This is a genomic window from Ruegeria sp. BC5 (genome assembly GCF_056539205.1).
In genome coordinates this window covers 55,977-110,639 of record NZ_JBQFUN010000005.1, presented here as the reverse complement: position 1 = coordinate 110,639, position 54,663 = coordinate 55,977, and the positions used below count along the sequence as shown (strand labels likewise).

Below are 54,663 nucleotides of genomic sequence, written 5' to 3'. Positions count from 1 at the left end.
GCCGCATCATGAAAGAGGACGTGGCCCGCGCCGCAGCTGCCCCCGCAGCCCCTGCTCCGGCCCCAGCGCCTGCACCTGCACCGCGCGCACCGGTCGCAGCAGGTGATGCCGCGCGCGAGGAACGGGTCAAGATGACCCGCCTGCGCCAGACCATCGCCAAGCGTCTGAAAGACAGTCAGAACACCGCCGCCATGCTGACCACTTATAACGAGGTGGACATGACCGAGGTGATGGCCCTGCGTAACCAGTACAAAGACCAGTTCGAAAAGAAGCACGGCGTGCGTCTGGGCTTTATGTCTTTCTTCACCAAGGCCTGCTGCCACGCGCTGAAAGAAGTGCCCGAGGTGAATGCGGAAATCGACGGCACCGACATCGTTTACAAGAACTTTGTCCATATGGGCGTTGCCGCCGGAACACCGACCGGTCTTGTGGTTCCGGTTATCCGCGACGCGGATTCGATGTCCTTTGCCCAGATCGAAAAAGCCATCGCCGAAAAAGGCAAGCGCGCCCGTGATGGCAAGCTGTCAATGGAGGAGATGCAGGGCGGCACCTTCACCATCTCGAATGGCGGTGTCTATGGCTCGCTAATGTCCTCGCCGATCTTGAACCCGCCGCAATCGGGTATCCTGGGCATGCACAAGATTCAGGACCGTCCGATGGCAATCAACGGTCAGGTCGTGATCCGTCCGATGATGTATCTGGCCCTGTCCTATGACCACCGGATCGTTGACGGCAAAGGCGCCGTGACCTTCCTTGTTCGTGTAAAAGAGGCGCTGGAAGATCCGCGCCGCCTGCTGATGGATCTGTAATTATGGCAACGCATGTATTGTGGCAGGCCGATGTGGCCGATTTCGATGCCTGGCTGAAAGTGTTTCGTGAGGATACGCCAATGCGCAAGGCTGCGGGTATCCGCGACCTGCACGTCTGGCGGGACCCAGATCAGAGCGACCACGCCATCGCCATGTTCGAAGTGACGAACTTGGACAAAGCACGGGCCTTTTTCGGATCTGAGGAATTGGCGATGCACCACGAGCGGGGCGGCATTGCACATATCACGATCAAGCTGCTGGACCCGGTTTGAAGAAAGCACAGCAGGATCCGGCTACGCTGGATCATGCAGCCACCGGCCCATCCGGTCGACTTAGGAGAGTATAATGGCAAACTATGACGTCATCGTAATCGGCGCCGGCCCAGGCGGCTATGTCTGCGCTATCCGCTGCGCCCAGCTGGGCCTGAAAACCGCCGTTGTCGAAGGGCGTGAAACGCTGGGAGGCACCTGTCTGAACGTGGGTTGTATCCCGTCAAAGGCGCTGCTGCACGCTTCACATCAATTGCATGAGGCCGAGCATAACTTTGCCAAAATGGGCCTCAAGGGCAAAAGCCCCTCAGTCGACTGGAAACAGATGCAGGCCTACAAGGAAGAAACCATTGAGGGCAACACCAAAGGCATCGAGTTCCTGTTCAAAAAGAACAAGATCGACTGGCTGAAAGGTTGGGGCTCGATCCCTGCTGCTGGTCAGGTCAAGGTGGGGGATGAGGTTCACTCGGCCAAGAACATTATCATCGCCTCGGGGTCTGAACCGTCCTCGCTGCCTGGTGTAGACGTTGACGAAAAGGTTGTCGTGACCTCGACTGGTGCGCTGTCACTTGGCAAGATTCCCAAGAAGATGATCGTGATTGGTGCCGGTGTGATCGGGTTGGAACTTGGCTCGGTTTATCAGCGATTGGGGGCCGAAGTGACGGTGATTGAGTTCCTCAAGGAAATCACACCGGGCATGGACCCCGAGGTTCAGAAGACTTTCCAGCGCATTCTCAAGAAACAGGGCTTGAAGTTTGTGATGGGCGCAGCGGTGCAAAAGACCGAAGCGACCAAAACCAAGGCCAAGGTCACCTATAAACTTCTGAAAGACGACAGCGAGCATGTGATCGACGCGGATACCGTGTTGGTCGCCACCGGGCGCAAGCCGTTCTCTGACGGGTTGGGACTGGAGGCTCTGGGGGTCGAAATGACACCGCGCGGTCAGATCAAAGTTGGCAGCGACTGGCAGACAAACGTACCGGGAGTCTACGCCATCGGCGACGTGACCGAAGGCCCGATGCTGGCCCACAAGGCCGAGGATGAGGGCATGGCCGCTGCTGAACAGGTCGCGGGTAAACATGGACATGTAAATTACGGTGTTATCCCCGGCGTGATCTACACATGGCCCGAGGTCGCCAATGTTGGTGAAACAGAAGCAACGCTCAAGGAACAAGGTCGTTCATACAAGGTCGGCAAATTCATGTTCATGGGCAACGGTCGCGCCAAGGCGAACTTTGCCGCCGATGGCTTTGTCAAAATTCTGGCCGACAAGGACACGGACCGCATTCTGGGCGCGCACATCATCGGCCCGGCAGCGGGCGATCTGATCCACGAGGTCTGCGTGGCTATGGAATTTGGCGCCTCAGCCGAAGACCTGGCCCTGACCTGCCACGCCCACCCGACCTATTCGGAAGCTGTGCGCGAGGCTGCGCTGGCTTGTGGTGACGGTCCGATCCACTCGTAGGACAGCACTGACTCAACCGGAGTTAGCGAGGCTCTCGCCTCGCGCTCCGAGATATTTTTGGCAAGATGAAAAGGCGGATTCCTCGTTCATCTGGCCATTAAATACCTCGGAGGAGTTGCGGCTTACCGCAGCGGGGGCAGAGCCCCCATTTACCACATCGTTTTTGCAGCGCGTGCGCCCCATTCTGAATCGTAGCGTTCACCGCCCTCCTCACCCTGACTTGCCTCGGCCAAAATCTCACCAATACTGGGCAACTCGACGGAACTGTCACCCGAGGTCCAAATTTCAGCGCGCATCAAGGCACGGGCGCATTGCGTGTAGATCTCGGTGATTTCGATAACGATGACCGTGGCTGGCTGTTTGCCGTGTTTCTCAAACCGGGCGCGCAGGTCTGCATCCGCAGTCAGTCGGGCCGTTCCATTTACACGCACCACGTTGTTGGAGCCCGATACCATAAACATCAAGGCCACACGCGGATCACGCACAATATTGCGCAGTGAATCCAATCGATTATTGCCGCGCCAGTCCGGAAGGGCCAGCGTATTTGGATTAAGCTCTAACACCGCCGGGCCATCATCTCCGCGGGGGCTGCCATCCACACCTTCGGGACCCACGGTACTGAGGATACAAAGCCGCGAGCTCATGATCCATTTGCGATAAAGTGGTGTCAGGCTGTGTACCACTTTTCGAAAAGAGGCCGCGCCGGGCGGTCTGTTGTAGATCTCTTCGAGCGATTTGATGTCCTTAATGAACTCCATCCGGATCAAACCCCACTTCTTTCATCAATGCATTGGATCGCGTCTCAATCACGTCTTCCAATCGACCAAGAAACGAATTGCGCGCAACCCCCGGCTCGATCGGATCAAGAAAGTCCACAATCGCCAAACCCGGTTTGCGCAGAACACCTGTGCGCGGCCAGAAAACTCCGGCATTTGTCGCCACCGGGACACAGGGAAATCCCAACCCCTCATACAGAACCGCTGTGCCCACTTTGTAAGGTTTCTGCACCCCTGGCGCAACGCGTGTGCCCTGCGGGTAGATCACCAATTGACCGGGCTCAGTGAATTCTTTGGCGACGTCTTTGACCATCTTGGCAACGGCCGCGCCTTTTTTACCGCGATCGACTGGGATACAGCCGAGACGCCGCGCATACATGCCAATGACAGGGGTCCACAGCAGCTCTTTCTTCATTATGAATTTGCCGTGGGGGATGGCGTCGAAAATTATGATGATGTCGAGAAAGGACTGGTGCTTGGCGCCAATCACCACCTCGTCCACCGGCACTGTGCCGCGTACTTCGGATCGAATGCCAACCATCCAGCGCGCCAGCCACAGGGTTGTGCGGGCATAGGTCTTACACGCCCGCAACGCACCACGCTTGTTGAACAGGGCAAAGGGGGCAAACACGATGCCCAGGATCAGCATCCAGACATAGATCACGATCATGAAGATCAAAGAGCGTACCCATTGAAACGCTGTGGCCATCACGAAAGCTCCTTCAATTTGCGGCTGGCGGCGGTCCACGTGGCCAGGAAGGCAACAGTTGCGCCCAATACAGGGATCAGTGCAGGCAGCAACCAGCCTGCCCCCTGAAAGCCCAGACCGGTCAAAAACCCGCCCTCGTCCGAGGCTTCGGGCAGCAAAAGCACCCCGGTCATACCCAGCAATACCCCGACAACCGCGCCAAAGAATGCCCGGTAGGTAAAGCGCCGGACAAAGGCGCGGGCGATAAAGCGATCCCTGGCACCAACCAGACGCAGCACCTCAATGATCTGCGCGTTGGCCGCAAGCGAGGCATTAGCCGCAAGCGTAATCATGGCTGCGGTCGCGCCACCGATCAGCAGGATCGAGACCCAACCGAGCCGGCGCAGTGACATGGCCGCATCGACCAGAGGTTCGCGCCAGCGGGTGTGGTCGTCCAGCACAGCGCCCGGCACCTCGGCCCCCAACCGCAACCGCAGTCCGGTTGCATCCAGACCCGGATCGCCTTCGATGATCTCGATCAGTTGCGGAACGGGCAATGTGTCCAGCGGCAGGTCAGAACCAAACCATGGCGACAACAGCGCGGCCTGCTCCTCGGTCGTCAGCGCCCGGGCCGATGCGACGCCGGGGGTTTGGGCCAGCACGGTCAACGCAGCCTCGGTCTGGGCGGCCAGCTGGTCGGCGGGGGCATTGATCCGCAAGGTGGCCGCCCCGGCCAGTTCGGTTGCCCAACGGTCGGCCAATCGCCCGGACGCCAGCGACAGGGCCAGCGCAAACACGGCCAGAAAAGCCATCGCGCCCGATACGAACAAGGTTAGATGCGCGGTGTAACCGGTGGGGGGCACCACCCGATCGGCCCGCGCATCCCGTTTCAGCAAGTTTCGGATCATCCCCTTGCTCATAGGTCTGCCCCCGCAAGTTGGACCTGCCGTTGCGAAATACGCAGCACGCGTGCCTGCACCTGGCTTTTGGCGGCTCGGATCAGGCTTAGATCATGGGTGGCGATCAGCACGGTTTTGCCCATCTTGTTCAGCTCGACCAACAGGCGCAGCAAGCGTTGCGACATCTCCCAGTCCACATTGCCAGTGGGCTCATCTGCCAGAACAACATCGGGCGACAGGATCACCGCCCGGGCCAGCGCGGCGCGCTGACGTTCACCACCCGACAGTTCGGGCGGAAGCGCGCCCAGCCGGGTGCCAAGACCCACCCAGTTCAGCAATTCAGTCAGATCATCCCGCAACGCAGTTTCCGAACGCCCCGACACCATCAGCGGCAGCGAGACATTTTCGGCCACCGTCATATGATCCAGAAACCGGCAATCCTGATGCACAACGCCAACCCGGCGGCGCAGCAGGGCCATCTGGTCGCGATCCAGCTGGGCCACGTCCTGTTCAAACGCGCTCAACCGTCCGGACGTGGGCAGCAATGCGCCGTAGCACAGTTTAAGCAAAGTGGTCTTGCCCGCGCCCGAAGGGCCGGTCAGAAAGTGGAACGAACCCGGCTGCAGTCGCAGGGACACGTTGCTCAGCAATTCACCTCCACCATAGGTGTAGCTGACATTTTCCAGCTCGATCACAGGGGCCCCCGTTCTAATTGCTGCTCTTCTTGCCCGAGCGTGGTTGTGGTTTCAATGCCTGCACCGGGGCGAATTGGTGACATTTATGCTGCCAAACCGAAAACACCCTTTGCGGTCAGGTCTTAACGGAATAACATCCCTAAAAAAACTATTATCAGGTCGAGGTCCCGACCAGGAGGCAGCATGCGTCTTACGTGTCCGAATTGCGGTGCCCAATATGAGGTGCCAGACGAAGTCATCCCGGAAGAGGGCCGCGACGTTCAGTGTTCAAATTGCGAGAACACCTGGTTCCAGGCCAAATACCCGGACCAACCCGCGCCCGCAGCGGTCACGCCCATTTCAGAAGAGCCTGCAGCCGAGGAAGCCGCGACAGACCCGACCCCCACACCGGTGGATGAAGCGTTTGCCGCGGAACCGCAGGCGGAGCCTAGATCTGAACCTGCGATGGAACCCGAAACAACACCCGCACCAGAACCTGAAGCAGCCCCCGAGCCGGAAAAACCCGAAACAACCGGAAATATCGACCCCGCTGTTGCCGGCATCCTGCAAGAGGAAGCCGCCCGAGAGGCTGAGCTGCGTGCCCAGGAAGGCGGCAGCATAGAAACTCAGCCCGATTTGGCACTGGACACTCCTCCGGAACCTGACCCCGAACACGCCATCAAGGAACTGACGGCCACGGAAACCGCAGAAGACGCGGGCCAGAAAGATGACCTGCCCGATGTCGAAGCGATCAATTCCAGCTTGCGCAGCGACGACATCATGGGCGCAGAAGACGAGCCCGCGCCGCGTAAATCTGGCGGATTTGTGCGCGGATTTGCATTGATCCTGATTGTTGGCATCATTCTGTTGCTGGTCTATGGCAACGCCCAAAAAATCAGCGAGGCTGTGCCGCAGGCCGAACCGATCCTGACCCCATATGTGTCGCTGGTGGATCAGGCACGTCTGTGGCTCGAAGCACAGACTTCGGGGACAGCACAGAACTGACCTGATTGAAAGACGGACCTAGAACCGCTCTAACAGCCGCTTGAGGTATTCCAACTCGATCTGAGGACGATCCGATTCACCGGTGCGGCGACGGATTTCGTCCAGCAATTCGCGGGCGCGACGATAGACATCCTCGCCCTGCAACAGGCTGTCATCGGTTGAGATCGAGCCATTCGAACCCGGGTTGCGGCCCAGCGGATCACGGCTGTTGGCCTGCATATCACCTTCTTGCGATCCCTGACCCGGTTGGTTCTGCTGGTTCTGGGCCAAGGCTTCACCCAGTGACCGCATACCTTCGCGCAGGGCTTCCATCGCCTCGGACTGGTTGTCGATTGCATCAGCCAGATCATCATTACGCAGCGCATTTTCGGCCTCGTCCATAGCCCGCCCTGCGCGGCCCAGCGCATCGCGCGCGGCATCGCCCTCGGGCGTGCCCGCACCGGGTAGATTCTGTTGCTGACGACCCAATTCATCGCGCAAAGCCTGTTGGCGATCAGCCAGCGATCCTTGCCCTTGCTGGCCGTCGCCCTGTTGATCCGAGCCGCGACCACCCTGACCTTCGTGGCTTTGTCCCCGACCCTGACCGCCATTGCGGCCTTCGTTGCCCTGGCTTTCACCAGCCTGCGCGCCGGGGTTAAACTGTTCCTGCAGATCGCGAAAAGCCTGATCGCTGAGGCCTTGCTGTTCGCGCAGGGTTTCGGCCAACCCTTCCATCGCCTGCTGGCCTTCGGATTGCTGGCCCTGCCCCTGGCCCTGAGTAACGCGCATGTTTTCCATCATCCGCTGGAACTCTTCCAGCGCCTGCTGAGCCTCAGCCATGCGGCCCTGTTCCATCAGTTCCTGAATACGGTCCATCATCCGCTGCAGGTCGTCCTGCGTCATCTGCAGGGATTCGCCATTTTCGCCTTGTTGGTTTTCGTCAAACTCACCGTTTTCCTGTGCCAGACGCTGCAGTTGGCGCATGTAATCCTGCGTTGCCTCGCGCAGCTCTTGCATCAGCTCAGCGATTTCCTCATCGGTGGCGCCGTTCTTCATCGCCTCGGTCAGGCGTTCCTGTGCCCGGCGCATCCGTTCCAGCGCATCGGCCAGCGTTCCGTCTTCGATGATGATCGCCAGATCCCATAGGGCCTGGGCGATCTCTTCCTGTTGTTCCAGTGTCAGCCCGTAGTCATCGAACATTTCCAATCGCCGCAGGGTCACACGAAGACGCAGATACGCGGTGTCGGATCGAAAGAACCCTTCGGGCAGATGCGAGACCGCGCGCAAAATCTGAGACACCCGGGTCGCGTTATCCCTGGCCCACAGCAAATCACGCCGCTGTTCGATCACCGCAGCGGCCAGTGGATCAAAGAAACGCCGCGCAGGCAATGTGGTCTGATACGGATCAGAGTGGCCTTCCTGATCGGCCGCATCCCGTGCCGTCAATGTAATCTTGACCGGCAAATGCGCCCAAGGGTGCTGCGAGAAATCCTCGATCAGGTCTTCGGTAAAATCGATCCGGTCGCCGGTAATCGGCATCGGAAGTTCCACGGTGATCACTTCGCGCGGTTCAGGTACAGCGGCCAGACCATAGCTCCGGCTGACCTCAGCCAGATCCAGCGCGATCACGGCTGATCCAGAGACCACGCCATAATCGTCCACAGCAGTGAACGGCAGTTTCATGCGTCCACCAGCCTCGGTCTCGGCTTCGTCGGCGATCGCAATCTTCGGCGACGTATCCGCAATGATGTTTACGGCCCAGTTCCGCCCTGCCGGACCATCAATCGTCAACTGGCCTGAACGGGTGGCAATAAAATCCTGTTCCACCTCAGATGCGTCTTCGGCGCCCAGGGGCGATGTTGTCTCGGTCAAGCTATGGTCGCCGACTTCGCCATAAAAACGTAGGGTGATGCGGCTACCTTGCGGAACAGATAGTGTCGGGTCTGATTGATCCGCCAAGTAAAGCGTCGGCAAGCCGGTATAGCGTGGCGGCTCCACCCAGCCTTCCCAGCTGGGCCCCTGCCCAGCCGTGGCCGCGCCCGGCGTCATCTCGGCCACTGAACCAATGCGCCAGAATGATCCGAACAAAACCGCAATCAACAGCGCCAGCAAGGCAGAGTAACGCAACGCATAAGGATCGCGATCAGCCAGCCGCAAATCTGGTTTGACCGGCTCAGCCTGCGCCGCCCGTTGCGCCATACGCGTCTGATGCGCCCGCCACAGCGCGACTGAATCGGCATCCATCGCCCCAATGGCCTGATCGTCCATAAGCGCCTGAATCGGACGCCCCGGCAGTGACGCATCCACCCGCATCAGCGCTTCGGCCCGTCTGGGCAAATGGAATCGCCTGATACCCCAGACCAGCGCCACCAGCAGGCCAATCACTGCGACAACACCCACTGCCCAGACCACCTCGACCCGGACGTGATCCTGCAACCCCAGCATCAACGCAGCCAGAATCGCCATGAAAATCGAGAAAAATGGCCAGAATGCGCGCAAAACCTGCTCAGCCAGCATCCCTGCGTGCGTCAGCCACAGGGAAAGTCTTGGAATCGGCAGGTTATGTCTTGCGTTCAAGGCAGGCCTCCTGAGCGGGCCCGCACGGTCATCGTGTCAAAGCCACTCAGGTATGGTATCGCGGTTTATGATTTCGTCAAAGCTTGGCCGTTCACGAATAACTGCAAATTGATCCCCATGTACCAGAACCTCAGGGATCAGGGGGCGCGTGTTATATTCGCTGGCCATCACCGCCCCATAGGCTCCGGCGCTGCGAAAGGCCACCAGATCACCCGGCGCCAGCGGTGGCATGTTGCGTTGTTTGGCGAAGGTATCACCGGTCTCACAGACCGGACCGACAATATCATAGGGCTGTTGTTCAACGCCCGGCGCCGGTTCCTGCACGGCAACGATATCGTGATGCGCCTCGTACATGGCGGGGCGGATCAGGTCGTTCATGGCCCCGTCGAGGATCAGAAAATCGCGCCCCTCACCGGATTTCACATAAATCACCTTGCTGATCATCAAACCGGCATTGCCCGCGATCAGACGACCAGGTTCGATCTCGATCTCGCAATCCAGATGGCCCAGCGTTTTCTTGATCAACGCACCGTATTCTACGGGCAGCGGTGGTGCGTCATTGGCACGGGTATAGGGAATGCCCAAGCCTCCGCCCAGATCGAGACGGCGGATATTGTGACCTTCGGCACGCAGCTGCTCAGTCAACTCGGCGACTTTGGTATAGGCCAGCTCGAACGGCTCCAGCTCGGTCAGTTGCGAGCCGATATGGACGTCGATGCCAATCACCTCAAGCCCGGGCAGGGACGCGGCGTGGGCATAGACCTCGGACGCGCGGGCGATGGGAATACCGAACTTGTTCTCGGACTTTCCTGTAGCGATCTTGGCGTGGGTTTTGGCATCAACATCCGGGTTAACCCGCACAGTGATCGGCGCAACCACACCCAATTCCAGCGCTACAGCGTTAATCACTTCCATCTCGGGCTCGGATTCAACGTTGAACTGACGGATGCCCCCGGTCAGCGCGGTGCGGATCTCATCCACAGTTTTGCCAACGCCTGAGAACACGATTTTATCGCCTGGCACACCCGCCGCCTTGGCGCGCAGGTATTCCCCGCCCGAGACCACATCCATCCCCGCGCCCGCCTGCGCCAGCGTTTTCAGAATCGCCTGATTGCTGGCGGCTTTCATCGCGTAGCAGACAAGATGCTCGGTCCCTTCCAGCGCGTCATCGAACAGCTGGAAATGGCGCAGTAAAGTCGCGGTGGAATAGACGTAAAACGGGGTCCCGACCGCGGCAGCGATTTCGGAGATTGGGACATCCTCGGCGTAAAGCGCGCCGTCGCGGTAGAGAAAGTGATCCATGACAGCGCGCTTAGACCAAAACCGCCCGGCGGATCAATGGATTCCGCACATCCGGCGCTATTCGGTCAGTTGGTGACAGAAACGCCAACCCGACCATAGCCCGAAATCGAAACGCCAGAGCTGCCGGAATTCGCCTCGGGTTCGGGGCGGGAGTTGTGCGAAGGCTCGCAGGCCGCAAGTACGGCAATAGTCAGGATCAGGCCGAAAATCTTCATGATGTCATCTTAGCTCAGGAAATTCGGCACCAGGCCGATCATACGTGCGAACATGGGCGCCGCGTGGGCAAAATGCAATTACCTCAGAGGATTAAACCCCAAGAAAAACACCCAATCCACCGCGCCGAAAGCCAACACCACCACCAACATAGGTGCCGCTGCTTCCGACGCCTACATTGGCGCTCATCGTGGGTTGGATCGGCTCGCCATCTGCGCCACAGGCGGCCAGGGCAAACCCAGCCGCAATCAGCAGGACAACACGGAGAATTTGCATCATACCAACGCCTTCCATCGCTTGATCTGGGCCCGCACCTGATCCGGTGCAGTGCCGCCATAAGACTGGCGCGAGTTTACCGAATTTTGGACGGTAAGGACAGAATAGACGTCACCGGTGATACCTGCGTGGACCGATTGCATGTCCTCCAGCGTCAGGTCAGGCAAGTCGCAGCCTTTGCTTTCGGCCATGGCCACCAGCGATCCGGTCACATGGTGGGCGTCGCGGAACGGCAGGCCCAATACACGAACCAGCCAATCGGCAAGGTCGGTTGCGGTCGAGAACCCCGAGCCCGCTGCCGCCGCAAGGCTCTCGCGGTTGGCAGTCATGTCCTTAACCATACCTTCCATCGCAGCCAGTGCCAGCATCCAATTGTCGGCGGCATCAAAGACCTGCTCCTTGTCTTCTTGCATGTCCTTGGAATAGGCCAGCGGCAGGCCCTTCATCACCATCATCAATGCGGTATTTGCACCGTAAATGCGGCCCACTTTGGCGCGGATTAACTCTGCAGCATCCGGATTCTTCTTCTGCGGCATGATCGACGAACCAGTTGAAAACCGATCAGACAGGGTGACAAATCGGAACTGGGCCGAAGACCAAATCACCAGCTCTTCAGCAAAGCGCGACAGGTGCATGGCGCAGATCGAGGCGGTCGACAGGAACTCAAGCGCGAAATCGCGGTCGCTGACTGCGTCCAGCGAGTTGGCGGCAGGCCGGTCAAAGCCCAGCGCCTCGGCCGTCATCTGGCGATCGATGGGAAAAGACGTCCCAGCCAAAGCCGCCGCCCCCAAGGGGGATTCGTTCATCCGGGCTCGCGCATCGCGGACGCGGCTCAGGTCACGGCCAAACATCTCGACATAGGCCATCATGTGGTGGCCCCACGTCACCGGCTGTGCGGTTTGCAGATGGGTAAAGCCTGGCATGACCCAATCGGCCCCGGCCTCGGCCTGCGCCAAAAGCGCGCGGATCAGGGCCAGCAGGCCGCTCTCTGCCGCGTCCAGTTGATCACGCACCCAAAGTTTGAAATCGGTCGCAACCTGGTCATTCCGGCTGCGGCCCGTGTGCAAACGACCTGCAGGCTCGCCAATAAACTCTTTCAGACGCGCTTCGACATTCATGTGGATGTCTTCCAGCGCGGTCGAGAACTGAAATTCCCCGTTCTGAATTTCTGACAAAACGGTGAGCAGCCCTTCCCGAATTGCCTGCGCATCACTATCAGTTATTACGCCTGTGGCAGCCAACATGGCGGCATGGGCGCGCGAGCCTGCGATGTCCTGGGCTGCCATCCGCTGATCGAACCCGATCGAGGCATTGATTGCCTCCATGATCGCGTCTGGACCGGCGGCAAAGCGGCCGCCCCACATCTGGTTCGAAGATTGATCGGTCATGTAAGAAAACCCGGAGTTGATATGCGCCTATTTCGTCTGATCCCCCTTTATATGGCCCTTGCGCTGGGTGCAAACGCCGCTTTGGCAACAGATGCCGAAACGCTTGGCCCGCTGCGCGATGGAACACTGAAACGCCTGATCCTGCACAAAGAACCCAAGCCCGCAAAAGCAATCGAATTCCAGCTGGAAGATGAGGGCGGAGTTGGAACGCTTGAGGACTATGCCGGCAAGTATGTTCTGGTAAACTTCTGGGCCACGTGGTGTGCGCCTTGCCGCAAAGAGATGCCGCAGATTGCCGAGCTGCAAGAAGAGTTCGGCGGTGACAAGTTTGAGGTTCTTACACTTGCCACCGGGCGCAACTCACCCGCCGGGATCAAGAAGTTCTTCGAGGAAAACGGCATTAATAACCTGCCGCGCCATCAGGACCCCGGTTCAGCCGCCGCGCGCGAGTTTGGCGTTGTTGCGTTGCCAATCACCGTTATTCTGGATCCTGAGGGTCAGGAAATTGCCCGGTTAATCGGCGATGCGGAATGGAATTCAGAAAGTGCCAAGGCGATTATCGCGACGCTTGTCGGCGCTGAAAGCTAAGTAAACACATAAGAAAATTGCGAATCGTGTTATTCTCCCAACTATTAGTTTGGGGGGAATAGCTGTGAATTCTATTGCCATCTTGGCCGCGGCAGCCAGTGTCCTGTGCATTTCGGCGGCTGCCGCAGACGCCAAAGACATCAAAAAGAAGCAGCAATTCATGGATGCTGTCATCGGCAAGAAACTTGTGCGCAATAGGTACTGGTTCATCGTCGCGGCAGACGGCACGATTTACGGGGATACCGCCCAAAAAGGTAAAATCAAAGGTGCCTGGGTCTGGAACAAAAGGTACTACTGCCGAAATCTCTTTATCGGGACCACGCAACTTCCTGTGGATTGTCAGAAAGTCGCAATCGACGGAGACCAAGTAGTTTTTACGCGTAAGAAGGGAAAAGGTAAGGCCGTGCCTATGACCATTTCCGACTAGGCAGAAAACACTGCATTCATATGTGCTAGAATAGAAATGGTCTTTTTGGGCCGGATTTTCTAATTGCTACCAGTGAAAAGGAGGCAACAATGAAACCAGTGGTTCTGTTGATCGGTCGCTTGCCGAATGTCATCGGCGACGTGGCGCGGCGTCTGGATCACATGCCTATCCAATGGCTGGGCGCGCATGATCAGGATGAGGTCCGGCGGCAACTGGATGCCGAACCCCGGATCGTCTGTGCGGTCATGGGCGCGGGCTTGGATGACAAGATCCGCGGCGAGATGGTCGGCATCATCGCAGCACGCAGGCCAGACATCTGCATACACCTGAAAGACAGGGCCTCGGGGCCTGATGGGCTGGTGCCCTTTGTCGAACGCGTGGTGCAGCACGAAGTCCTAGACACGTTCGAAGCTGGCTGACGTAACGCTACCTTTGACAGCGTCATAGCCGCTCTGCAATCTGTCGGGCGGGAGGAAAGAATGCCGCTTGAAATACTTCTGGTTCTGGTGGTCGGAGGCATTGTCGGCATCACCGTTCTGCTGCACCTGTCAGGGCGGTCACGCGTGCGCGAACTGACCCCCCAGACCGCGCGTTCGGAATGGCTGCGCCATGCGCCGGACGACGTAATTATTGATATAACAATCGCACATGACAAGCGGTCCGCCCTGATCCGAACCGAGACCGGCAATGGGCTATTGTGGTCCTTTGGTGCCGATACGGTGGCACGCCACCTTCTGGATTTCGACTGGATCGACCACCCCGAGGGTTTCGAAATTCAATTTCATGACTTCGGCACGCCCAAAGCCCTGATCCGCCTTGACGATTTCGAACGCCCCCACTGGCAAAACCTGATGGACCCCGCATGACCGACCAAGTGAGCTTTCCCGACGCCGTGCAATGGGCGGTGCCGTTCTTCATCGCCGCCATTCTAGCCGAGTTCCTGTGGATCGCTTTCAAAGGCAGGGGCGGACGGTATGAGACGCGCGATGCCGTCACCTCGCTGATCATGGGGGCGGGAAATATCGCCTCGGGGTTGCTGCTTGGGTTCATCGCATATGGCTTTTTCATGTGGCTGTGGCAGATCACGCCGCTGAACCTGGGCACCTCGATTCCGGTGATCATCCTGTGCTTTGTGCTGGATGATTTACGCTATTACTGGGTGCATCGGTTCGGTCACCGCATCCGCTGGGTCTGGGCCAGTCACGTGAACCACCACAGTTCTCAACACTACAATCTGACCACGGCGCTGCGGCAGACATGGACCTATACGTTTACCTTCATGATGGTGGTACGTGCGCCGCTGATCCTGCTGGGCTTCCACCCGGCGATGGTGCTGTTCTGCGGCGGTTTGAACCTGATCTATCAGTTCTGGATTCACACCGAGGCGATTGGGAAAATGCCCCGCTGGTTCGAGGCGGTGATGAACACCCCTAGCCACCACCGCGCCCATCATGGACGGAACGCGCGTTATCTGGATTGCAACTATGCTGGGGTTTTCATCATCTGGGACAAATTGTTTGGCACGTTTGTGCCCGAACAAAAGGACGACCGCGTCGATTACGGGCTGGTCCACAATATCGGCACGTTCAACCCGCTGCGCGTGGCCTTTCACGAATGGGTCAGTATCTGGCGCGACGCAACCCAGCCGGGGCTGACGTTGCGCGAACGTCTGGCCTATTGCTTTGCTCCACCGGGTTACAGCCATGATGGCAGCCGCGAAAGCTCGGAACAGATCAAAGCCCGGCATCTGGCGCGCCATCCCGAAGATCGCGGAACGCCCGGTTTTGAACAACTTGAGGCCCAGACGCCCAATCCACAGGCAAAACAGGCCTAAATCCGCCTGTTCGACTCTCTGCTTTCTTGAAAACGGGATTTCACATTCCATATTCAGCGGATGTGACCCGTAGCCAGTAACCCGGAGGCCGCCATGACCCGTTTGATGACAGTATCGACCACACTTGGTTTGATCGGTCTGGCTTTGGCCATGTTGACGGCACTGACGGGTGGCCCCTCAACCATCGTTGCATTGGGCTTTGTCATGCTTGCACTGGGCTTCATGGGAGCCGTGGTCGGCGCCGCCGCTGTACTAGGACGGGTTTGGGAATCCGCGCGCTGACACCTGGCAAAATCGCTCCTCTTAACCGCAAATTCATACCTTTGCCTTGAAATAAGGCCCTGACCGGTGACGTTAAGGGGCTTGGCAAGGACATGCGGGACAGGAAACAGGCAGATGCGCCCGAGGGTGCCGAAAGCCCGCTGAACGCAGCCGTCGCATCCCGTGACGAATCCTCGGTTCAGATGGCGACCGAAGCGGTAAAGCACAAACAATGCAAACTGGCCTTTCAGCCGGTCATGCAGGCGCATCAACCATTCGGTGTAGCGTTCTACGAAGGGTTCATTCGGGTGCTGGACGAAACCGGGCGGGTTATTCCTGCACGGGATTTCATGCCGCAATTGGAAAACACCCCGATCGGGCGGGATCTGGATTGTGTCGCATTGGAAATGGGATTGAGGACACTGATCAATAACCCCGAAATCCGCCTGTCCATCAACATGTCCGCACGTTCGATCGGCTATGCGCGGTATTCTCGGGTTTTAGATCGGTTTCTCAAGAAAGACGCCAATTTGGGCGAACGGCTGATTCTGGAAATTTCGGAAAGTTCGGCCATGACTGTGCCCGAGTTGGTGATCGATTTCATGGACCGGCTGCAACCGCGCGGCGTTGCGTTTGCGCTGGACGATTTCGGTGCCAGCAATTTCAGTTTCCGCCACTTTCGCGAGTTTTTGTTTGATGCCGCCAAGATCGACGGTCAGTTCGTCCGCGGAGTTTCCGAAAACCCGGACAATCAAGCGTTGGTCCGGGCACTGGTCGCTGTGGCCCGGGAATTTGAAATTCTAGTAACCGCCGAATCGGTCGAAACCAGGGGCGATGCCGAATTCCTTGTGGCCAATGGCGTGGATTGCTTGCAGGGGTTTTTGTTCGGCGCACCCACTGTGTCGGGCCCTTGGAAAGACAAAAAACTCAAGAAAACCGGTAGTTAAAGATTTAGAATCCATTTCCAATTTACCTGAGACAAGCTGACCGTTGCTGCAATTGCAGCGTTACGCTATTCCATGAGCAGTTGGAGCGGGGGATCATGAGGCGCTCTGGATCTTAGAGGCCGGACCTCTGCGATCTGCGTCATCACGGTTCCCACTGGACCTTGATGGTAAAGGATTGTCTATATGACTAACGTAGTAATCGCATCTGCAGCCCGTACCGGTGTCGGCAGTTTTGGCGGCTCGTTTGCAAACACACCCGCACATGATCTGGGCACTGCCGTACTCGAAGCAGTTGTAGAACGTGCCGGAGTTGACAAGGGTGAAGTCAGCGAAACCATCATGGGTCAGGTACTGACGGCTGCACAGGGCCAGAACCCGGCGCGTCAGGCCCATATCAATGCGGGTCTGCCGCAAGAAAGCGCGGCTTGGGGCATCAACCAGGTGTGTGGCTCGGGTCTGCGCGCGGTTGCGTTGGGCGCACAGCACATCCAGCTGGGCGATGCCGAAATCGTGGCCGCCGGTGGTCAGGAAAATATGACCCTTTCGCCCCATGCCGCCGCGCTGCGCGCCGGTCACAAGATGGGCGACATGAAATATATCGACACGATGATCCGCGATGGTCTGTGGGATGCCTTCAACGGCTATCACATGGGTCAAACCGCTGAAAACGTTGCTGAAAAATGGCAGATCAGCCGTGACATGCAGGACGAATTCGCCGTTGCCTCGCAGAACAAGGCCGAAGCGGCGCAAAAGGCTGGTAAATTCGCCGACGAAATCACGCCCTTCACCATCAAGACCCGCAAGGGCGACATCGTTATGGACAAGGATGAATACATCCGCCACGGCGCAACCATGGAAGCCATGGGCAAGCTGCGCCCGGCCTTCACCAAGGATGGCTCGGTCACCGCAGCCAATGCCTCGGGCCTGAACGACGGTGCCGCCGCCACCCTGCTGATGTCAGCCGAAAACGCCGAAAAGCGCGGGATCGAGCCTCTGGCCCGCATCGCCTCTTACGCTACGGCAGGTCTGGACCCGGCGATCATGGGCGTTGGTCCGATCTATGCCTCGCGCAAAGCGCTGGAAAAAGCGGGCTGGTCGGTTGACGACCTGGATCTGGTTGAAGCCAACGAAGCCTTTGCTGCGCAGGCTTGTGCCGTGAACAAGGACATGGGTTGGGACCCATCCATCGTGAACGTCAACGGTGGCGCAATCGCCATCGGTCACCCGATCGGCGCATCGGGCTGCCGCGTTCTGAACACCCTGCTGTTCGAAATGAAGCGCCGCGACGCGAAAAAGGGTCTGGCGACCCTTTGCATCGGCGGCGGCATGGGTGTCGCCCTGTGTGTGGAGCGCGACTAAGTGCTTTGACAACTAAATGGAAAAGGGCGTCTACTGGGCGCCCTTTTTTGTTACATTCCGGCCCTATCCCTTAGATGCGACAATATCGCCGAACAGAAAGATCAAAACGAAGACGAAACGATATTGCGCAGCAATCTCTCTCAGAGTAACAGAATTACCAAGTCAGACTTAATTGGAGGATTCCTCAATGGCACGTACAGCACTCGTCACCGGCGGTTCCCGCGGCATCGGCGCATCAATTTCCAAGGCGCTCAAGGCCGAAGGCTACAATGTTGCAGCCACCTATGCCGGCAATGACGAAGCCGCCGCAAAATTCACCGAGGAAACCGGCATCGCCACCTACAAGTGGAACGTGGCCGACTATGATGAATCAAAAGCGGGCATTGAAAAGGTCGAAGCCGAAGTTGGCCCAATCGACATCGTGGTCGCCAATGCAGGCATCACCCGCGATGCCCCGTTCCACAAAATGACCCCTGAGCAGTGGCATCAGGTGATCGACACCAACCTGACCGGCGTTTTCAACACCGTCCACCCGGTATGGTCCGGCATGCGCGAGCGCAAGTTTGGCCGTGTGATCGTCATCAGTTCGATCAATGGTCAGAAAGGCCAGTTCGCGCAGGTGAACTATGCCGCGACCAAAGCGGGTGATCTCGGTATTGTGAAATCCCTCGCGCAAGAAGGGGCCCGTGCTGGTATCACCGCGAACGCCATCTGCCCCGGCTACATCGCAACCGAGATGGTGATGGCGGTTCCCGAGAAGGTTCGTGAATCCATCATCGGTCAAATCCCGGCTGGTCGACTGGGCGAGCCCGAGGAAATCGCGCGCTGCGTGGCGTTCCTGGCGTCGGACGATTCTCAGTTCATCAATGGCTCGACAATTTCGGCCAACGGTGCGCAATTCTTCGTCTGATCTGCAGACCCACGAACAATTCAGGCCGGTCCTTTTGGATCGGCCTTTTTCGTTCTGAAAACAACAGTTAAAGAATTGCACGTCTTCCCGGTGGCTGTATCCTTTCAAAGCAGATCGGTGAAAAAGGTCACGGCCCTATGACAAAAACTCAGGCAACAGCGATTGGGTTTGTGGCTGTGCTGCTGTGGTCTTTACTGGCGCTGTTCACAGTCGGCTCGACCCCAACCCCACCGCTTTTGCTGAACGCCATCTGTTTTTCTATCGGCGGCACGCTGGGCCTGATCTGGACATGGACCAACGGCGGTTTGCCCCAGTTACGGGCGGTGCCCTGGACAACGTATCTGTTCGGTGCAGCGGGCCTGTTCGGCTATCACGCCTTGTATTTTTCGGCCCTGCGCATGGCTCCAGCAGCTGAGGCTGGGTTGATCGCCTATCTCTGGCCCCTGCTGATCGTGCTGTTTTCCGGGCTATTGCCGGGCGAGCATCTGCGTATCGGTCATCTGTTTGGGGCCTGTCTGGGCTTTGCCGGAGCTGCGATCATCATCGCAGGAGGCGGTAGCGCAGGGGTTCAGACCGCTCATCTACCGGGGTATGGGCTGGCGCTGCTGTGCGCGCTGACATGGTCGGGATATTCGGTCCTGTCGCGCCGTTTGGGGGACACTCCGACCAGTTCGGTTGCCGTTTTCTGCATCGCGGCGGCGATTGCCTCGGGCGCGCTGCATCTGGCCGTTGAAGAAACCATCTGGCCCGACAACGCCTTTGGCTGGGCTTCGGTCGTGGCACTGGGTCTGGGGCCGGTGGGTCTAGCGTTTTATGTGTGGGATATCGGGGTAAAGCAGGGTGACATACAAATCCTCGGTACTGCCTCTTACGCGGCACCGCTGTTGTCTACGCTGGCTTTGGTTGGGGCCGGGATCGCCGCCCCGTCCTGGGGTCTGGCGATCGCGGCCGTGTTGATCACTGGCGGCGCGGCCATTGCCGCGCGGGCGAGCTTGCGTCGCTAGGCTGACAGGCGCTCGATCTCTTCTTTTAGCTTAAGCTTCTGCTTTTTGAGTTGTGCAATATGGAGATCGTCGATGCCAGGCGAGCGTTGGGCTTGTTCAACTTCAAGACCGAGTGTTTCGTGCTTTTTCTTCAGTTCGGTCAGGTGTGCGCTCACGCTCATGGCGATACTCCTCTGTTGGTGTCTGAGTTTCACGTAAGAAGTTGATCACATCGTTTCCACCCTGTCACGCTGCATACGCACAGATTCTGTAATAAATCCGACAAATTCGGCTGGTTACTGCCTATTGGCCGGACAACCCCGGCAGGGCGGCCGCATCGCGCAGCACCGCCGAAACCTGCGGTGTGTAGCTTTCACCGTCTTTTTCGTGGCGCGCGCCTGCATGCAAAATCAACGGCGCATGCAACCGAAACGCGGCCTTTCCGCCCTTTTTGGCGCGTAAAATCACTAATTCGGCAGCCCGACCCGCGCGTGCCGCCAAAGGCAACACCTCAACTGAGCCCAGGCGCCCCGTGCAGCCCGCAAGCATATCTGGCAAACGGTCGGCCTTTTGGATCATGTGCAAATAGCCGCGCGGTGCGAGACGTTTGGCCGCAGTGTCGAACCAAACACCCAGTGGTGTGCCCTCACCCAGCGCGATTGCCCGTCCGTCATCCGCAGCGGCACTGTGCGCTCCGGCGCGGTAATAGGGCGGGTTGGCGATGACATGGTCAAACTGGCGCTGTTTCAGATCGGCAGGCAGGGCGGCAAGATCGGCCTCGACCACCTCGAACGACGCGGCGTTCTCGGCTGCGTTGCGACGGGCCAGCGCGGCATAGCTGGCCTGCAATTCCACCCCGACCCCTTGCAATCCCGGCACACGCGCCAGAAGGCACAGGATCGCGGCGCCTGCCCCGCAGCCCAGTTCCAGCACGGTGTGACCACGTGTCGCCGGAACCGAGGCAGCCAGCAAAACCGGGTCCACGCCCGCACGATATCCCGAACGCGGTTGCCACAGGCGCACACGGCCGTTCAAAAAATCGTTACATGTCAGATCATTATCCGGCAAATGGCTCATCGACCCAGCGGAATCTCATTATCGCGCATCACCCGTTCAGCCCGCGTCAGGTCAACAGCCCGCACCATCAGACGACGGGGGAAGATTCCGATGCCGCCTTCGAGGATGCTCATATTTACGTCCATCTGAAAGCAGTCTATATCCTCACCCTCAAGAAGGGCCGAAGCAAAGGCCAGGATCGTCGGATCGGTGCTGCGCAAAAGTTCTTTCATAGGGATGGATGTAAGGGCAAGGTAAGTCGAAAGTCGAGCCTTGTATCAGGAGTGTGATGGAAATCGACGCGATCACAAAACCGCATGAGCGGCTGGCTGACCTTCTGACCAGCGAAATGGCTGCGGTGAATGAGCTGATCCGCACGCGCATGACCTCTGATCACGCGCCGCGCATCCCCGAAGTGACAGCACATCTGGTTGAGGCCGGTGGCAAACGTCTGCGTCCGATGCTGACCCTGGCGGCCGCACGTCTGTTCGGTTACGCGGGCGACCACCATGTGCGGCTGGCCGCGACGGTTGAGTTCATCCACACGGCGACCCTACTGCATGACGATGTGGTGGACGAAAGCGCCCAGCGGCGTGGCCGCCCAACGGCGAACCTGCTGTGGGACAACAAATCCAGCGTTCTGGTGGGCGATTACCTGTTCTCCCGCAGTTTCCAGTTGATGGTTGAGACCGGGTCACTGCGTGTCCTGGATATTCTGGCCAATGCCTCGGCCACCATTGCCGAAGGTGAAGTGCTACAGATGACTGCGGCCACCGATCTGGGCACGGATGAGGCGATTTACCTGCAGGTTGTACGCGGCAAGACTGCCGCCCTGTTCTCGGCCGCGACCGAGGTTGGCGGTGTAATCGCCGGAGCGTCCGAGGAACAGGTCAAGGCGCTGTATGACTATGGCGATGCTTTGGGTATTGCCTTCCAGATCGCTGATGATCTGCTGGATTATCAAGGTGATAGCAAGGCTACCGGCAAAAATGTCGGCGACGATTTCCGCGAACGCAAGTTGACCCTGCCGGTGATCAAGGCCGTGGCGCAAGCCACCCCTGATGAACATGCCTTTTGGGAGCGCACGATTGGCCGGGGTCGTCAGGAAGAGGGTGACCTGGACCACGCGCTGAGCCTGATGGGAAAATACGGCACGCTCGACGCCACCCGGTCAGATGCGTTCGACTGGGCCGCCAAGGCCAAGGATGCGCTGACGCCCCTGCCCGATCATGAGATTCGCACGCTGCTGCGTGATCTGGCCGATTACGTGGTTTCGCGCCTCAATTAAGCTGCACCGCACGGCACCACCAATCGGGATGGGCCGCGCCGATCTCGTACGCCGCGAAATGCGCGTCTTTCATTGTGGGATAGAGCGCGAAACAGGTCGAACCTGACCCCGACATGCGGGCCAACAGCGCCCGCGTAGTCAATCGCAGTGAATCTAGCGCAAACTCAATTTCGCGGGCGATGCCCATTGCGGGGATTTCCAGATCATTCCGCTGGTCACGCAACCATTCGGCGCAGGCCCCGGCATTCTCGAATTCCGGGATATCAATCGGCATGGGCAGGTTGTCCCGCCGGGCCAATGCCTCGAACACCGAAGATGTGGGCACCGGAATACCCGGGTTGACCAGAACTGCGGGCAAATTCGGAAGGGACACGGACGTTAGCCTATCGCCAATTCCCTGCATTCGTGTCGCTTGGGCGGCCATGCAAACAGGTACATCAGCACCCAGAGAAACAGGCAGGTCCTCTGGTATGTTGACCCCCTGACCAGACAACGCCCAAAGGGTCGCGGCGGCGTCAGACGAACCGCCGCCAATCCCGCCACCATGCGGCAGCACCTTGTTCAGATCGATATGGCCCGTCCACCCGGCAGCTTGGGCCGCTTTCCAGACCAGATTGCGACTGTCCGCAGGCACGCCTGCCGCGTGTTCTCCGGTGACTGAGATCGACAATTCAGGGCCTGGTGTAAACTGCAACCTGTCGCCCACATCAGCAAATACGACCAGCGAATCCAACAGGTGATATCCATCAACCCGCTGGCCGGTCACATGCAGAGTCAGGTTGATCTTGGCGGGCGCGAAGGCCTTAGTTGCCATTGGCGACCTTCAACGGTTCCGCCCCTTCTTCGGCCAGAACCTCGTCGAGGCCAATCTCCAGCTTGCGACGGATACGGTCGGGATCAGCCTCGGCATCCGTGTCTTCAGGATCAATGAAGGACAGGGCGCGTTTCCACTGGAACTCAGCCTCGCGCGCGCGGCCCACAGCCCAATAAACATCACCCAGATGATCGTTCACCACTGGATCAACCGCCATCAGCTCGACCGCGCGCTCCATATGTTCGACCGCCTCATCATAGCGGCCCAGACGAAACAGGACCCAGCCCAGACTGTCGACGATATAACCGCTGTCGGGGCGCGCCGCGACGGCGCGTTCGATCATGTTCAGCGCCTCGTCCAGTTTTTCGCGCCGTTCGACCAGGGAATATCCCAAATAGTTCAGCACCTGCGGCTGATCTGGGTTCAACTCTAGCGCGCGGCGGAAATCGGCCTCGGCCTGATCCCATTGCTTGAGCCGTTCGTGCGAGATGCCGCGGGCATAGTGCAAAAACCAGTTCCCACCCTCGGTCAGTTCGATGGCACGATCATAAGACGCGACAGCGCTGGCGTATTCTTCTTGCTGGCGTTGCAGATCGGCCAGAGCTACATGAACGCTGGGCAGGTTTGGGTTCTGGCTGGCCAGGGTCTGCAACACCTCGGCAGCAGCATCCTTTTTGTCCGACCGGCTAAGCACCTCGGCCCGGCCTAGTTCAGCCGCGTGATAATCACTGCTGCTGGCGGGTACTTGACGATAGGCTTCCACGGCCAGATCATATTGCTCCAGCACGTCCAGCAATTCGGCACTCAGCAAGATCGCATCCACATGTCCGGGACGCAGGAACGCAGCCGTGCGCACATAAAGCAGGACATAGTTCTGCGCCGCCTCATTGCTCAGCGCTGCGCCAACGGAAAAGAAAACCTCGGCCATGCCATCTTGCGCCGATCGAACATGGGTGAACGGCAGGGTATCACCATCGGACAGGCGCGCCACATAACCTTCGATCGACGGGTCGCTGCCGGCCGCAAATACCTCACCCAGAAATTGCTGTGCCTCTTCATTGCGGTCCAGTTGCGACAAAACCTCGGCCCGGGCCAAAGCGGCCCGTCGCGAAAAGCGGGCAACCGCACCGTTATGGGCCGTGAATACTTCTTCGGCCCCTTCAAAATCGCCAACCGAGGCCAGCGCCAGCGCCTTGTGGTACAGTGCAAAGTCGCGCAAGCCATCCTGCGTTGCGACCTCGTCAAACTGCTCCATCGCGCGGGTCATGGCCCCTTGGCCAATGTATGCCCATCCCTGTACCAAACCGTCGACCAAAGGCCCCACGCCTTGCGTTTCGGGATCACGGGCCAGCAATTCATCCAGTTTGCCGTCGGCCACCAGATTGGCGGTGATCACCATCCTTGCTGCCTGACTGGGCAAACCGGCATCCTCAATCATCTGCGCAACAGGCAGCGCGCGTACCACATCGCCCAGCGCCAGCCGTGCGACAACCACGCTTTCCAACAATGCTGCATTTTCAGGATCGGCTTTCAGGGCCTGCGCATAGTATTTTTCAGCGGCTGAATAGTCGTTCTGATAGATGGCCTGACGGCCAGCCAAATACGCACCGGACCCCGAATCCGCTACAGCTGGAAGCACAATCGACGAGGTGAAGAGCGCAGCCATTGCGGCGCGACGAACCAGAGAAATCACCAAAATCCTGCCTTGCTATTCTTGTCTGCGCAATAAGCTAGGGCTTTGGCTGGCAAGAGGCAATGGCAGAGCCTTCACGACCCTGCCAGTGCCCGGTTTTTTGCTTACATATTTGGATAGTTTGGCCCGTCGCCACCCTGCGGCGTGGTCCAGGTGATGTTCTTGCTGGGGTCCTTGATGTCGCAGGTCTTGCAGTGGACGCAGTTCTGGAAGTTGATCACGAAGCGCGGACTGCCTTCATCTTCGACCATCTCATACACGCCCGCCGGGCAATAGCGCTGCGCCGGTTCGTCGTATTTGGGCAGGTTGACTTTGACCGGGATGTCCGGGTCCGCCAGTTTCAGGTGGCAGGGCTGGCTCTCCTCGTGATTGGTCATCGCAAACGAGACGTTGGTCAGGCGGTCAAACGACAGCGTGCCATCGGGTTTGGGATAATCGATAGGCTTGTGTTTGCTGGCCTCTTCGGTCGAATCCGCGTCGTTCTTGCCATGGCCCACTGTACCCAACAGCGAAAAGCCCAGCGTGTTGGTCCACATATCCAGACCGCCCAGCATCAGGCTGGCGGTCAGACCCCATTTCGACCAGATCGGCTTGACGTTTCGCACCTTTTTCAGATCGCTGCCGATGGGGCCATTGCGCACATCGGTCTCGTAGTCGGTCAGCTCATCGCCCGAGCGTTCTGCCTTGATGGCGTCAAAGGCAGCTTCGGCCGCGGCCTTGCCAGACAGCATCGCATTATGGTTGCCCTTGATGCGCGGCACGTTGACCATGCCCGCCGAACAGCCCAACAGCGCCACGCCCGGCGCTACCAGTTTCGGCATCGACTGATAGCCGCCTTCGGTGATTGCACGGGCACCGTAGGCCACGCGCTTGCCGCCCTTCAGCAGCTCGGCCACCACCGGGTGATGCTTGAAGCGCTGGAATTCCATATATGGGTACAGATGCGGGTTTTTATAGTTCAAGTGAACCACAAACCCGACATAGACCTGATTGTTTTCGAGGTGATAGATAAAGGATCCGCCGCCCGCGTTGCTGCCCAGCGGCCAGCCCATCGTGTGGGTGACGGTGCCTTCCTTGTGCTTGGCGGGGTCGATCTCCCAGATCTCTTTCATGCCGACGCCGTATTTTTGCACCTCTTTGCCAGCCTGCAGGTCGTATTTGGCGATGACCTCTTTGGACAGCGAACCGCGCACGCCTTCGGACAGGAAGACATATTTGCCGTGCAGCTCCATACCAGGTTCGGTGTTGGGGCCGTATGAGCCATCGGGTTCCAGGCCAAAGACGCCGGCCACGACGCCTTTGACTTCACCATTGTCACCATAAACCAGCTCTGAACACGCCATGCCGGGGAAGATTTCCACGCCCAGTTCCTCGGCCTGTTCGGCCATCCAGCGGCAGACATTGCCCATCGAGACGATGTAGTTGCCGTGGTTGTTCATCAGTGGCGGCATCGGGAAGTTGGGAATACGGATCTTACCCGCCTCGCCCAGCATGTAGAAATTGTCTTCGGTCACAGGCGTGTTCAACGGCGCGCCTTTTTCCTTCCAGTCGGGGATCAGCGCATCCAGACCACAAGGGTCCAAAACCGCGCCCGACAGGATATGCGCGCCCACTTCCGAGCCTTTTTCCAGAACAACGACGTTCAGGTCCGCGTCCAGCTGTTTCAGACGGATGGCTGCCGAAAGGCCCGCCGGGCCTGCGCCCACGATAACCACATCGTATTCCATCGCTTCGCGTTCAATCTCGGCCATCGCGGGCTCCTTAGCTAACTTTCCGAATTGGCGCTTTCTACATGCTGTCGGCGCAATATTGTTTCACGGCTGATTACATGGTTGCTAAGACCTTGGTCAATCAAAACACGGCGTAACATTGCTGCAATGCGGCAGTTATGTATCGGGAGAGTCCCCCATAAGGTACCTGGGACCGCTACCATGGCATTTGGCGCGGTCGTCCGGGTTGTAAAGGGCGCATTTCGGAAGGCTGAGGCAGCCACAGCCGATGCACCCATCCAGATTGTCGCGCAACCGCGTCAAGGTAGCGATTCGCTGATCCAGACGGTCACGCAGCCCGACACTGATTTTCTGCCAATCCTTTGGCGTTGGTGTGCGGTTGCCAGGCAAGTCGGACAAAACATCCTTGATCTCGGGCAACGTCAGGCCAAACTGCTGGGCGATCATGATGAAACTCAACCGCCGAATATCAGCGCGCTGATACCGCCGCTGCCCACCCGCATTGCGCCAGGGCGCGATCAGCCCCTGCGCCTCGTAGTACCGGATGGCCGACACAGCCAACCCCGTGCGCCGGGCCAATGCGCCAATTGCCAGCCCTTCGGAAACTGCCATTATCCTCATTTAATCCCTTGACCTAAAGTTAGGTTTAGAAATTACAGTGAGTCGTGACAAGCCTCAATTCGCAAAGGAGACCCCATGATGGCGACGCTTGAACACACCAACTTCACCGTTCGCGACCCGCAGGCTTCGGCCGCGTGGATGCACAAGGTGTTTGGTTGGAAAACCCGCTGGGAAGGCCCGGCCATTGCGGGCGGCTATACCGTGCATGTGGGCAGCGCGCATACCTATCTGGCGCTTTATGCGCCCAGCGATCCGCAGCCATCCGGCGAAAGCAGTTACGACATCATTGGAGGGCTGAACCACGTGGGTGTTTTGGTCGAAGATATCGACGCCACCGAGCAGCAAGTGATCAAGGCCGGCTTCACGCCCAAGTCACATGCGGATTATGAGCCCGGAAAACGGTTCTACTTTGACGACGACAATGGCATCGAATTCGAAGTGATTAGTTACAACTAGGGCGTTCCGGGAAACATCTTACAAACTCGTTATCGCCAATATCCCGAGAGCGCGAAGTGCGGCAGGGTATTGGCGATTCAAACTTTTCCCGAACATCATAGGCCGTAATCCGCCCGCTGCGGGGCCAAGACCTCTTGCAATTCACGCCTCATTTAGGTCAGGTATTTGCCAACCCATCAATTCGCCCCGACGCTGGTTCCATGCGGCGGGGCGCATCAATTTATGCGTGGACGACAAGACCATGGAAAAAATTCCGATGACGCCTACGGGCAATGCCGCGCTTGCGGCAGAGCTGAAAAACCTGAAATCCGTTGAGCGCCCGGCGATCATCGAGGCCATTGCTACGGCCCGTGAATTGGGTGACCTGAAGGAAAACGCCGAATATCACTCGGCCCGCGAAAAACAGGGCTTTATCGAAGGCCGTATCAAAGAGTTGGAAGGCATCCTATCGCTGGCCGATGTGATCGACCCCGCCAAGCTGTCCGGTGCGATCAAATTCGGCGCCAAGGTCACGCTGGTCGATGAGGACACTGACGAGGAAAAGACCTGGCAGATCGTGGGTGAGTATGAGGCCAATATCGAAAACGGTCTGCTCAACATCAAATCCCCCATTGCCCGCGCCCTGATCGGCAAGGACGAAGGTGACAGTGTCGAAGTCCGCACCCCCGGTGGTGTGCGGTCTTACGAAGTCCTGAGTATCGAGTACGCCTGACCGGAGCGTCCTTCATGTCCGAGCCCACGCCAGAGCAGGAAGCCGAGCGGCCAACGTCGTTGGGTATTTACGACAAGCCCTCGCGGCCGTCCGTGACCGAGATCGAGATTGCGGCCATCGTGCTTAGCGTGATCTGGCTGGTGGTTTCGGTGGTGTTTCTGGTGCTGCCCGACGACGTCGAGGGCGGTGGGTTCGTGGTGACCTTGCTGGCGGTGTTCATGCCGGTAGCAATGATCTGGGTCGCGGCTACGGCGATGCGCGCCAGCCGCGTCATGCGCGAAGAAAGCGAGCGTCTGCAGACTGCGATTGATGCAATCCGGCAGACTTATGTCCTCCAGCAACAGCGGGCCGCCATTTCCCACGAACCGGCCGTCAGCAAGAAGTTGGACGAAATCGCTGAATCCGCGAAAAAGACAGAAAGTACACTGGCCACGTTTTCGACCAAACGTAGCGAACCCGCGCGGGCGGCAGCGTCAAACGGAACCGGCGACCAAACCTCGTTGGAGCTGGGTACGCAGGCCGAGGACATCGCGCCGCCACTCAGCACCGATATTTTCATCCGAGCGCTGAATTTCCCCGAAACGCAGGATGACGCCGAAGGGTTCGACGCCTTGCGTCTGGCGTTGAAGGACCGCAAGACCGCCCAACTGGTGCAGGCTTCGCAGGACGTTTTGACGCTGCTCAGCCAGGAAGGCATCTATATGGATGACCTGCGCCCCGACATGTCCCGCCCCGAGATCTGGCGGCAATTCGCGCAGGGTGCCCGTGGTCGCTCGGTGGCGGCTTTGGGCGGCATTCGGGATCGGTCGTCGCTTGCGCTGACGGCGGCGCGGATGAAGCAGGACCCGATCTTTCGCGACGCCGCACATCATTTTCTGCGCCGCTTTGACCACATGATCGTGGCTTTTGAACCTGAGGCCAGCGATGCCGACCTGACCGCATTGGGTGAGACCCGAACGGCGCGAGCCTTCATGTTACTGGGGCGTGTGGCTGGAACCTTCGACTAAAGGCCGAAACTGCCATAGGGGATGAACCGGACTAGATCGCCCGGTTTGATATCGCGCGCGCCGTCCTCGATCTCGACCAGCCCTTCGGCCCAGCTGAGCCCGCTGATCCGGCCCGATCCTTCAGAGGCAAACACCTCGACCCGGCCATCGCGCACTCGGGCGCGCAGATATTCGCGGCGGCCCGGTTTCTTGCGTTTTTCAAAGGCGGCGGGCAGATCGAACCCCTGTGGGTCCTGCCAGCCCTCACCCGCCATCAGACCCAAAGCCGGGCGCGCAAAGATCAGGGTGCAGACCTTAGCAGCAACCGGATTACCGGGCAGGCCAAAGACCGGTGTGCTTTCCCACAATCCCAGAGCCAGCGGCCGCCCCGGTTTGAGCGCAATCCTCCATTCCTGAATCGCCCCCGCCTGCCGCAACAGGGCCGATACGTGATCCTCATCCCCGGCTGACGCGCCACCGCTGGTCAGGATTACATCCGCCTGTTCCGCCGCCGCATTCAGGCGATCGCGCAAATCTTCCCGGTCATCAGAAACCCGCCCCATATCCACCGGCTGAAACCCCATGCGGTCGATCAGTGACAACAGCATCGGGCGGTTGGCATCGAATATCTGGCCTGGCCCGGCCTTGTCTCCGGGTTCGATCAGTTCATCACCGGTCGACAGCACCGCCACACGCAGCGTCTTGCGCACTGGAACTTTTGCAATTCCGGTAGTCGACAACAACGCCAGATCGGCGGGCGTCAACCTTCGCCCGGCAGACAGAACCAGATCGCCCGCGGTCACGTCCTCACCTGCACGGCGGGTGTTTGCACCCTGTTTCAGGGGGCCGTGAAAAGCGATGTGGCCATCTTGTACGGTCACGTCCTCTTCTAGAATGACCGTATCCACACCCGCAGGCAACGCCGCGCCGGTCAACACCCGCAGCGCATGGCCATGCGGCACCGTGCCATCAAACGGGATACCTGCAGCCGCGCGGCCCGGATGCAATGGCATCACCTGCGCACCCTCGGGCATCGCACCCGCAAATCCGTAGCCGTCAACGGCCGTATTCGGTTGCGGGGGGTTCGAGCGTTTAGCGATGATATCCTCTGCCAGAATGCGCCCCATAGCCTGCGGGAGCGCAATTGTTTCAACAGGCACAACTACCGTCAGCCGCTGGCGCAGCAGGGCCAGCGCGTCATCCACCGGCGTCCAGCTCACCCCGGCAGGCAAAGCAAAGCAATCGTTGCGCAGGGGCGGTGGGGCAATATCCGGCTTGCGTTGTGACACTCCCAAAATCCAGCCTTCCTCTGCTGCGTTGACGTTCAGATGGTTCGCCAATTCCTCGGGTCGCATCCCGGCCAGTGCCAGCGCGACCTGTTCCACCTGCCAGGCGTCCTTGATCCGGTCTTTCGGCCCGGCCCCCAGGGTAAGCGAGGGCCAGATTTCCACAAAGGCGACCGGGGTGTCCAGCGGCTCGAACGGCCAGACCGAGATTTGTCCGGTAAATGCGCGGCGCAGACGGGCCAGAACCGGCAGGCCAGTCATGACCTGACCACCCACAGCACCGGCCCCGCCCATTTGCCAACACGTAAAGCTGCCCTTGGTTTCGGGGTTCAGTTCGACGCAACGGCGTTCGGGAAATGGGTTGTGATAGTCCGCCTTGATTTTGGGCAGACCGTCGATGCCACGTCGCAGGCCATTGAACCAGAACGGACCCTTGCCGCCAAAACGGCGGTTAATCTCTCCGGCCAGATCAAACCGGTTGTTGGCTTTTGGCGAATCCTCGATCCGGCTCTCGAACCAGTCCCACAACCGCAACGGATCATCCGAGCCGGTCAGCGCATGGGCGAACCCTTTGGGATAGCCAAAGGGGAAATCGAACCCCAGACACAGCCGCCGTCCTGAGGCAATCTCATCCGCAATCAGGTTGTGCAGCCATTGCTCGGCAATCTTGCGGTTTCTAAGGTATGTCGGTTCTTCTGCCCTGCCCTGTCGCACCACACAGGCCCAGATGGCATCCTTGCGTTCGGAAAGGCCGGTGTCATTGCCACCGGACCAATCGACCATGGCAAAACTATCGAAACCGGTCACAAACCAACCTCTTGCAGAATGAAATCGGCGATGGCTGCGGTGTCATTCAGGTCAAAGACCGGCACAGCCACATCGAGCGGCGTGTCACTTGCGACGGCGCGGATCGTCGCGTTCTCAGGCGCCATCAACGGGTTCGCAGCCTCGGCCCGATAGGCTTCGACCTTGGGATGGGCCTCGCTTTTAAACCCCTCGATCAACACTAGATCGACTGGCGACAGTCGCTCTAGTAACTCATTCAATGGAGGCTCGGGCACGCCGCGCAGCTCTTGCATGATCGCGACGCGTTGACCCGAGGCCAGCAGAACCTCGGACGCGCCCGCAACGCGGTGACGATAGCTGTCAGTGCCCGGCTGATCGACATCGACATTGTGATGGGCGTGTTTCAGGGTCGAGACGGTAAAGCCGCGCCCGGTGATCTCAGTCACCAGCCGCTCCATCAACCCAGTCTTGCCCGCGTTTTTCCAGCCAGTGACGCCGTAAACCTTCATGCCTGCTCCAGCAGTTGTTCTGCCCGCGCCAGATCGTCGGGTGTGTTGACGTTGAAGAACGGATCAAAGGGATCGGCCGGGAACAGCGCCTCGCGCCCGTCATGTTTATCGGTCCACAGCACGACCTTGCGCAGGCCGTCATTCAGCGCATCCCGCAGATCGTCGCGTAATGCCACGGGCCAGAGACCAAAGGTCGGGTGCCGATTGACCCGTTTTCCACCACCAGATTTCAACGCCTCATCCCCGGTGCGTGGCGTGGTAGCCAGCACCAGCGGAAGTGTTTGCCCCTGGGCAGCGTCGCTCAGCCGCATCACCAGATCGCGCGGTAAAAACGGAGTATCGGCGGCAGCGGTGACAATGCAGTCAGCCCCTTGCGTGGCCGCCCAGTCGAGCCCTGCCAGAACACCCGCCAGAGGGCCAGCGAACCCTTCGATCGTGTCGGGCAGAATAGGCAGGTTCAGATCAGCGAACCGTTCGGGATCACCATTGGCGTTTAGCGCAAGGCCATCCACTTGCGAGGAAAGCCGGTCGATCACATGAGATAGCAGGCTTTGCCCGCCGATCTGCAACAGACCCTTGTCTCCGCCACCCATTCGGGTGGCGAGACCACCTGCGAGGATGATGCCAAGTGGGCGGATCATGCGGTGCCCTCGATCTCGGGCCACTTCTTGAATTTCGTGAACGGCTGCGCCGACGCAAGGCAGATGCCAGCCAAAAGAAGCAGTATCCAAATGCGCGGAGATGTTGACGTGGTTTCACCCAACCGAACACCAAGATTTACCGCGCCCAGAAAATAACCGAGAATCAAGGTAGGAAGCACGCCACACCAAAACAACAAGCGATAGCGTCGCGCAGCTTTTTGTACCGATGGCATCAATTCAAGCGACTGCGGAAGCCCATGCATCGCAATACGCTGAAGCGATGTGTTCTGAAGTCGGTAGTCAAGGCTGTTTTGCTGCCATCCAGGTCCCCAGAAAACCACCAAATCCAGCACCCCAACATATTTCCGGGCGCTCCAGCCCAACTTACCCAGCACATTTTTATTATGCGCACAAATGCCTTCAACGACGGCTCGTTTGCTGCGGAAGTAGGTTACCAGCACCAAAACATAGAGTGGCAGAATGCTGACTGCTAAAACAAAAGTGACGAAAATCCAAAGTGTCTCTGATATCATCCCGCACTCTTCCTACGATGTTTCTTATCCTCAACCGCCACGCTTGCCGGATCCACATCACGCAGCAACCGGTCCTCGCCCGACAGACACACAAACCGCTGACCTCGCATGCGGCCGATCAGGGTCAGGCCGACTTCGCGGGCGATCTCGACACCCCAGGCGGTGAAACCGGATCGGGACGCCAGCACCGGTATACCCATCATCGCCGTCTTGATCACCATTTCGGATGTCAGACGGCCAGTGGTGTAGAGGATCTTGTCGTCCGCCGCCTCACCCTCGGACAGCATCCAGCCCGCGATCTTGTCGACAGCGTTGTGGCGGCCGACATCCTCCATGTAGACCAGAGGGCGGTTTTCAAGGCACAGAACCGTTCCGTGGATCGCCCCGGCTTCAAGATACAGCGACGGGGTTCGGTTGATCTTGGCCGCCAGCTCATACAGCCATGATGTCCGCACTTGAACTTGCGGCAGGCGCACATCCTCGAGCCCCTCCATCATGTCGCCGAACACGGTGCCGACTGCGCAACCACTGGTGCGGGTCTTTTTCTTCAGCTTGTCCTCGTAGGACGTCTCGCGCGCGGTGCGGACGATCACGGTTTCCAGATCGTCGTCATAATCGACCCGCGTGATCTGATCATCATCCAGCAACATGCCCTGATTGCGCAGGAACCCCAGCGCCAGATATTCCGGATAGTCGCCTATGGTCATCGCGGTCACGATTTCCTGGGAATTCAGGAAAATCGTCAAAGGGCGCTCTTCGACAACCGAGATCTGGCTGACCTCTCCATTCTGGTCCACGCCCTCGACCGCGCGGGTCAGGCGGGCCGCGCCGGGATCGGGGGCGATGATGTAGTCCGAGACATCCAGTTCCTTGGCCAATTGCAACCCTTTCCCAAGACCGCTACTGCTGCGGCTATCACCATAGGATTTAGCCATGGCAGACACCACATCCAAGTCATACTATTGGAAGGGTTTTCGCGACGGGACCCCGTTCATTTTCGTCGCCATCCCTTTCGGCACCTTGTTCGGGGTATTCGCCACCGAAACCGGGCTGACCATCATTCAGACGATGGCGTTCACGGCAACGGTTTTCGCCGGGGCCGCGCAATTCGCGGCCTTGCAACTGCTGCAAGACAATGCGCCAACCCTGATTATCCTGGCTTCGGCGCTGGCTGTGAACCTGCGGATGGCGATGTATTCAGCCTCGCTGACGCCGTATCTGGGGGCCGCGCCACTATGGCAACGCGCCATTGGCGCATATCTGGTCGTGGACCAGTCCTACGCCAGCTGCATGGTCCGGTTCGAAAAAGAGCCCAACATGACCGTACCTCAACGCATGGCCTATTTCTTTGGCTCGGTCTCACCGATCACACCCTTGTGGATACTGTCCACTTATCTGGGGGCAGTCTTGGGCACGCGAATACCCGAAAGCTGGGCGCTGGATTTCGCCTTGCCGATTACCTTTCTGGCTATGATCGGACCGATGTTGCGCACACTGCCGCATGTTGTGGCGGCTTTAGTTGCCATAACGGTCTCGCTGCTGACGGTTGCTGTGCCCTATAATCTGGGTCTGCTGGTGGCCGGATGCATCGGTATGATGGCCGGGGCGCAGGCGGAATTGTGGCTAGAACGCAGAAAGGTCACGTCATGAACGCGGTCGATCCGGTCACCATGTGGATCATCATCGTCGGGCTGGCTTTGGGCAGCTACGGCCTGCGGTTCGTGTTCCTCGGACTGGTCGGCGATCGCCCGATGCCCCCCTGGCTGCTGCGCCATTTACGCTATACCGCCGTGGCGATCCTGCCTGCCCTGATCGCGCCGCTGGTGGTATGGCCGACCGCAACCGGCGGCCAGCCGGACATCCCGCGCATGGCGGCAGCCGCTGTCGCGCTGATGGCCGGGTTGATTACGAAAAACGTGCTTGCCGCGATCTTTTCCGGGGCCGCGACCCTTTACGCGCTGCTGTACCTATTGGGCTAGCGCACCGCTCTGCTGGTTCAGCAGGGCATTGTTCGCCGCCAGACCCTTTTGCAGATCGGCATCGTCATTTTCGCGATACTCGGTGGTGGACACCCCCGGTATCTGGCCGAATTGCTCGGACAGTTTGACCGGATAAAACGTGGTTCCGATCTGTTCGAACCCTGGCACCTGCTGCAACAATCGAGAGGTAGAGTTGGCGCAGTATGCACTGGATACCGGCCCCATCTGCTTGGCCAGCTGCAGGGCGATTTCCGCCTGTTGTGGGGTGACTTCGATGGTTTGGATACGCGCAAAATGCGTTTCGCGCGCGTGGCTGCTGCGATAGGCGCGCTCGACATTCGGAGTGATGCCGTACAGCACGTCGTTCTTGATCGGCACAACATCCGCGCGGAATGAACCTGCGGGGTCAAAAATCACCCGCTCACTACCACTGATCATCAACGAGGTATGCGCCCCCGAACCGGTTCGGGTGCTGATCATTGTATAAAGCGTCAGCGTCGACGGACCCGGATCACGGTAAGACCGTGCCACGACTTCTGACTGATCTGCCTGAGGGCGCTGCGACCCGGTGCAGCCTGCAACAGTTGCCGCCAGAAGGCAGGCAAACAAAATCCTGATCACGGTCGACCCCGGTTTGGATTACGCGGCGAAGACCGCCAGGAACAGGCAAAGGAAAGCAATCGCAACCACGCACCATGTGGTGGCCTTGATGAAACCGTTGAAGGTTTTGGTTTGGACGGTGATGTCCATTTCGCCGTGCTTGTATTCAGCCATGACTCAGAGATTCCTAATTCGCGTGTTTGAGATGTTGGATAATCGAAAAATCGAGGCCTGTCACCACGTCATTCGCGCGCAGGGGTCACGGATTGAAACACGGAACATCCCGGATAACCAAACCCCCACCGCCAGGGCAGGCCGGAACAGGGCCCGCCGCCCAAACGCACGGCGGTATACATCGCCTCGGCCGTAAAGAAGTGTGCCGTACGAATCTGGTCGGGGGTCATTTCATAGCGTTGGGCATAATCCTCGGCATGGTCATCGCCGTGTTGTTTGACGCAGGTGCGCAGCGTGTCATCCGCCGACAGGCGTGCGTCAAAGCTTTCCTCGGCTTGCAATGCGCCGCCTGCGTTGTGATAGGCGCGGTCATGGCTCACGCAGCAGTATTCCCACGGCGGGCGCGCCTCGTATAGCGCGCTGAAATTGGGGAAGGTTTCAGCCACAAAGCGCCAACTGGCCGACAAACCGCCGGAACAGCCATCTGTTTCAAAGGGAATGGGCTCGGCATCCCCACGTTGCGCGATCAGCGCGCGGTGGGCTGGCAACTCAATGTTGCGCATGAATTCCTGTGCCGTTGCCGGGGCGGCCAACAATGCCAGCAAGGCCGTCAGTTTAGGGGCTTTCATCACGCATCGCCTCTGTGTCGATGGACATGCCAAAAGTGGTCGCCATCCATAAAAGCAACCGCTCGGCCGGGCCCATTTCGGCTCGCACCCTCAGCACCTCGTTGGCCATTGCAGGACGGTCGGTGATCAGCCCATCCACCCCCATCGAGGCCATTGCCGACATCTGCAACGGATCATTCACTGTCCAGACATAAATATCCTTGCCCGCCTCATGGACCGAGCGCACCAGACCTGGCGTCGCCATCGCGGCGTTGACGGCAAGAAAATCGCCCTCAAGCCCTGTCAGGTCACCCACCGCCGTTGCCGCCAGAACGCCAGCCCGCCAATCGGGGCGGATGGACTTCATCTTTTGCACGGCGGGGTATTTCAGCGACATGGTGGCAATGTCGTCCTGCATCCCCAACTCTTCGACAAGGGCCACCACGCGGTTTTCCAGATCGACATCATGGCCGTAATATTTCAGCTCGATGATGACCTTGGCTTTACCTTTTGCGGCCTCAAGCACCTCACGCAGAGTCGGGGTGCGTTCATCGGCGTATTCGGGACCAAACCAGCTGCCGATGTCGATCTGGGCGACATCCTCCATCGTCGCATCCCAGACCTTAAGGTTCACGCCCGCAAGTTTCATGAAATCGCTATCATGGGCGACGATCACCACGTCATCCGCCGTTTCCTGCACATCGATTTCAACCCAGTCCGCACCGTCTTCGATGGCCTTGAGCACTGCGGCCATGGTGTTTTCCGGGCGCACCGCCGCGGCGCCGCGATGACCGATGACCTCGGCACGGTCGGGAGCTTGCACACGTTCCAGCAAATGCTGACCAAACCACAACCCGATCAACACAGCCACCACGGCTGCGCCGACGGTTGCCAACAGCGGAATACGCAGACTGCCGGGTTCGGGATGCAATGGCTCGTCTGTCTTGATCTCAAAAAAACCATCCAGCAACACTGCCAACGCGCCCAGCGCAGTCGCCGCCAGCACCAATCCGGCAAAAGACCAAACCCCCGCCACCAACAGGCTGTAAAGCAAGGCCAGACGCAGATGGCTGGCGCCCTGCAGGGGAACGATGGCGAACAGGATACCCGCCACCCAGGCAATCAGCGCAGCGATGATCAGACGCAGGATCAGCCATATCGCCAGCTCGATCTTGAGGCGTCCGCGTTTGCCCTCCATCCGGGTAGTGCTGATGTTAAAGGCATGCCCAGGGTGGACATTTTCGAACAGCACCAGATGCAGCGACAGCGCCCAAGCCGAGAGCCTGCGGATCAACACCCAGGCCATGACCAGAACTACCGCTCCGATCAATACCACCGCGACCCAGAACGAGGGCGGATGGAAGGTCAGGTAATAGTTGATGTCATATTCGGTCAGCGTCCACCACGCGATCAGTGCTGCAACCACAGCAAAAGGCAGCACCAGCAGCAGAACGCGCAGCACGAAGCGCACGGCAAATCCAAATAGTGCCGGAAGGCGCGACAGGATCAGGCCGATGGCGGAACTGCCCGCGCGCCATGGATCGGCTTCGCCCATCCGCAACGATGCGGCCATGACCGAAAAAACAAACACTTCGGCCAGAAGAAACAGGCTCAGCACAGCAACAGCAGCGATGAAACCGGCGGGTGACAGGATAAAGGCGGCGATGGCCTGATCCGTCAGCGCGGTTTGATTCGACAGCGACACGGCAAGGTTTACGGTGATCGCCACGCCCGGTGCAATCAATGCCACCAGCAGCAGGCGCACGGCGATGTATATCGGCACGAACACGCGACGGCGCGCCCAGGCGCGCCTGTAGGCGGTTGTAACGTCTGAGAAACTGGTCACGTGGCCCCCTTGAAAGTTACACTCATTCAAGGCTGCGCAGACGTGAATTGCAAGTCAGGCGATCAGCTTTCTTCCAGATCCTTGGCCAACCGGAATCCAATGCGATTGGCGGGCTTGTCCTCGACCGACTTGGGCAGGGCCCGCAGCATCACATTCAGTTGGCTGACATGCTGCACCAACTGGGTTCGCGCACCGGTCGCGTCCGAGCCGTAAAAAGTGATGATATCGGGATCAAAATAACCCATGCCCTCGATCCGCATCACGCCCGCATCGCCACCGGTAAAGCCCATGGCGACCTCTTGATCACCGGTCAGCGTTTGTTCGAAGTTCTGGATATACAAGATCAGCCGCTCATAAGCCCATTGCGCCGGGCTTTTGGTCTCGACCGGTTTTTGCAGCTGTCCGGGCAGATCCTTGGCACCGGATTTCGCGTCCGGGTTGGCGTGGACCTCATAGCAACGGGGCAAAGCTGCCGCTTCTGCTGCCTCGGCCGATGTTTCGATCTGGTCTTGCATGGCTTTACCCTTTGCGCTGAAACTCCCACGCCCCGTCAGCGCGGCGCGTCCGGTTGACAGTTCCAATGTGGTAAAGATGGTTCAGATGTGCAACCGCTTCGACCAAAGCCAGCCCGTACTCGCCTTCTTTGATCTGGCGCTTGAATAGAGGCATGAAACAATCGGCCGCGGTTTTGGGTTGGTCCAGATAGTCCTGCAACCGGTCCAGCGCGCCGTGGTGGTTGTCGATCAATTGCTTCATGCGCAGCGGCAAGCCGGTAAAAGGCAGCTTGTGCCCACCCAGCGCCAGATGATCAGGCCGCGCCAAGCCTTGCAGACGCTCACATGCCTCCAGCCACTCGGCCACGGGATCAGCCAAAGGTTCGGTGACATAGACGCCCAGATTGGGGCTGATCGAGCTGAGGATCTGATCCCCGGTGATCACCAGATTGTCATCGCGGCTCCAGAACGTGGCATGTTCAGGGGCGTGGCCATTGCCCATATGGACGTCCCAGTCACGGCCACCCATGCGGATGATGCTGCCCTGCTTGATCCGGGTAAACCCCAGAGGCATTGGATAGACCGTGTCGCAATAGTTGAACGGACGCTCGGTCATCCGTTTGGCCAGAACACCCGCGTCCATGCCCGCGCTGCGGTAATAATCCAGCGTTTCCTGCGGCCAGCTTTCCTGCACATCCAGCTGCAGCATGCGCGAGAAAAGCCATGCGGTACGCGAAGCCACCAGTTCCACGCCGTGTTCCGATTGAAACCAGCCTGCATTGCCCACGTGGTCGGGATGGTGATGGGTCACTACCACCCGGTTGATCGGCTTGCCGCCCAGCGGACCCCCCATTAGGGTTTCCCAGATGCGACGGGTCTTGTTCGAAGACATGCCCGTGTCGATCACTGTCCATCCATCGCCATCGTCCAGCGCATAGATGTTGACGTGATCCAGCGCCATGGGCAGCGGCAGGCGCATCCACAGCACCCCTTCAGCAACCTCGATCGCCTCGCCCTGCGCCGGAGGCTCAGGCCAAGGATAGCGGATTGCCAAAGGTGTATCCCCGTCCATTACACCGCCAGCTCCTCAGGGGTGAGCGCATAGATGTCCTCGGCCCCGTTCTGCGCCTGCGTCAGCAGACCGGCATATTCCGGCAGCAATGCGTTGATGTAGTACCGCGCCAGTTTCAGGCGCGGACCTTCGGGGTCAGCCAGCGCCGCCTTCAGGTGGTAATGCGCGCCCAAAACGCGGGCGAAGGCGTGCAGATAAGGCACAGCACCGGCAAACCGAGCGTTCATGTCCGATTGCGCCACGATCCACTCGGTGGCTTCGCGCAGGCTTTCGGTCGCCTCCCATACGGGACCCGCCAGACCCGGCAGGCTGGCGCGGGCCTGTTCGGCGTGATCCTCGATCTCGTCCAACAAGCGCGAGGCTGCTTCGCCCCCATCCATCATCTTGCGCGCCACAAGGTCCATGGCCTGAATGCCGTTGGTGCCCTCATAAATCGCGGTGACGCGGACGTCGCGGTAATATTGGGCTGCGCCCGTTTCCTCGATGAACCCCATACCGCCGTGAACCTGCACACCGGTTTCCGAGACGCGCATGCCTGTTTCAGTTCCGAAGGCCTTGCAGATCGGGGTCAGCAGCGCGGCGCGTGCGGACCATTCGGCGTCACAGGTGGCCGTGGCCATATCGATAGCAGCCGCATTGGCCAGCATGATGGCGCGCGCGGCAAAGGTATCGGCGCGCATGCTCATCAGCATCCGGCGCACGTCCGCATGGTCGATGATGGTGCCCGAGGGCGTCTTGCCCTGCTTGCGGTCCAGCGCATAGGCCAGCGCGTGCTGGTAGGCACCCTCGGCAGCCCCAACACCCTGACCACCAACACCCAGGCGGGCATTGTTCATCATGGTGAACATCGCAGCCATGCCGCCATGTTCCTTACCAACAAGCCAGCCCTTGGCCCCGTCATATTGCATCACACAGGTCGGTGAGCCGTGCAGGCCCATCTTATGTTCCAGCGACACCACTTTCAGATCGTTGGCCACACCGGGATTGCCGTTTTCATCGGGCAGGTACTTGGGCACCAAAAACAGAGAAATCCCCTTGGTTCCAGGCACACCATCCGGCAGACGCGCCAGCACCAGATGGCATACATTCTCGGTAAAGTCGTTGTCACCCCAAGAGATAAAGATCTTCTGACCCGAAACCGAATAGGTCCCGTCGCCGTTGGGCACTGCCTTGGAAGACAAAGCCCCCACATCCGATCCGGCCTGCGCTTCGGTCAGGTTCATGGTGCCCGACCATTCGCCCGTCATCATCTTTGGCAGGTACAGCGATTTCAGCTCGTCACTGGCGTGATGTTCCAGCGCTTCGATCTGGCCTTGCGTCATCAACGGTGCCAGTTGCAGCGACAAGCACGCGGCCGACATCATCTCATTTACAGCGGTGGTCAGGGCCATCGGCAGGCCCATACCACCGAACTCTGGATCGCCGCTCATCCCGATCCAACCGCCTTCGGCAATCGCCTTCCACCCATCTACGTAACCGGGCGATGTACGCAACACGCCATTTTCCAACCGCGATGGCTCCAGATCACCGGGGCGTTGCAGCGGGGCCATTACCTCTTCGCACATCTTGCCGGCCTCAGACAGGATCGCACCGACCACATCTTCGCTGGCTTCCGAAAACTTCTCGGTCGCCGCGATTTGATCGAATCCGACGACGTGGCGGAACAACAATTCATAGTCGGAAATGGGCGCGCGGTATGGCATGTCTTCCCCCGGGTCTGTTTGGGTCGGTTTTTGGCGGGTGGGGTTGGAAATTGCAATGCCCACCTTTATGCATCCTTGATTGGTCGGAAACGTAACTGGCCTTGTTCTGCAAGCAATCAAAACGCGGCGTCACATGAAATGAACCCTAACGGCACTTTGGATTTAGCCGCCGATCCGGGCGGAATCGCACAGGCAGCTGACCTGCTGCGGCAGGGCCTGCTGGTCGCCTTCGCCACTGAAACTGTCTATGGACTGGGCGGTGACGCCCGCAATACCGAAGCCGTGGCCAGCATTTATGCCGCCAAGGGACGACCCAGCTTTAACCCGTTGATTGCGCATGTGGCCTCTGCCGAGGCAGCGCAGCGATATGTCGAATGGTCCGAGCGGGCCGAGACACTGGCTGCCGCATTCTGGCCCGGTCCCCTGACAATGGTTCTTCCTCTGCGTCAGGGGCACGGGATTTCACCGCTGGTCACAGCCGGGCTAGAGACGCTGGCGGTTCGGGTCCCAGCACATGGTACGGCCCGGGCGTTGCTGTCAGCCTTTGACGGGCCGGTGGCAGCGCCATCGGCCAACCCCTCCGGTCAGATCAGCCCTACGACTGCCGATCACGTGCGCGCGGGTCTGAATGGGCGTATCGCGGCCATACTGGATGACGGCCCCTGCGGTGTTGGTCTGGAATCCACCATCGTTGGACTGGCCGGAGAGCCCGCATTGCTGCGCCCCGGCGGTGTGGCGCTGGAACAGATCGAAACCGTTTTGAATACACAACTGCACCTGCATCAGGCCTCGGATGTACTGACCGCGCCGGGCCAGTTGCAATCGCACTACGCCCCCGACGCACCCGTACGCCTGAATGCGGCCGGCCCGCAGGGTGACGAGGTTTTGCTGGGGTTTGGCGCTGTTCCGTGTGATCTGAACCTGTCAGATAGCGGTGATCTGACCGAAGCCGCCGCAAACCTGTTCTCGGCCCTGCACAGGTTGAACACCACAGGCCGCCCGATTGCGGTGTCACCGATCCCCGATCATGGATTGGGCGCGGCTATCAATGACCGCCTGCGCCGCGCCGCCGCGCCGCGCGACAGCTGATCAGGCGCGCCCGGCGCTGGCCGACAAGGTCAGTGGATCAACCCCCAGCGTCGCCAGCGCAGCCTCCCACTTTTCATCATCGGGAACGTCGAACACCAGTTTCGAGGTCGCCTCGGTGGTCAGCCAACCGTTCATGGCAATCTCATCCTCTAGCTGGTCGGGACCCCATCCGGAATAGCCCAGCGCCAGCATCGAATTCAAAGGCCCCCGCCCCGAGGCCAGATCCTCGAGCACATCCAATGTCGCGGTCATGCTGAAATCATCCGAGATTTGCATGGAATGCAGGTTGGCATCGTAATCCGCGCTGTGCAGGACAAATCCGCGCGACATCTCAACCGGGCCGCCAAAATGAACCAGACGTTCGCCCACGACGGGGATGCTGCAGGCGATGTTCAACTGGCTGAGCAGGGTTTTGATCCGCAAATCCGACGGTTTGTTGACAATCAGGCCCATTGCCCCGTCCTCGCCATGGCTGCAGATATACACCACCGAGTGATCGAAACGTGGATCACCCATTCCAGGCATCGCGATCAACAGTTTTCCGGTCAGATCCATGGATTTAAAACTCTTGCTTCGTCTTCCTTCAACAATGGCCCCGGCACGTGGGGGTTGGCAAGGGATCAGGTCACATTTCGCCAGATTTCATCACGGTGACCCGAACGTGACTTGGAATCACCGGCAAGACCACGCATCTATGGGGTATGACGCGTTATCTTAAATCAACCGCGGCCGCTCTGACCGCTTGTTTCGCCCTGACCGCCCCCGTCCATGCGCAGGTTGAGGGCGATGTTGTGCAACTGGATGTGCTTGATGGTGGGCGTACGGCCAATGGCACCTATCTGGGGGCGCTGCGGCTGACGCTGAAGGACGGCTGGAAAACCTATTGGCGCGCACCCGGTGACGCTGGTATCCCGCCGCAGTTTGATTGGAACCGCTCGCAAAATGTGGGTGATGTGGCGATCACCTGGCCTGCGCCCCACGTATTTGTACAAAATGGCCTGCAATCGCTGGGCTATGCCGATCAACTGGTGCTGCCTGTTGAAATTACTCCAAGCGACCCCGCCAAACCCGTGCGGTTGCGTGGGGAAATGGATTTGGGCGTCTGCAAGGATGTCTGCATCCCCGAGACGTTGGATTTCGACCATACGCTGGACGCTGACGCCGGGCGCAACCCAGCCATTGCCGCAGCACTGGCCCAACGCCCCTATTCCGCGAAAGAGGCTCAGGTGACTGCCGCCAGCTGCCATCTGACCCCCACATCAGACGGTATGCGGATCGAAGCCCGCGTAACCATGCCCTCGGCCGGAGGGCGCGAGGTTGCGGTGATCGAACCGGGAAACCCCACGCTTTGGGCCTCGGAACCCGAAACGACACGGCAGGGCGGGACCCTGGTGGCCACATCCGAGGTGATCAGCGCCTCGGGCGGACCATTTGCGCTGGACCGGTCCGACATACGGATCACGGTGCTGGGCGCCAATCATGCCGTCGACATTCAGGGATGCAGCGCGGGCTGAGAGATGGGGAATACTCCTAAGATCGGCGCGCTGGCCGTTGTGGTGCATGAAACCCGCGTGCTGCTGGTGCAGCGCAGCAAACAGCCAGATGCGGGGCTCTGGGGGTTTCCCGGTGGGCATGTGGAATGGGGCGAAACGGTGATGCAAGCCGCGCAAAGGGAGTTGCGCGAGGAAACCTCGGTCATCGCGGAACCGCTGTGTTATCTTGACAATCTGGACCTTCTGCGCCGCGACGAACAGGGCGCTGTGCAGTCGCATTACCTGCTGGTCGGGGTCGCTTGTGAATATCGTTCAGGTTCTCCCGTCGCAGGGGACGATGCGCTGGACGCCCGTTGGTTTTCGATAGATCAGATCAGACAAGGTGACCTGCCCATGAGTGATCGAGTCGTCGATCTGCTGGAAACCGCGCTGCAGGCGCGTCAAGCCGCCCGTCCCTTGAGCCGCACGTAAAGCAAGCCGGACAACACGACGCTTAGCATCAGAATTGGTAGCGCACCGGCAAGGAACGCTCCCAGCCCCATATGCAGCGCCGCGATGCCCTCATCCCCCGGGTAGAGCCCTGACAACAAACCAACTGGCGCGCCAGTCATCGCGGGCCAAATCATCGTCATGCCAAACCACAGCAGCAACACAAGCCCGGTGGCCATCACCGTGCCCTGCACCACTCGATCCGGTGCCCGCATCGCCCGGCGCAACGCAGTCATCGGGCGTGACAGGTCGTTTAGAATAGCCAGCAGCGCCGGCACCAGTAACAACACTAGGAACATTCCGAAACCCAGCCCGTACACCAGCGTGATCACCGAAGGTTTGAGGAACTGCGCCTGTTGCGAGCCTTCATACAGCAACGGTGTCAGCCCCAAAACCGTCGTCAGCGTCGTCAGCATCACGGGTCTGAGTCGATCCGCCGTGCCTTCGACAATCGACGGCACCAACCCCCGCTCTCGCTGATAGGCGTCGATGGTCGTGACCAGAACGATCGAGTCGTTGATGATGATCCCAGTCATCCCCAGCAGGCCGATCACGGTAAACATGCTCAGCGGTACATCCCATATATAGTGCCCCCAGATCGCGCCCACCAATCCAAACGGAATGATCGCCATCACCACCAAAGGTCGCGTCCAGCTGGCAAAAACCCAGGCCAGCACAAGGTAGATCCCGGTCAGGCACAGGATCAGGCCGGTGCGCGCCTCGGTCAGGAATTCATCTTCTTGCTCGCTCAGGCCCGTCAACCGCCATTCGACCTGCCGTTCGGCGGCGATATTGGGCAGGATCTCGTCATTCAGCGCCCGGGCAATTTCTGCCGCACGGGCCGGATCATCCTCGGAGATGTCACCCCCCACCGTAATCACTCGCAGGCCGTTATTGCGCCGCACCGTCGAAAAGCCCGACTTGCGCTCGACCGAGACGATATCGGCCAGCGGCACATAGACGCCATCCGGCGTGCGCATAAGGGTGCGTTCCAGAAAATCGGCGGTCAGTTCACCTTCGGGCAATTCGACACGGATTTCGGCGCTGCGCGGACCATCGGGGAAAGTCGCGGCCTCGATCCCGTTCAGACGATCCCGCAACACACGGCTCAGCGTTTCCATACGAAAACCCAGCGCCTGCCCTATGGGTGTCAAATCCAGAATGAAATCTTCCTTGTCATAGGCCAGGTCGTCCTGCAGCGCCGAAACCTCGGGGTATTTCGCCAATTCGGCCCGCAGATCTTCGGAAGCTGCTTTGAGCGTGTTCACGTCGGCGCCATAGAACTGCACCTCGATTGAATCACCGCCGGGCCCGGACCGCCAGCCGCGGAAGGTCAGCATCTCGACCTTGGGATGGCGCGGTACAAAATCCTGTAACTCACCCACGAACTCAAAGCTGGAATAGGGGCGCAGGTCAGCGTCGATCAGCTCGATTGAAATCCCGCCCAGCAAGTCCTGATCCTTGCCTTCTGCGGCGGGCGGGTTGAACCATCCGGCATTTCCACCCACCTCGGCCAACACATAATCGATAGGATTGCGGCCATGGCGTTCTTCGTAAATCTGTCCCAGTTCTTCGGCAGCGCGCTGAATCTCGCGCATCATCGCCAGCGTATCTTCGCGGGTCGCACCTTCGGCCATGATAAAGTTGCCAGTGACCGAGCCGCGTTCGGGCGCGTTGAAAAAGCGCCAGTTCACGTCACCTTTGATAAATAGCGCAATCTGGCTGGCCAGGATCACCACCATCACGGCCACAACCACATAGCGGGCCCAAACCACCCAGGCGATCAGCGGGCGGAACAGGTGATCGCGCACCCAGCGAAACCCGCGATTGACAACGCGGTTGGGCAAGTCATACCAATGCTCTTTCGCCGAATGCGCGATAGCGTGGGCCATGTGGTTGGGCAGAATCAGGAAACATTCGATCAACGAGGCGATCAGCACCGCAATCACAGTGAACGGGATGTCATAGATCAATTCCCCAAACCGGCCGCCGATGGCAGTCAGACCAAAAAAGGCGATCACGGTGGTCAGGGTGGCGGCGAATACCGGCATCGCCATGCGCCGCGCAGCACGTTCGGCGGCCACGATCGGAGCCTCGCCCAGCCGGCGCGCACGGAAATCGGCGTGTTCACCAACAACAATGGCGTCATCCACCACGATGCCCAGCGTGATGATCAGCCCGAACAGCGAAATCATGTTGATCGACAGCCCGCCGATATACATGAACGCAATCGCCGCTGACATTGCCACCGGGATACCCGCCGCAACCCAAAAGGCGATACGCGCATTCAGGAACAAAAACAGCAGGCACACCACAAGGCCCAACCCCATCAGACCGTTGTCCACCAGAATATCCAAGCGGTCAGTGATCGCCTGCGCACGTGTGCGGATCAGCTCGATCGTCACTCCTTCGGGCAGGCTGGCCTGCAGTTCGGCCACCACATCCTCGACCGAGTGCTGAATCTGAATCGCATCTCCCAGGTTCGAACGGTCGATGCGCACCGACATGGCGGGGTTTTCGCCAACAAAGTAACTGCGATTGCGATTGACGCCTTCCACCCGAATATCCGCAACATCCCCGATAAAAAGTTTTGAGCCATCGGCAAAATTGCGCAGCGCAATGCCCTCAATCTCTTCGGGGGTGCGCTTTTCGGTGCCGGTACGGATGCGCGCATTGGCGCCCGTGACATCACCTGCGGGGCTGGCCATCGCTTCAGCGGCTATAGCCTGCGCAATCTCGGACAGGGTGATGTCATTGGCGATCAATTGCGCCGTTGGCACTTCGACCACCACGCGCGGCGCGGCAAGGCCGCGAATCGTGGTGCGGGTCACGCCAGCGGCGAACAGGCGGTTGATCATCTCGTCGGTGAACTTGGCCAGTTGATCCGGGTCAACGGGGCCGGTCACGACCACATCCGTCACACGATCCCGCCACGCACCACGCCGGATCGAGGGTTCTTCGGCGTCATCAGGCAGGTTGGTCACACTGTCGACGGCGGTTCTGACCTCATCTACGGCGCGCGACATGTCCCAGTTCGGCTCAAACTCCAGCCGGATATTGGCGCGTCCCTCGCGCGAGGTCGAAATCGCGCTGGCAACCCCTTCGACCGCCAGCAGAGCGGGTTCCAGCAGCTGGACGATGCCATTGTCCACATCCTCGGGGCCCGCACCTTCCCATTCGACGTTGACATCGACACGTTCAAGGATGACGTCCGGGAAGAATTGCGCCCGCATCGACGGGATCGCCGCCGCGCCCAGCACCAGCATCACCAACAACAGCAGGTTGGCCACCGTCCGGTGGCGGGTGAAGTAGCTGAGGATACCGCCCGCCGCGCCGGGGATGTCGCGCATCATGGCGCTTACCCTCCTGCCCGGGTCTCGATGCTGCGCACCAATGAGGCCGGGACACGGCTCTCGCTTAATTGTCCCAGAACACGAGCCTTGACGTCGTTCGGCATCTGATCGCTGGCCTCGACCCGCGCCACCAGTTGGGCGCGCTGTTCATCCGACAATTCAACCATGTCCGGTTCCGCCCCGGCATTGGCCTCTATCCGCAGTGGCCGCACCCGAACCCCGCCACCCAACAACGGCGTCCGGCCAACAACAACCTCGCGCCCGACCAGACCATCGCCGCGCAACAACACTTCATCGCCCTGGCGGCGGATCAGTTGCACAGGCAGCGCCTCGAGCCTGTCATCGGGGCCCAGCACCAGCACCGTGCCCGCCGCATCAAGAACCGATGATGGCAAACGCACCACATTGTCCAACGGTTGTTCCTGTACCGTGACCGTTACGAAATCGCCGGGCTTGAAACCGGGCGCGTCGTCCAGACGGGCATAGATCAGACGGCCAGTCTGCCCCTCACCCGCTGATCCGCTGTCGCGGCTGATGCGCCCCGTGGCGATCAGATCGGTTCCTGTTACCTCAAGCGATACGGTCACCGGCGCCTCGATCAGATTACCCTGGGCATCCAATAGGCGCACAAACTGCGCAGTCGAGACACGGAACGCGACCTCAAGCGCGTTGGGATCCACTAATTCCGCCAGTTTTTCATTCGCCGCAACCAACCGGCCCTCGACCAGGGTCACATCCGTCAGCGTCCCGGCAAACCGCGCGCGGACGGTCATGTCGTCCAGATCGCGTTCAGCGGCCTCAAGCGCGATACGGGCACGGGCCAGCAACGTGGTTGCCTGATCGACGCGCGATTCCGCCTGCGCCAGTGCGATACGACGCGCCAGAACCGCCTGCTGTGCGGCCGCTTCGGCCAACTCGGCCTCTTCTGCGGCGGCAGGCGTGCCCACCCCGCGGCTTTGCAAATCCTTCTGACGCTGCATGGCACGTCCACGCAAGGCCGCCTGCGCCTCGGCCGAGTTCAACTCATCCTGCGCCAAAAGCAGTGAGCGTTCGGCATCGCGTTCCTCGAACTGAGCGTCCAGCAGGTCGGACTTGGCGCGGTCCAGGGCCGATTGTGCGTCAGCCGGGTCCAGTTCGACCAGAACCTCGCCGGTGGTGACGACGCCGCCATCCTCAAAATCCTCAGCCAACGAGATCACGCGCCCGCCCAATGCGGCGCGCAGCTCCAGGCGGCGGCGGCTTTGCACCTCGCCAAAGGCTTCGAGATAGGGGGTTACCGTCTCTAACTCAGCCGGTTGCACGCTGACGGCAAAAATGCGTTCGCGGCCCTCGGGTGGCTCACTGTCGCGGTTCAGGGCCTCTTGCACCGCGCTGACAATCAGCTGTACCGCGACAGTTACCAAGGCCAGCGTTAGAAACGCCAGAAAGACACCAACAAGGCTTTGCCTCAAAAATCGCATCTATCACTTACCCCGGTCGCATCAGGCTATCATATGCAAAACGTAGCCGGGCACGGAAAAATGCCAAGCCACAAAGCGGTTACAATCAGTTATACGTGCAACCAGTCTACTTCCGTCGGAGATGTTCGTCCAATCTTGGCATTATTTCCACGAAATTGCAGGGACGATGCCGGTAATCGAACTGTTTTTCTAAAATACCGTCCCAGGCGTCCTTGCAGGCACCGGGGCTGCCGGGCAGTGCAAACAGATAAGTGCCCTCGGCCACGCCACCCGTGGCGCGGGATTGCACCGCTGAAGTGCCGATCTTTTCCATCGAAATGAGGGTGAAAACAGTGCCGAATGCCTCAATTTCCTTTTCATAGACGTCCCGGTGCGCCTCAACCGTCACATCGCGGCCGGTCAAACCGGTGCCACCGGTCGAGATCACCACGTCAATGTCCGGGTCACCGGCCCACAGCCGCAACTGCGCCGCGATCTCACCGCGCTCATCGCGGATGATCTTGCGGTCGGCCACCGAATGACCCGCGCGTTCGATCCGGTCGACCAATGTCTGACCCGAGCGGTCATCGTCTAGCGATCGCGTATCCGAGACGGTCAGAACGGCGATCCGAACCGGAATGAATTCCATGCTTTCGTCGATGCGTGACATGTGGTGTCAGGCCCTTTCCATGATGGCAAGCCGGATGGCGAGGGCAGCGAAAATTCCCCCGGTCACCCAGCCCATAATACGTGAGGCGCGCGGGTTTGAGATCAGAACCTTCCCCGCGCCCCCGGCAAATACGCCCACCAGCCCATTTACCACAAACCCGCCCAGCGCGATGATGACGCCCAAAATCAGGAATTGGGGCAGGATCGGCCCTATGGCGGGATTCACGAATTGCGGGATAAAGGCCAAAACGAACAGGATGACCTTGGGATTGGTCAGGTTCACCACCAACCCGTCGCGAAAGGCGTGGCTTGTGGGCTTTGCAGGCGCATCGGCGGACACCGCCCCGTTCCGGATCGCGCCCCATGCCAAATACAGCAGATAAGCCACCCCCATCCAGCGGATTACATCGAACAGCCATGGCATCGTAGCTACGGCGGCCCCCAACCCAAGCCCCGCTACAAAAACATGAACCATCGATCCGAGGGAAATTCCCGCGCTTGCAGCGAAAGCCGGTTTGGCACCTGACCGCAAACCTTGCCCAAAGCAAAACAACATGTCTGCGCCGGGGGTGAAATTCAGTGCCAAAGCTGCCGGAATAAACGCCAGCAGCGTGACCATTTCTATCATAAGGTGACCTCGAACCAATTTACCTTGGGGCCCAGATTGGCGATCTGCGTGCGGCCTAGGCTGCCGCGATAGCCCCAGCTGTCATGGATGTGTCCACACAGCGCAAGTTGCGGCTGCAGGCGTTCCACTGCGTCGCGCACGGCCACGGACCCCACCGCATCGCCCTGCGACGTGACATCGCCGTACCCCTTGGGCGGTGAATGCGCGATCAGAATATCCGCCGCGTCACAACGGTCCAGCAATTCAGTGGCCTCAGCCTCGGTCAGGTCACAGGACCAGTCGCCAAAAGGTGTAACCGGCACGCCATACCCCAGCCCGAACAGCCGCAGGCCGTCCAATGTCATGCCGGCGCCGTGCAGCACATGGTCACCTTCCGGCGCGGCCTTGACCAGTTCCTGCGCGCTTTCGGCATTGCCGGGCACCATCACGAACGGTGCGGTGATGCCGGACAGCATCGCCATCGCCTGGTCCAACCCCTGTCGCGCATTGCAGAAATCCCCAGCCCCGATCACCAGATCGGCCTCGGCGCTGGCCGCGACGACCTCGGCCGCGCGGTTGCGTGCCATATGCAGGTCGGAAAAGGCAAGAATGCGCATCACTTGCCCTCCAGCCGGGCTTTCAGCTCTAGCAGATCAGCCCAGGCCTGCCGCTTCATCTGTGGTTGGCGCAGCAGGTAGGCGGGGTGGAACATCGGGATGACCGGCAGGTTCAGCGCCTGTGCCCATTGCCCGCGCAACCGGGTGATACCGCGCTTGCCCAGCACCGCCTGACAGCTGATATTGCCCATAATCACCAGAACCTCGGGCTTGGCCAGCGCCACATGCCGTTCCAGAAACGGTTTCATCATCCCGATCTCTTCGGGTTTCGGGTCGCGATTCTGCGGCGGGCGCCAGGGCAGGACGTTGGTGATATAGGCATTCTGGGTGCGATCCAGATCAATCGCCGCCAGCATCCGGTCCAGTAATTGCCCCGCGCGGCCGACAAAGGGCTTGCCTTCACGGTCCTCTTCACGGCCCGGCGCTTCGCCGATGATCATGACCCGTGCGCCCGGCGTGCCATCTGCAAAGACCAACTGCCGCGCCCCACGCTTCAGCTCGCAATGCTCAAACGTATCCATCGCCGAACGCAATTGTTCCAGCGACCCAGCACCTTGGGCTGCCGCTTTCGCCACGGCAACTGGATCTACCTTCTTGGGTTTTCCCGGGGCAGTCTGGGCCACGGCGGGCTTTTTGGCTTTGGGCGCAGTGTCAGGCAACGCAAAACGGTCAACCGGCGCATCGCCGATTGCGTCCGTTGCACCCAGTTCGATCTGCCACTCCAGCAGAGCCCGGGCCGTATGATAGTCCAAAGCCGATTCCATACCCTTCAATCTAACCAGCTTTTGAACGAGGGAAAGCGAATAGGCCTTGATCGGGCGGTCGGTCGCACCGACCATGAGAGTATTCATGTTGGTTCTATTGCGATTCCTTATGATTACTTTGCTGCTGACCACCCTCAGCGGCCCTGCTTTTGCGCAGCTTTTCGACCGCAACGGCCAATGCCGCCCCGGCCAGTTCCAATGCGGCACAAGGTGCTGTTCGGGCGGACAGAGATGCAGCTTTGATGGCCATTGCATTCCTCTGGGTGGCACCTATTGCGGGGGCGGGCGCACCTGCGGCCCGTTTGAGCGCTGCGTTGCGGGGGGCACGCGATGCGCGCCTGCGGGGGCGAACAGTTGTACTTCGCGCGCGGATTGCCCGGGCGGCTCGATCTGCAATGCGCGCCGCGAATGTGAACGCATCACGCCCGATTTTGACCCCAACACAGCAATCGAAGGCCTGCCAACCGTGTGCGATGATGGCCTGACTTGCGGTGCGGGATCGTCCTGTCTGCCGGGCGGCGGATGCTCGCGCCCCGGATGGTTTTTGTGCGAGGAAACCGGCTCGCAATGCCGCCCTGGGTTCAAGTGTTCCGAACATCAGGGATGCGTGCCGATAAAGGCCATCGACTGCGGCTATGGCAAATGGTGTAAACCCGGCGAACAATGCCTGCCCGAGGGTGGATGCGAGAAACTGCCCGAAGGAACCGATCCTTAGGTTGCCTAGGCGCGCGGACCTTCCTATAAGCGGCCCGATTGTCAGACAGGAGCCCGCCCATGCGTTTCGCCCATCGTCACCTTCTTGGCATCGAGCATCTGTCGCAATCCGATATCACCGCTATTCTTGATCTGGCCGAGACATATGTCGACCTGAACCGGCAATCGACTAAGCATTCCGACGTTTTGTCGGGGCTGACGCAGATCAACATGTTCTTCGAAAACTCGACCCGCACGCAGGCCAGCTTTGAACTGGCGGGCAAGCGGCTGGGCGCGGATGTGATGAACATGGCGATGCAGGCCAGTTCGATCAAAAAGGGCGAGACCCTGATCGACACCGCCATGACGCTGAACGCGATGCATCCCGATCTGCTGGTGGTGCGGCATCCGCATTCCGGCGCCGTCGATCTGCTGGCGCAAAAGGTCAACTGTGCGGTGTTGAATGCGGGCGATGGCAAGCATGAACACCCGACACAGGCCTTGCTGGACGCGTTGACGATCCGTCGCGCCAAGGGCCGTCTGCACCGGCTGAACATCGCCATTTGCGGCGATGTCGCCCATTCCCGCGTGGCACGGTCGAACCTGATCCTGCTGGGCAAGATGGAAAACCGCATCCGTCTGATCGGCCCGCCCACTTTGGTGCCCGACCACTTTGCCGAATTTGGTGCCGAGATCTATGACGACATGAATGAGGGCCTTAAGGACGTCGATGTTGTCATGATGCTGCGCCTTCAAAAGGAACGGATGGATGGCGGCTTTATTCCGTCCGAGCGTGAGTATTACCACCGCTATGGGCTGGACGCCGCCAAGCTGGCGCTGGCCAAATCCGACGCCATCGTCATGCATCCCGGTCCGATGAACCGCGGGGTCGAGATTGACGGGACCCTGGCCGACGACATCAACCGCTCGGTCATTCAGGAACAGGTTGAAATGGGGGTCGCCGTCCGCATGGCTGCGATGGAACTTTTGGCCCGCAACCTGCGCGAGGTGGCATGAGCGATCTGACCGTTGCCCCCCATGAACGCGGCGTGATCCGCCTGTTCACGCTGAACATGCGCCCGGAAGAGGCCAAATTTCTGCGTGAACCCGGTGCCGCCGATCAAGTTCTGGGCGTCGCGGGGCTGGACCCTGAACAGATCGACGTCTTTGCGGTCTCAGACCTCGAGGACCTGGGGCTCTATGGCTATCTGAACGAGGGCTGCGGCGTGTCCGCCGATCAGTTGGATCGCACAGCGCTTGAAGTCATAACGGGTTGGGTCATGGTGGTCCGCAGCGCTGCCTTTGGCGGTCGCGCAGCCACTCTGATCCCCGACAAACGGCTGCGCCTGATCGGGCTGTTCACCGAAGAGGCCACCAACTGGACCGGCGGTCCGATCGAAACCGAAAGCGCAAAACCGTTCTCGGCCCCTCAACCTGCGTCCCAAAACGACCAGCCCCGCCGCATCGGTTCTGCCGTTCTGGCACTAGTGATCCTTTTGGCCGTCGGAGGCATCCTGTGGCTGATCCTGTGACCTTCTCGCCCGACAGAGGCACTTACATTCGCACCAACGCATGGCTGGCCGCCGTAGCCATGGCGGGTGCGATGATTGTGCTTTGGCTGATCGGAAACCCCTATCCCTGGACCGGCGCGCCTGCCGGTCTGGCCGCCGTCGGCATCCGGGCATGGTACATGGCCTCGGAAGAACTGGTCGCCACCTGGACGATGACGGACACCACCCTCACCGGCCCCGGCCCGCGCAAGGTGGCCCTGAACCAGATCAAGGCGGTCAATATCATGGGCAGTTTTGTCCAGATCGTCACCAAGGGCGGCGACAAGCACCTGATCAAATATCAGGCGGATTCCGCCGCCACCAAAGCCGCAATCGAAAGGGCACTGGCATGAGCAACCTGACCTTCACCAACGCCCGCCTGATCGACCCGGAAACCGGCACGGACAGCCTTGGCTGGCTGCAGGTGGGCAACGGCCAGATTACCGCGCGCGGTGACGGCGACGCACCGTCCACGGATACGCCAATCATCGATTGCAGCGGGCACTGCCTTGCCCCTGGCATCGTCGATATCGGCGTCAAAGTCTGCGAACCGGGCGAGCGGCACAAGGAAAGCTATAAATCCGCCGGTCTGGCAGCAGCAGCCGGCGGTGTGACCACCATCGTTACCCGCCCCGATACCAGCCCGGCCATCGATACGCCCGAAAGCCTTGAATTTGTCACCCG

63 protein-coding genes (2 of these 63 running past the window's edge) are annotated in these 54,663 nt (G+C 59.6%); 28 read left to right on the top strand and 35 right to left on the bottom strand.

From position 1 onward, the window contains the following. The 3 genes from odhB to lpdA all read left to right on the top strand — a co-directional run. Window positions 1–809: the 3' portion of a 2-oxoglutarate dehydrogenase complex dihydrolipoyllysine-residue succinyltransferase gene (gene odhB, locus ACR0LY_RS13435; RefSeq protein WP_170350635.1), read on the top strand. The gene continues 697 nt to the left of window position 1, outside the view; the window shows 809 of its 1,506 coding nt (coding positions 698–1,506); its start codon lies off the left edge, out of view; the stop codon is at window positions 807–809. Window positions 810–811: 2 nt separating this feature from the next. After that, window positions 812–1,081 (top strand): hypothetical protein, encoded by a 270-nt coding sequence (locus ACR0LY_RS13430; RefSeq protein WP_170350636.1) that lies wholly within the window; start codon window positions 812–814, stop codon window positions 1,079–1,081. Window positions 1,082–1,154: 73 nt separating this feature from the next. Then, a complete protein-coding gene (gene lpdA / locus ACR0LY_RS13425; protein WP_170350637.1) occupies window positions 1,155–2,543 on the top strand; it encodes a dihydrolipoyl dehydrogenase in 1,389 nt (462 codons plus the stop codon). 149 nt (window positions 2,544–2,692) lie between these two features. Here the strand turns inward: lpdA and ACR0LY_RS13420 are convergent, their stop codons facing one another. From ACR0LY_RS13420 to ACR0LY_RS13405, 4 genes are read right to left on the bottom strand one after another with little or no spacing between them, the layout of a single operon-like run. Next, window positions 2,693–3,301 (bottom strand): pyridoxamine 5'-phosphate oxidase family protein, encoded by a 609-nt coding sequence (locus tag ACR0LY_RS13420; protein ID WP_170350639.1) that lies wholly within the window; start codon window positions 3,299–3,301, stop codon window positions 2,693–2,695. Then, a complete protein-coding gene (locus ACR0LY_RS13415; RefSeq protein ID WP_170350640.1) occupies window positions 3,288–4,028 on the bottom strand; it encodes a lysophospholipid acyltransferase family protein in 741 nt (246 codons plus the stop codon). The genes ACR0LY_RS13420 and ACR0LY_RS13415 overlap by 14 nt, the downstream gene beginning before the upstream one ends. Further along, entirely contained in the window at window positions 4,028–4,927 is a 900-nt protein-coding gene (locus tag ACR0LY_RS13410) for a cell division protein FtsX (protein WP_170350641.1), read from the bottom strand. The genes ACR0LY_RS13415 and ACR0LY_RS13410 overlap by 1 nt, the downstream gene beginning before the upstream one ends. After that, window positions 4,924–5,601, bottom strand: coding sequence for a cell division ATP-binding protein FtsE (locus ACR0LY_RS13405; RefSeq protein ID WP_170350642.1), 678 nt, complete (start codon window positions 5,599–5,601; stop codon window positions 4,924–4,926). Before ACR0LY_RS13405 ends, ACR0LY_RS13410 begins: the two co-directional genes overlap by 4 nt. Before the next feature lie 183 nt (window positions 5,602–5,784). Between ACR0LY_RS13405 and ACR0LY_RS13400 the strand changes: the two genes are divergently transcribed. Further along, the gene (locus tag ACR0LY_RS13400; RefSeq protein WP_170350643.1) at window positions 5,785–6,585 is read left to right on the top strand and encodes a zinc-ribbon domain-containing protein; all 801 of its coding nucleotides are present in this window, start codon (window positions 5,785–5,787) and stop codon (window positions 6,583–6,585) included. 18 nt (window positions 6,586–6,603) lie between these two features. Here ACR0LY_RS13400 and ACR0LY_RS13395 read toward each other — a convergent pair whose 3' ends face one another. The 5 genes from ACR0LY_RS13395 to argH form a co-directional block, all read right to left on the bottom strand. Continuing rightward, a complete protein-coding gene (locus ACR0LY_RS13395) occupies window positions 6,604–9,141 on the bottom strand; it encodes a TIGR02302 family protein (protein WP_368040147.1) in 2,538 nt (845 codons plus the stop codon). Between the two features lie 36 nt (window positions 9,142–9,177). Then, entirely contained in the window at window positions 9,178–10,443 is a 1,266-nt protein-coding gene (gene lysA / locus ACR0LY_RS13390) for a diaminopimelate decarboxylase (protein ID WP_170350644.1), read from the bottom strand. A 65-nt stretch (window positions 10,444–10,508) separates the two neighbouring features. Further along, on the bottom strand, window positions 10,509–10,658 hold the full coding sequence (locus tag ACR0LY_RS13385; protein WP_170350645.1) for a hypothetical protein: 150 nt from the start codon (window positions 10,656–10,658) through the stop codon (window positions 10,509–10,511). 91 nt (window positions 10,659–10,749) lie between these two features. Continuing rightward, complete coding sequence (locus tag ACR0LY_RS13380; RefSeq protein WP_413247489.1) at window positions 10,750–10,935, bottom strand: argininosuccinate lyase; 186 nt, start codon at window positions 10,933–10,935, stop codon at window positions 10,750–10,752. Then, the gene (gene argH / locus ACR0LY_RS13375) at window positions 10,932–12,320 is read right to left on the bottom strand and encodes an argininosuccinate lyase (protein ID WP_170350646.1); all 1,389 of its coding nucleotides are present in this window, start codon (window positions 12,318–12,320) and stop codon (window positions 10,932–10,934) included. The genes ACR0LY_RS13380 and argH overlap by 4 nt, the downstream gene beginning before the upstream one ends. 21 nt (window positions 12,321–12,341) lie before the next feature. Here argH and ACR0LY_RS13370 point away from each other — a divergent pair, with 21 nt between their 5' ends. The 10 genes from ACR0LY_RS13370 (at window position 12,342) to yddG (ending at window position 19,650) form a co-directional block, all read left to right on the top strand. Then, window positions 12,342–12,908 carry a TlpA disulfide reductase family protein gene (locus ACR0LY_RS13370; protein ID WP_170350648.1) on the top strand — a complete coding sequence of 189 codons (567 nt, stop codon included), beginning with the start codon at window positions 12,342–12,344 and terminating at the stop codon, window positions 12,906–12,908. Window positions 12,909–12,972: 64 nt separating this feature from the next. Continuing rightward, the gene (locus ACR0LY_RS13365) at window positions 12,973–13,335 is read left to right on the top strand and encodes a hypothetical protein (protein ID WP_170350649.1); all 363 of its coding nucleotides are present in this window, start codon (window positions 12,973–12,975) and stop codon (window positions 13,333–13,335) included. 89 nt (window positions 13,336–13,424) lie between these two features. Continuing rightward, a complete protein-coding gene (locus ACR0LY_RS13360) occupies window positions 13,425–13,754 on the top strand; it encodes a hypothetical protein (protein ID WP_170350651.1) in 330 nt (109 codons plus the stop codon). A 60-nt stretch (window positions 13,755–13,814) separates the two neighbouring features. Continuing rightward, the gene (locus ACR0LY_RS13355) at window positions 13,815–14,201 is read left to right on the top strand and encodes a hypothetical protein (protein WP_170350652.1); all 387 of its coding nucleotides are present in this window, start codon (window positions 13,815–13,817) and stop codon (window positions 14,199–14,201) included. Next, the gene (locus ACR0LY_RS13350) at window positions 14,198–15,169 is read left to right on the top strand and encodes a sterol desaturase family protein (RefSeq protein ID WP_170350654.1); all 972 of its coding nucleotides are present in this window, start codon (window positions 14,198–14,200) and stop codon (window positions 15,167–15,169) included. Before ACR0LY_RS13355 ends, ACR0LY_RS13350 begins: the two co-directional genes overlap by 4 nt. A 93-nt stretch (window positions 15,170–15,262) precedes the next feature. Beyond that, window positions 15,263–15,451: a hypothetical protein gene (locus ACR0LY_RS13345; RefSeq protein ID WP_170350656.1), complete on the top strand. Its 189-nt coding sequence runs from the start codon at window positions 15,263–15,265 to the stop codon at window positions 15,449–15,451. A 92-nt stretch (window positions 15,452–15,543) separates the two neighbouring features. After that, window positions 15,544–16,377 (top strand): EAL domain-containing protein, encoded by an 834-nt coding sequence (locus tag ACR0LY_RS13340; RefSeq protein WP_170350657.1) that lies wholly within the window; start codon window positions 15,544–15,546, stop codon window positions 16,375–16,377. 183 nt (window positions 16,378–16,560) lie between these two features. Then, entirely contained in the window at window positions 16,561–17,736 is a 1,176-nt protein-coding gene (locus ACR0LY_RS13335) for an acetyl-CoA C-acetyltransferase (RefSeq protein WP_170350658.1), read from the top strand. A gap of 187 nt (window positions 17,737–17,923) precedes the next feature. After that, on the top strand, window positions 17,924–18,646 hold the full coding sequence (gene phbB, locus ACR0LY_RS13330; RefSeq protein ID WP_170350661.1) for an acetoacetyl-CoA reductase: 723 nt from the start codon (window positions 17,924–17,926) through the stop codon (window positions 18,644–18,646). 137 nt (window positions 18,647–18,783) lie between these two features. Next, a complete protein-coding gene (gene yddG, locus ACR0LY_RS13325; RefSeq protein ID WP_170350662.1) occupies window positions 18,784–19,650 on the top strand; it encodes an aromatic amino acid exporter YddG in 867 nt (288 codons plus the stop codon). Here the strand turns inward: yddG and ACR0LY_RS13320 are convergent. From ACR0LY_RS13320 to ACR0LY_RS13310, 3 genes are all read right to left on the bottom strand, one after another. After that, window positions 19,647–19,811 carry a YdcH family protein gene (locus ACR0LY_RS13320; RefSeq protein ID WP_170350663.1) on the bottom strand — a complete coding sequence of 55 codons (165 nt, stop codon included), beginning with the start codon at window positions 19,809–19,811 and terminating at the stop codon, window positions 19,647–19,649. The genes yddG and ACR0LY_RS13320 overlap by 4 nt on opposite strands. A gap of 121 nt (window positions 19,812–19,932) precedes the next feature. After that, complete coding sequence (locus ACR0LY_RS13315) at window positions 19,933–20,706, bottom strand: tRNA1(Val) (adenine(37)-N6)-methyltransferase (protein ID WP_170350664.1); 774 nt, start codon at window positions 20,704–20,706, stop codon at window positions 19,933–19,935. Continuing rightward, entirely contained in the window at window positions 20,703–20,918 is a 216-nt protein-coding gene (locus ACR0LY_RS13310; RefSeq protein ID WP_170350666.1) for a putative signal transducing protein, read from the bottom strand. The genes ACR0LY_RS13315 and ACR0LY_RS13310 overlap by 4 nt, the downstream gene beginning before the upstream one ends. Window positions 20,919–20,974: 56 nt before the next feature. Between ACR0LY_RS13310 and ACR0LY_RS13305 the strand changes: the two genes are divergently transcribed. Then, window positions 20,975–21,973, top strand: a complete 999-nt coding sequence (locus ACR0LY_RS13305) for a polyprenyl synthetase family protein (RefSeq protein ID WP_170350668.1) — start codon at window positions 20,975–20,977, stop codon at window positions 21,971–21,973. On the opposite strand, the gene ACR0LY_RS13300 is transcribed toward ACR0LY_RS13305, so the two are convergent. The 4 genes from ACR0LY_RS13300 to soxR form a co-directional block, all read right to left on the bottom strand. Then, on the bottom strand, window positions 21,966–22,787 hold the full coding sequence (locus tag ACR0LY_RS13300) for a 4-(cytidine 5'-diphospho)-2-C-methyl-D-erythritol kinase (protein WP_170350670.1): 822 nt from the start codon (window positions 22,785–22,787) through the stop codon (window positions 21,966–21,968). The genes ACR0LY_RS13305 and ACR0LY_RS13300 overlap by 8 nt on opposite strands. Then, window positions 22,777–24,453 carry a tetratricopeptide repeat protein gene (locus tag ACR0LY_RS13295; RefSeq protein ID WP_170350766.1) on the bottom strand — a complete coding sequence of 559 codons (1,677 nt, stop codon included), beginning with the start codon at window positions 24,451–24,453 and terminating at the stop codon, window positions 22,777–22,779. Before ACR0LY_RS13295 ends, ACR0LY_RS13300 begins: the two co-directional genes overlap by 11 nt. Window positions 24,454–24,584: 131 nt before the next feature. After that, window positions 24,585–26,231 (bottom strand): electron transfer flavoprotein-ubiquinone oxidoreductase, encoded by a 1,647-nt coding sequence (locus tag ACR0LY_RS13290; protein WP_170350672.1) that lies wholly within the window; start codon window positions 26,229–26,231, stop codon window positions 24,585–24,587. 135 nt (window positions 26,232–26,366) lie between these two features. Next, the gene (gene soxR, locus ACR0LY_RS13285; RefSeq protein WP_170350673.1) at window positions 26,367–26,822 is read right to left on the bottom strand and encodes a redox-sensitive transcriptional activator SoxR; all 456 of its coding nucleotides are present in this window, start codon (window positions 26,820–26,822) and stop codon (window positions 26,367–26,369) included. An 84-nt stretch (window positions 26,823–26,906) separates the two neighbouring features. Between soxR and ACR0LY_RS13280 the strand changes: the two genes are divergently transcribed. From ACR0LY_RS13280 to ACR0LY_RS13270, 3 genes are all read left to right on the top strand, one after another. Beyond that, on the top strand, window positions 26,907–27,287 hold the full coding sequence (locus tag ACR0LY_RS13280; RefSeq protein WP_170350675.1) for a VOC family protein: 381 nt from the start codon (window positions 26,907–26,909) through the stop codon (window positions 27,285–27,287). 241 nt (window positions 27,288–27,528) lie between these two features. Continuing rightward, window positions 27,529–27,999 carry a transcription elongation factor GreA gene (greA, locus tag ACR0LY_RS13275; RefSeq protein WP_058282071.1) on the top strand — a complete coding sequence of 157 codons (471 nt, stop codon included), beginning with the start codon at window positions 27,529–27,531 and terminating at the stop codon, window positions 27,997–27,999. 14 nt (window positions 28,000–28,013) lie between these two features. Then, entirely contained in the window at window positions 28,014–29,006 is a 993-nt protein-coding gene (locus tag ACR0LY_RS13270) for a hypothetical protein (RefSeq protein WP_170350677.1), read from the top strand. Here ACR0LY_RS13270 and ACR0LY_RS13265 read toward each other — a convergent pair. From ACR0LY_RS13265 to ACR0LY_RS13245, 5 genes are read right to left on the bottom strand one after another with little or no spacing between them, the layout of a single operon-like run. Continuing rightward, window positions 29,003–31,078, bottom strand: coding sequence for a molybdenum cofactor synthesis domain-containing protein (locus ACR0LY_RS13265; protein ID WP_438826485.1), 2,076 nt, complete (start codon window positions 31,076–31,078; stop codon window positions 29,003–29,005). The two genes, ACR0LY_RS13270 and ACR0LY_RS13265, sit on opposite strands and share 4 nt — an antisense overlap. After that, window positions 31,075–31,566, bottom strand: coding sequence for a molybdopterin-guanine dinucleotide biosynthesis protein B (gene mobB / locus ACR0LY_RS13260; RefSeq protein ID WP_170350679.1), 492 nt, complete (start codon window positions 31,564–31,566; stop codon window positions 31,075–31,077). The genes ACR0LY_RS13265 and mobB overlap by 4 nt, the downstream gene beginning before the upstream one ends. Then, entirely contained in the window at window positions 31,563–32,207 is a 645-nt protein-coding gene (gene mobA, locus ACR0LY_RS13255; protein WP_170350680.1) for a molybdenum cofactor guanylyltransferase MobA, read from the bottom strand. The genes mobB and mobA overlap by 4 nt, the downstream gene beginning before the upstream one ends. Beyond that, entirely contained in the window at window positions 32,204–32,740 is a 537-nt protein-coding gene (locus tag ACR0LY_RS13250; protein ID WP_170350682.1) for a hypothetical protein, read from the bottom strand. Before ACR0LY_RS13250 ends, mobA begins: the two co-directional genes overlap by 4 nt. Continuing rightward, complete coding sequence (locus tag ACR0LY_RS13245; protein WP_170350768.1) at window positions 32,737–33,624, bottom strand: formate dehydrogenase accessory sulfurtransferase FdhD; 888 nt, start codon at window positions 33,622–33,624, stop codon at window positions 32,737–32,739. The genes ACR0LY_RS13250 and ACR0LY_RS13245 overlap by 4 nt, the downstream gene beginning before the upstream one ends. A gap of 49 nt (window positions 33,625–33,673) precedes the next feature. Here ACR0LY_RS13245 and ACR0LY_RS13240 point away from each other — a divergent pair, with 49 nt between their 5' ends. Together ACR0LY_RS13240 and ACR0LY_RS13235 are read left to right on the top strand one after the other, a co-directional pair. Next, window positions 33,674–34,390 carry an AzlC family ABC transporter permease gene (locus ACR0LY_RS13240; protein ID WP_170350683.1) on the top strand — a complete coding sequence of 239 codons (717 nt, stop codon included), beginning with the start codon at window positions 33,674–33,676 and terminating at the stop codon, window positions 34,388–34,390. After that, the gene (locus ACR0LY_RS13235) at window positions 34,387–34,719 is read left to right on the top strand and encodes an AzlD domain-containing protein (protein ID WP_170350769.1); all 333 of its coding nucleotides are present in this window, start codon (window positions 34,387–34,389) and stop codon (window positions 34,717–34,719) included. The genes ACR0LY_RS13240 and ACR0LY_RS13235 overlap by 4 nt, the downstream gene beginning before the upstream one ends. On the opposite strand, the gene ACR0LY_RS13230 is transcribed toward ACR0LY_RS13235, so the two are convergent. From ACR0LY_RS13230 to ACR0LY_RS13200, 7 genes are all read right to left on the bottom strand, one after another. Beyond that, on the bottom strand, window positions 34,708–35,340 hold the full coding sequence (locus tag ACR0LY_RS13230) for a hypothetical protein (protein WP_170350684.1): 633 nt from the start codon (window positions 35,338–35,340) through the stop codon (window positions 34,708–34,710). The genes ACR0LY_RS13235 and ACR0LY_RS13230 overlap by 12 nt on opposite strands. An 18-nt stretch (window positions 35,341–35,358) precedes the next feature. Next, window positions 35,359–35,493 carry an aa3-type cytochrome c oxidase subunit IV gene (locus ACR0LY_RS13225; protein WP_058281864.1) on the bottom strand — a complete coding sequence of 45 codons (135 nt, stop codon included), beginning with the start codon at window positions 35,491–35,493 and terminating at the stop codon, window positions 35,359–35,361. Window positions 35,494–35,561: 68 nt separating this feature from the next. Continuing rightward, window positions 35,562–36,122, bottom strand: a complete 561-nt coding sequence (locus ACR0LY_RS13220; RefSeq protein WP_170350685.1) for a hypothetical protein — start codon at window positions 36,120–36,122, stop codon at window positions 35,562–35,564. Beyond that, complete coding sequence (locus tag ACR0LY_RS13215; RefSeq protein WP_170350686.1) at window positions 36,109–37,947, bottom strand: glycerophosphodiester phosphodiesterase; 1,839 nt, start codon at window positions 37,945–37,947, stop codon at window positions 36,109–36,111. Before ACR0LY_RS13215 ends, ACR0LY_RS13220 begins: the two co-directional genes overlap by 14 nt. Before the next feature lie 62 nt (window positions 37,948–38,009). Then, window positions 38,010–38,462: a DUF6173 family protein gene (locus ACR0LY_RS13210; protein ID WP_170350687.1), complete on the bottom strand. Its 453-nt coding sequence runs from the start codon at window positions 38,460–38,462 to the stop codon at window positions 38,010–38,012. Window positions 38,463–38,466: 4 nt separating this feature from the next. Further along, the gene (locus ACR0LY_RS13205) at window positions 38,467–39,513 is read right to left on the bottom strand and encodes an MBL fold metallo-hydrolase (RefSeq protein ID WP_170350688.1); all 1,047 of its coding nucleotides are present in this window, start codon (window positions 39,511–39,513) and stop codon (window positions 38,467–38,469) included. Then, window positions 39,513–41,216: an acyl-CoA dehydrogenase family protein gene (locus ACR0LY_RS13200; RefSeq protein WP_170350689.1), complete on the bottom strand. Its 1,704-nt coding sequence runs from the start codon at window positions 41,214–41,216 to the stop codon at window positions 39,513–39,515. Before ACR0LY_RS13200 ends, ACR0LY_RS13205 begins: the two co-directional genes overlap by 1 nt. A 138-nt stretch (window positions 41,217–41,354) precedes the next feature. Between ACR0LY_RS13200 and ACR0LY_RS13195 the strand changes: the two genes are divergently transcribed. After that, window positions 41,355–42,305, top strand: coding sequence for an L-threonylcarbamoyladenylate synthase (locus tag ACR0LY_RS13195; RefSeq protein WP_170350690.1), 951 nt, complete (start codon window positions 41,355–41,357; stop codon window positions 42,303–42,305). Here ACR0LY_RS13195 and ACR0LY_RS13190 read toward each other — a convergent pair whose 3' ends face one another. Further along, on the bottom strand, window positions 42,306–42,860 hold the full coding sequence (locus ACR0LY_RS13190; RefSeq protein ID WP_170350691.1) for a YqgE/AlgH family protein: 555 nt from the start codon (window positions 42,858–42,860) through the stop codon (window positions 42,306–42,308). A gap of 146 nt (window positions 42,861–43,006) precedes the next feature. Between ACR0LY_RS13190 and ACR0LY_RS13185 the strand changes: the two genes are divergently transcribed. Both ACR0LY_RS13185 and ACR0LY_RS13180 read left to right on the top strand, forming a co-directional pair. Beyond that, window positions 43,007–43,819, top strand: coding sequence for a protein-disulfide reductase DsbD domain-containing protein (locus ACR0LY_RS13185; protein WP_170350693.1), 813 nt, complete (start codon window positions 43,007–43,009; stop codon window positions 43,817–43,819). Window positions 43,820–43,822: 3 nt separating this feature from the next. After that, complete coding sequence (locus tag ACR0LY_RS13180) at window positions 43,823–44,269, top strand: NUDIX hydrolase (protein WP_170350694.1); 447 nt, start codon at window positions 43,823–43,825, stop codon at window positions 44,267–44,269. Here ACR0LY_RS13180 and ACR0LY_RS13175 read toward each other — a convergent pair. The 6 genes from ACR0LY_RS13175 to ACR0LY_RS13150 all read right to left on the bottom strand — a co-directional run bounded on the left by ACR0LY_RS13175 (window position 44,239) and on the right by ACR0LY_RS13150 (window position 51,736). Further along, complete coding sequence (locus ACR0LY_RS13175; protein ID WP_170350696.1) at window positions 44,239–47,640, bottom strand: efflux RND transporter permease subunit; 3,402 nt, start codon at window positions 47,638–47,640, stop codon at window positions 44,239–44,241. The genes ACR0LY_RS13180 and ACR0LY_RS13175 overlap by 31 nt on opposite strands. A gap of 5 nt (window positions 47,641–47,645) precedes the next feature. After that, on the bottom strand, window positions 47,646–49,100 hold the full coding sequence (locus tag ACR0LY_RS13170; RefSeq protein ID WP_170350698.1) for an efflux RND transporter periplasmic adaptor subunit: 1,455 nt from the start codon (window positions 49,098–49,100) through the stop codon (window positions 47,646–47,648). A 106-nt stretch (window positions 49,101–49,206) separates the two neighbouring features. Continuing rightward, on the bottom strand, window positions 49,207–49,749 hold the full coding sequence (moaB, locus tag ACR0LY_RS13165; protein WP_170350700.1) for a molybdenum cofactor biosynthesis protein B: 543 nt from the start codon (window positions 49,747–49,749) through the stop codon (window positions 49,207–49,209). Window positions 49,750–49,755: 6 nt separating this feature from the next. Continuing rightward, complete coding sequence (locus ACR0LY_RS13160) at window positions 49,756–50,376, bottom strand: LysE family translocator (RefSeq protein WP_170350701.1); 621 nt, start codon at window positions 50,374–50,376, stop codon at window positions 49,756–49,758. After that, entirely contained in the window at window positions 50,373–50,972 is a 600-nt protein-coding gene (locus ACR0LY_RS13155; protein WP_170350703.1) for a metallophosphoesterase family protein, read from the bottom strand. The genes ACR0LY_RS13160 and ACR0LY_RS13155 overlap by 4 nt, the downstream gene beginning before the upstream one ends. Further along, on the bottom strand, window positions 50,972–51,736 hold the full coding sequence (locus ACR0LY_RS13150; protein ID WP_170350770.1) for a uracil-DNA glycosylase: 765 nt from the start codon (window positions 51,734–51,736) through the stop codon (window positions 50,972–50,974). Before ACR0LY_RS13150 ends, ACR0LY_RS13155 begins: the two co-directional genes overlap by 1 nt. Before the next feature lie 85 nt (window positions 51,737–51,821). On the opposite strand from ACR0LY_RS13150, the gene ACR0LY_RS13145 reads away from it, so the two are divergent. The 5 genes in view from ACR0LY_RS13145 to pyrC are tightly spaced (at most 59 nt apart) and all read left to right on the top strand, a layout consistent with a single transcriptional unit that may run on beyond the window. Next, window positions 51,822–52,451, top strand: coding sequence for a scavenger receptor class F, member 2 (locus ACR0LY_RS13145; protein WP_254428549.1), 630 nt, complete (start codon window positions 51,822–51,824; stop codon window positions 52,449–52,451). Between the two features lie 59 nt (window positions 52,452–52,510). Next, the gene (locus ACR0LY_RS13140; protein WP_170350705.1) at window positions 52,511–53,446 is read left to right on the top strand and encodes an aspartate carbamoyltransferase catalytic subunit; all 936 of its coding nucleotides are present in this window, start codon (window positions 52,511–52,513) and stop codon (window positions 53,444–53,446) included. After that, window positions 53,443–53,961: a hypothetical protein gene (locus ACR0LY_RS13135; RefSeq protein WP_170350706.1), complete on the top strand. Its 519-nt coding sequence runs from the start codon at window positions 53,443–53,445 to the stop codon at window positions 53,959–53,961. Before ACR0LY_RS13140 ends, ACR0LY_RS13135 begins: the two co-directional genes overlap by 4 nt. Further along, window positions 53,946–54,332, top strand: a complete 387-nt coding sequence (locus ACR0LY_RS13130; protein WP_226689300.1) for a hypothetical protein — start codon at window positions 53,946–53,948, stop codon at window positions 54,330–54,332. The genes ACR0LY_RS13135 and ACR0LY_RS13130 overlap by 16 nt, the downstream gene beginning before the upstream one ends. Further along, window positions 54,329–54,663, top strand: the 5' end (the start) of a protein-coding gene (gene pyrC, locus ACR0LY_RS13125) for a dihydroorotase (RefSeq protein WP_170350707.1). It continues 946 nt past the right edge of the window; the window shows 335 of its 1,281 coding nt (coding positions 1–335); its start codon is at window positions 54,329–54,331; its stop codon lies off the right edge, out of view. The genes ACR0LY_RS13130 and pyrC overlap by 4 nt, the downstream gene beginning before the upstream one ends.

Coding starts and splice junctions, on each gene's coding strand:
- ACR0LY_RS13430 (WP_170350636.1), top strand. CDS start 812: ATGGCAACGCATGTATTGTGGCAGGCCGATGTGGCCGATTTCGATGCC.
- lpdA (WP_170350637.1), top strand. CDS start 1,155: ATGGCAAACTATGACGTCATCGTAATCGGCGCCGGCCCAGGCGGCTAT.
- ACR0LY_RS13420 (WP_170350639.1), bottom strand. CDS start 3,301: ATGGAGTTCATTAAGGACATCAAATCGCTCGAAGAGATCTACAACAGA.
- ACR0LY_RS13415 (WP_170350640.1), bottom strand. CDS start 4,028: ATGGCCACAGCGTTTCAATGGGTACGCTCTTTGATCTTCATGATCGTG.
- ACR0LY_RS13410 (WP_170350641.1), bottom strand. CDS start 4,927: ATGAGCAAGGGGATGATCCGAAACTTGCTGAAACGGGATGCGCGGGCC.
- ACR0LY_RS13400 (WP_170350643.1), top strand. CDS start 5,785: ATGCGTCTTACGTGTCCGAATTGCGGTGCCCAATATGAGGTGCCAGAC.
- lysA (WP_170350644.1), bottom strand. CDS start 10,443: ATGGATCACTTTCTCTACCGCGACGGCGCGCTTTACGCCGAGGATGTC.
- ACR0LY_RS13385 (WP_170350645.1), bottom strand. CDS start 10,658: ATGAAGATTTTCGGCCTGATCCTGACTATTGCCGTACTTGCGGCCTGC.
- ACR0LY_RS13380 (WP_413247489.1), bottom strand. CDS start 10,935: ATGATGCAAATTCTCCGTGTTGTCCTGCTGATTGCGGCTGGGTTTGCC.
- argH (WP_170350646.1), bottom strand. CDS start 12,320: ATGACCGATCAATCTTCGAACCAGATGTGGGGCGGCCGCTTTGCCGCC.
- ACR0LY_RS13370 (WP_170350648.1), top strand. CDS start 12,342: ATGCGCCTATTTCGTCTGATCCCCCTTTATATGGCCCTTGCGCTGGGT.
- ACR0LY_RS13360 (WP_170350651.1), top strand. CDS start 13,425: ATGAAACCAGTGGTTCTGTTGATCGGTCGCTTGCCGAATGTCATCGGC.
- ACR0LY_RS13355 (WP_170350652.1), top strand. CDS start 13,815: ATGCCGCTTGAAATACTTCTGGTTCTGGTGGTCGGAGGCATTGTCGGC.
- ACR0LY_RS13350 (WP_170350654.1), top strand. CDS start 14,198: ATGACCGACCAAGTGAGCTTTCCCGACGCCGTGCAATGGGCGGTGCCG.
- ACR0LY_RS13345 (WP_170350656.1), top strand. CDS start 15,263: ATGACCCGTTTGATGACAGTATCGACCACACTTGGTTTGATCGGTCTG.
- ACR0LY_RS13340 (WP_170350657.1), top strand. CDS start 15,544: ATGCGGGACAGGAAACAGGCAGATGCGCCCGAGGGTGCCGAAAGCCCG.
- ACR0LY_RS13335 (WP_170350658.1), top strand. CDS start 16,561: ATGACTAACGTAGTAATCGCATCTGCAGCCCGTACCGGTGTCGGCAGT.
- phbB (WP_170350661.1), top strand. CDS start 17,924: ATGGCACGTACAGCACTCGTCACCGGCGGTTCCCGCGGCATCGGCGCA.
- yddG (WP_170350662.1), top strand. CDS start 18,784: ATGACAAAAACTCAGGCAACAGCGATTGGGTTTGTGGCTGTGCTGCTG.
- ACR0LY_RS13320 (WP_170350663.1), bottom strand. CDS start 19,811: ATGAGCGTGAGCGCACACCTGACCGAACTGAAGAAAAAGCACGAAACA.
- ACR0LY_RS13315 (WP_170350664.1), bottom strand. CDS start 20,706: ATGAGCCATTTGCCGGATAATGATCTGACATGTAACGATTTTTTGAAC.
- ACR0LY_RS13310 (WP_170350666.1), bottom strand. CDS start 20,918: ATGAAAGAACTTTTGCGCAGCACCGATCCGACGATCCTGGCCTTTGCT.
- ACR0LY_RS13305 (WP_170350668.1), top strand. CDS start 20,975: ATGGAAATCGACGCGATCACAAAACCGCATGAGCGGCTGGCTGACCTT.
- ACR0LY_RS13300 (WP_170350670.1), bottom strand. CDS start 22,787: ATGGCAACTAAGGCCTTCGCGCCCGCCAAGATCAACCTGACTCTGCAT.
- ACR0LY_RS13295 (WP_170350766.1), bottom strand. CDS start 24,453: ATGGCTGCGCTCTTCACCTCGTCGATTGTGCTTCCAGCTGTAGCGGAT.
- ACR0LY_RS13290 (WP_170350672.1), bottom strand. CDS start 26,231: ATGGCCGAGATTGAACGCGAAGCGATGGAATACGATGTGGTTATCGTG.
- soxR (WP_170350673.1), bottom strand. CDS start 26,822: ATGGCAGTTTCCGAAGGGCTGGCAATTGGCGCATTGGCCCGGCGCACG.
- ACR0LY_RS13280 (WP_170350675.1), top strand. CDS start 26,907: ATGATGGCGACGCTTGAACACACCAACTTCACCGTTCGCGACCCGCAG.
- greA (WP_058282071.1), top strand. CDS start 27,529: ATGGAAAAAATTCCGATGACGCCTACGGGCAATGCCGCGCTTGCGGCA.
- ACR0LY_RS13270 (WP_170350677.1), top strand. CDS start 28,014: ATGTCCGAGCCCACGCCAGAGCAGGAAGCCGAGCGGCCAACGTCGTTG.
- mobB (WP_170350679.1), bottom strand. CDS start 31,566: ATGAAGGTTTACGGCGTCACTGGCTGGAAAAACGCGGGCAAGACTGGG.
- mobA (WP_170350680.1), bottom strand. CDS start 32,207: ATGATCCGCCCACTTGGCATCATCCTCGCAGGTGGTCTCGCCACCCGA.
- ACR0LY_RS13250 (WP_170350682.1), bottom strand. CDS start 32,740: ATGATATCAGAGACACTTTGGATTTTCGTCACTTTTGTTTTAGCAGTC.
- ACR0LY_RS13240 (WP_170350683.1), top strand. CDS start 33,674: ATGGCAGACACCACATCCAAGTCATACTATTGGAAGGGTTTTCGCGAC.
- ACR0LY_RS13235 (WP_170350769.1), top strand. CDS start 34,387: ATGAACGCGGTCGATCCGGTCACCATGTGGATCATCATCGTCGGGCTG.
- ACR0LY_RS13225 (WP_058281864.1), bottom strand. CDS start 35,493: ATGGCTGAATACAAGCACGGCGAAATGGACATCACCGTCCAAACCAAA.
- ACR0LY_RS13220 (WP_170350685.1), bottom strand. CDS start 36,122: ATGAAAGCCCCTAAACTGACGGCCTTGCTGGCATTGTTGGCCGCCCCG.
- ACR0LY_RS13210 (WP_170350687.1), bottom strand. CDS start 38,462: ATGCAAGACCAGATCGAAACATCGGCCGAGGCAGCAGAAGCGGCAGCT.
- ACR0LY_RS13205 (WP_170350688.1), bottom strand. CDS start 39,513: ATGGACGGGGATACACCTTTGGCAATCCGCTATCCTTGGCCTGAGCCT.
- ACR0LY_RS13200 (WP_170350689.1), bottom strand. CDS start 41,216: ATGCCATACCGCGCGCCCATTTCCGACTATGAATTGTTGTTCCGCCAC.
- ACR0LY_RS13195 (WP_170350690.1), top strand. CDS start 41,355: ATGAACCCTAACGGCACTTTGGATTTAGCCGCCGATCCGGGCGGAATC.
- ACR0LY_RS13190 (WP_170350691.1), bottom strand. CDS start 42,860: ATGGATCTGACCGGAAAACTGTTGATCGCGATGCCTGGAATGGGTGAT.
- ACR0LY_RS13185 (WP_170350693.1), top strand. CDS start 43,007: ATGACGCGTTATCTTAAATCAACCGCGGCCGCTCTGACCGCTTGTTTC.
- ACR0LY_RS13180 (WP_170350694.1), top strand. CDS start 43,823: ATGGGGAATACTCCTAAGATCGGCGCGCTGGCCGTTGTGGTGCATGAA.
- ACR0LY_RS13175 (WP_170350696.1), bottom strand. CDS start 47,640: ATGATGCGCGACATCCCCGGCGCGGCGGGCGGTATCCTCAGCTACTTC.
- ACR0LY_RS13170 (WP_170350698.1), bottom strand. CDS start 49,100: ATGCGATTTTTGAGGCAAAGCCTTGTTGGTGTCTTTCTGGCGTTTCTA.
- moaB (WP_170350700.1), bottom strand. CDS start 49,749: ATGTCACGCATCGACGAAAGCATGGAATTCATTCCGGTTCGGATCGCC.
- ACR0LY_RS13160 (WP_170350701.1), bottom strand. CDS start 50,376: ATGATAGAAATGGTCACGCTGCTGGCGTTTATTCCGGCAGCTTTGGCA.
- ACR0LY_RS13155 (WP_170350703.1), bottom strand. CDS start 50,972: ATGCGCATTCTTGCCTTTTCCGACCTGCATATGGCACGCAACCGCGCG.
- ACR0LY_RS13150 (WP_170350770.1), bottom strand. CDS start 51,736: ATGGAATCGGCTTTGGACTATCATACGGCCCGGGCTCTGCTGGAGTGG.
- ACR0LY_RS13145 (WP_254428549.1), top strand. CDS start 51,822: ATGTTGGTTCTATTGCGATTCCTTATGATTACTTTGCTGCTGACCACC.
- ACR0LY_RS13140 (WP_170350705.1), top strand. CDS start 52,511: ATGCGTTTCGCCCATCGTCACCTTCTTGGCATCGAGCATCTGTCGCAA.
- ACR0LY_RS13135 (WP_170350706.1), top strand. CDS start 53,443: ATGAGCGATCTGACCGTTGCCCCCCATGAACGCGGCGTGATCCGCCTG.